The organism is Cohnella endophytica, from assembly GCF_003628305.1.
Taxonomy (GTDB): domain Bacteria; phylum Bacillota; class Bacilli; order Paenibacillales; family Paenibacillaceae; genus Cohnella; species Cohnella endophytica.
In genome coordinates, this window is sequence record NZ_RBZM01000011.1 from 173,015 (window position 1) to 230,685 (window position 57,671).

Below are 57,671 nucleotides of genomic sequence, written 5' to 3' on the forward strand. Positions count from 1 at the left end.
ACCAAAGTTAATGGCCCCGGCCAGAAGGCCGCCATGAGCGCTTTCTCCACGTCGTTTACCCGCTCCGCGAGCTCGAATACTTCCGCCTCGTCGGCGAGATGAACGATAAGAGGGTTGTCCGACGGGCGTCCTTTCGCTTCGAAAATTCGTTTCACCGCTTCCGTGCTACGGGCGTCCCCGCCCAGTCCGTACACCGTCTCCGTCGGAAACGCAACGACGCCGCCAGCGGCAAGGGCCGCGGCGGCTTCCTGTATGCCGGTCCGCGCTTGTTCGGCGGACCAAAATGTCGTATGCATGTCGATTTCGTACTCCATCCTGCCAGGCTGAGCGAACGATCGCTTAGCCGACATATCGTGTTTCCGTCATTATAACATAGCGGCATCATGCGTTAGAACCAGGAGGCGATCAACGAGAACAGCTTCTCCAAGAGCTCCCAGAGGAAAAACTTCGCTTTCGGATGGTCTTCCGCGACATCCGCGACATCCGCGACCTTCGCTTTGCCCGTAGCCGCGAGCTTCGTAACCGCCGCGGACGGAGCCTTATCATCGTCCGCGGTAGCCGCGGTCAAGCATAGCGGCGGAAACAGTACGCACCACCAATTTGCTCCCGAACCTTCTCCAAGCGTAATTCTTAACGCTTCATAATCTCCCGCGGCATAGGTCGCTCCGTCGAAAGCTTTTTCCGGGAACGGAACTTTCGCCAGCTCTACGACGCCTTCGTAAGGCGCATTAAGCTCCCTCAGCTTCCCGTCGACATGGGCTTGGATTTGCGGCAAGTGTTTCCGAATGAACGCGCGAGCTTTCGCCTGGGTATCGGGCATCGCGCCCCAAGATTTAATGAACGCCGCGACATCGTCGCGCACGCTTGCTTTAATGTTCTGGTCCGACGCCTTGTCGGAATTTGCGATAATCCGAATGCGGATTGCATCGTCCGGAATGATTCTGCTTGCGTTCGCGGAAGCGGATACGGACGCGCGGAATAAGACGGACAGACCAAGGAAAATCGCGAATAGGAAGAAGATGATTTGGCTAACACGCCGATAACGATAGGAATAGGAATGATGGCTAATACGCATAGGAATAAGCTCCTTGTCGCACCCGTCGGTGCAGCTCTATGCGTTCCGGAACGTCTTAGCCATCAGTATGTCCGGATTCCAACTCTATAAACCTATCAACCGGCATGAATTTAAGATATTGGATTAAAAGCGTCGGCGGAGCCGAGACGACCAAGCACCCTTTCCGGCGTGAGCTTCATGGGCATCGCTAAGCCCCCTCTGTCCCACTCGGACAGTTCGCTCCTGTAAGTATGCTTCAACGCCTCCGTATCCTTGAGCAGGTTGCCCGTAAGAATGCATGCCGCCGTCTCCTCCCTATCGATCGTCTTGTCCGCCAACAGCTTGCGCAGCCCCGCGACCGTCGCGGCGGAAGCCGGTTCGCAGCCGATTCCGCTCCGGTCGATCAACGTTTTGGCGGCCATGATCTCTTCGTCCGTTACGGAGCAAGTGACTCCGCCATGCCTAGTCAAGAAATCGCGAGCTTTCTTCCAACTAGGAGGATTGCCGATGTTCATCGCCGAGGCAATCGTAGACGGACTTTCGAAGGCGGTGAGTTGTTGCTCTCCTAGCGACATCATCCGATGAAACGGACTTGCCCCTTCGGCTTGAATCAGCGCCACTCTTGGCATTCGCTCGATTAACCCCAGCTGGAACAAATCTTCCAGCCCCTTGCCAAGCGCGGTAACGTTGCTAAGCGCCCCGCCGGGGATAACGATCCAATCGGGCAGTTCCCAATCTAACGATTGGGCGATCTCATAGACGATGCTTTTCTGCCCTTCGATCCGAAACGGATTGATGGAATTGCAAATATAAAGCCCTAATTCGCTCCCATAACGTTCATAAAACCGGATCCCCTCGTCGTACGTCCCATCGAAGCCAACGACCTTGGCGCCGTAAGCCAGCGTTTGCAGCACCTTATTGATAGAAACCCGTTCATTCGGCACAAGGACGACCGATTCGCATTCCGCCCACGCGGCGTACATCGCCAGCGATGATGACGTGTTCCCCGTCGACGTGCAGGTAAACCGGCGGTAACCGCGATAACGGCCATGGGATACCGCGACCGTCATCCCGTTATCCTTAAAGGAACCGCTCGGGTTCTCGCTTTGCGCTTTCAGCCACACCTTCCGTATTCCGAGCGACCGCCGGACAACTTCGGGAGCGTATAGACCGGTATTTCCCTCTCTCTTCGTCACGATCTCGCCGTCGGGCAGCTCCGGATGGATGAGCTCTTTGTAGCGCCACACCCCACTGGCATAAGGCGACATTCTTTCCGATAACCTATGGCGAAACCTCATTTTCAGCTCTTCCGCATCCAGTCCTTTGAAGTCTTGCACGACCTCCAACAGTCCTCCGCACATGCAGGAATAAGCGCGATCGTCCTGTGTTTCTCCGCAATCGTAACAACGGATTAACATCGTCATCCCCCCACTTTTCGTCGGGCACGATTGCTTATCCCGCCCTAGTAAGCTTAGAATAGAGGGAATTAAATCATAAATCTAATACAATATTTTAGAGATATCATAAATATTTCTGATGATTCTTAAGGGGGCGCGAATCGGATATGTTGAACCTTCATGCGCTGAGACTTTTCCATCATGTAGCGGAGCTAGGCAGCGTTACGAAGGCGGCGGAAAGATTAAACCTCAGCCAGCCTGCCGTAACCGGACAAATCAAGAAGCTGGAGCGAGAGCTTGGTCTGCAACTGTTGTCGCCCCAGGGGAGAGGGATTCTGCTGACGGAAGTCGGTTTGAAGCTGTCGCGGGATGCCGGAAGGCTTTTCTCGCTGGAAGCCCGGATCGAGCAGACGATCGACGATTACAGGCAAGGCGGACTAGGATCGCTGAGGATCGCGGCTACCTATCTTCCCGCCAACTTCCTGTTACCCTCGCTCATCGCGGACTACAAAAAGCAGAACGCCGGCATCGACCTACGATTCACGGCGACAAGCTCGGCCAACGCAATCGAGCTCTTGCTCCGCTTCGAAGCCGACATCGCCTTCATCGGAGGCAGCCAGCATACCCACCCACTGCTCGATCGTACGTTATGGCACGAAGACGAGCTGTGGTTCGTCGCGCGGAAGGATCATCCCTTCGCCGGGCGGAGAACGACATTGGCGGAAATCGTGGAAGAGCCCTTCGTCTTCCGCGAGCAAGGCAGTTACGCCCGCGAACAACTTCAGGCATTGTGCGCCGTCAAACGAGTTCCTATGCCGAACGGAGGACTGCAGATGAACGGCTTCGGCGAGCTGCTGCGCGTCGTCTCCGAAGGCTACGGGATCGCTTTTCTCTCCGCTTCGGAAGCTCGCGACGGCTTGGAACGGGGAGCGCTGAAGAGAATTTACGTGGAGGACGTCAAGTTGATGAATCCGATTTTCACCTATTCGAGGAAGGAGCCATTGTCGGCCCAGGCTGTTCGTTTCATGGATTTGCTTGCGGATCGCCGTTCTGGATAGCCGGTTAACCCGATCTGATTCAAGGCGAGGTGGGGCGAGGCAAAAAAATCGCCATGAATACGCAAAGAAGCTGTCCCATAAGCGAGCTCCTCTTTTCCATCGATTGCCACTCAAATTAGATCATAAGAACGCAAAAAGATACTTACGATATTTTTCATCCCATGAGGTACCGAAATCGGACCTAATGGGCTCATTTCGTCGTTGTTACGATGTTTTTCATCGCATGCTACCCCATTTCGGGGATATTGAGCGCTGTTACGATGTTTTTCATCGCATGCTACCCCATTTCGGGGATATTGAGCGCTGTTACGATGTTTTTCATCGTATGAGGTACCGAAATCGGACCTAATGGGCTCGTATCGTCGTTGTTACGATGTTTTTCATCGCATGCTACCCCATTTCGGGATATTGGGCGCTGTTACGATATTTTTCATCGTATGAGGTACCGAAGTCGGACCTAATGGGCTCATATCGTCGTTGTTACGATGTTTCGTATTGTTAGGTCAAAACGAGAAATGGCGACGCAGGGATTATCTCCCTTCACGTCGCCACTTCCACTTTTCAACGCATTTTCGGTTCATGTGGGATGTCCGCCATGCGAACGAACTTATTTCTGGAACGGCATCTTCTTTATTTTATCGCGACAACGTGCCTGTCGATTCCGGCATAGTCCTTCACGTACCGAATTTCCGCCCAATCCGCGGCAGCCCGCAGAAACTCCGCGACCTCTTCCGCCTGATGAATGCCGACCTCCATCGCGACGACTCTGGGAATGCCGATCAAACCCTTGAGCTGTCCCGCCATAATCCGATAAGGATTTAAGCCGTCCTCGCCGCCATCCAACGCAAGCCGGGGTTCGTGATCCCGTACCTCGCGTTGCAGTTCCGGTATATCCGATGAAGGAATGTAGGGAGGATTGGAGACGAGAATGTCGATCTGCGGGTATTCATTGCCGGCCGAGGCCATAAACGGCGACAAGAGATCCCCTTGCACGAACGTTATCCTCTCCTCGACGCCATGCCGGACCGCGTTTCTACCGGCAACGCGAAGCGCATCCTCGGATAAATCGGAAGCGAATACCCGCCACTCCGGGCGTTCTGCCGCGAAAGTAACCGCGAGCGCTCCGCTTCCGGTGCCGACATCCAGCACGACCGGCGGAACCGCCGGATCTGGCCATAGCCGGGTCGCGATATCCAACACCGCCTCCGCCAACAGCTCCGTCTCGGGACGCGGGATAAGCACGGCCTCCGATACTTCGAACGGGCGTCCGAAGAAATGTTGTTCCCCGATCACGTATTGCACGGGAATGCCCGTCCCTCTTCGTTCGAGCAGCTTATCCCAAGTTTCCCGTTTCTCCGCGGGGAAAGGATCGCGCCAATCGCGCAATAACGTCGATTTGCCGATTCCGAGCACATAAAGAAGAAGAAGCTCCGCATCAGCGTCCGCTTCTTCGACTCCGGCTTGCCGTAAATGTTCCGCGCCTTGACGCCGGGCCTCGCCCAACGTAAGAGGCGCGGATTCGCGTTCTGAATTCACGCCAACGCCTCCTAGCTTACTTCATCTGCTCGCGTTCCAGAACTTCCGCTTGTTCGGCTAAAGTCAAAGCTTGAACGATCTCTTCCATATCGCCGTTAAGCACGTAATCCAGACGGTGAAGGGTTAACCCGATGCGATGATCGGTTACCCTGCTTTGCGGGAAGTTGTACGTACGGATACGTTCGCTTCTGTCGCCCGTCCCGATTTTCTCGCGGCGTTCTCCGGAATACTTCGCTTCCTCTTCTTGACGTCTGACGTCCATGATCCGGGTGCGAAGCACTTGAAGGGCTTTGTCTTTGTTATCGTTCTGGGATTTGCCGTCCTGACATGTCGCCACGATACCCGTAGGCACGTGCGTTACGCGGACCGCGGACTTCGTCGTATTGACGGATTGGCCGCCGGCTCCGCTGGAGCAGAACGTATCCACGCGAATATCCTTGTCGTGAATGACGATATCGACCTCTTCCGCTTCCGGCATGACGACGACCGTAGAAGTGGAAGTATGAATCCTTCCGCCGGATTCCGTCTCCGGTACGCGTTGAACGCGATGCGCCCCGCTCTCGTACTTCATCATCCGGTACGCTTCCGAGCCGCTGACCGTGAAGATAACTTCCTTGAAGCCGCCGAGGTCGCTTACGCTGGATTCGAGCACTTCCGTGCGCCAGCCTTGGCTGTCCGCGAACTTCGCGTACATCCGGTACAGCTCGGCCGCGAACAGGTTAGCCTCTTCTCCGCCGGCCGCACCGCGGATTTCCACGATAATGTCCTTGCCGTCGTTCGGATCCTTCGGCAGCAAGAGGAACCTGACTTTCTCTTCCAGCGCCGCGCGACGGTCGTCCAGCTCCTGAATCTCCAGCTTCACCATTTCGCGCATCTCGTCGTCCAATTTATCGTCTTGCATGGCTTTCGCATCCTGAAGCTGCGTCAGCACCTGCTTATATTCTTCGTAAGCGCGATAAGCTTCCTCAAGCCCGGATTGCTCCTTGGCATAAGTCCGCAGCCGCGTCGAGTCGCTCACCACGTCGGGATCGCTGAGCAATTCGTTTAGCTTCTCGTATCGATCCGCCAGTATTTGCAGACGGTCCAGCACTGTCCTCATCCTCCGTTGCCCGCTAGGGCTTTTCTTTCCGTTATTAATTATCCTTTTCAGAACATACTGTAAATTATTATACCACAGGTAAGCCCGTTCGTGCGGGTTCCAATTCGCGGCAACGAGCGGAGCGGGGCAACCGCGAAAACGCGCAAAGAAAACCCGGGGGAAATGGAACCCCCGGGTCTTCACCGTAAAGAAATCGTTACCTGCGTATAAAGAATCCGACAAGCACCTTCGTATCGGGATCGAACGCCATTTGCAACGGTCCAAGCAACGTATCCTGATCCGTGCTGTATTTGACTTCGATAAGAGGACCGTTAACGGCTTGAACCTCGGCCAGCTTCTTCTTCTGCTCGTCGGTTACCGTTATAATCGCGGCATTGCTGGAGGAAATAATCGAAACCTCGGCTTCGTCCTTCTTCGTCGTCAGATGAGACTTCTGGCTGTCCGGCATGTTGCTCCAAGCCAGCTCGCGGTAGGCTTGCGCTTGTTCGGCCGACAATTTCCCTAGCGGAGCCGTCGAATTCGCCGGAGCTACGACCAGATAATGCAGCGGAGATTGCGGCGGAAGGCTCTTCGTCATGATCGGACCGTAATAAGCCGTTGCTTTCGTGCCCGCCTTCAGGTCCGCCCAATCGACGGATTGTCCTTCGCTGGTAAGGACGCTCGTTTCCTTGCCTGCAGTAAGTACCAATGACGTCCTTGTTACGCCGTCCTTCGTCTCGCCGAACTTCACTTGCCAGCCGTCATCGGTTTTGTCCACCGATTGAATGACATCCTCTTTCACGAGGGTCTCGTTGCCGACGACGATTTTGTGCGCGTGGGATTGGCCCGGGAAGCTCATGGCGACGATCGGTCCGAATTCCGCCGTAATTTGCGTGCCGGCTTTCAGATCTTTCGCAGCGAACGCTTGACCGCTATTATCCGTCAGGATCGTGTCCTTATCGGCGTAGAGAATGATCCAGCCATAATCTCCTTTGCCGAGCAATTCGATGCGATACTGACCTTTGTCCGCAGGTTTAACGTCGACGATAACGCCGGTCGTCCGAATATATTCCGCCGCTTGTTCCTCCTTCGAGGTAAGTTCGATTTGCGTGTTCTTGTTGCCCCAGCTCAAGTCGTACCCGAGTTGCGTCGCCAAATCCCTCGCAGGCAAATACGCCTTGCCGTCGATATACACCGGGTGAAGCGCCGTATCCGTCCCGTTCACGGTGACCTTCACTTCTTTATGCAACACTCCGCTCACCTTGGTAACCAGCCCGTTTGCTCCGACGACCGCCGATGTTCCGAGCAGCCCTGCCGCCGTGACGAGAATCAATAATTTTTTATTGCGCATACGATGTTTCCCCTTCCTTAAATCGCCTTAGTAAGATGTGGTAAAAGCTTGTTGTCAATGTCACTGACGAAACGCATTTCGGAAAGGTTTCATTAGAATATTCTCACAGTTAGGTTGCTCAATACTCGCGGCGAACAACAAAAAAGGCAGTCTCGCGAAGAAACTTCCGCGAAACTGCCCATTAAACCGATCTTATACGTTAAACAAGAAGTGCATAACGTCCCCGTCGGCAACGACATACTCTTTGCCCTCGAGACGGGTTAGCCCCTTCTCCTTGGCCGCTTTCATCGAGCCGGAAGTCGTCAGACCCTCATAGGAAACGACCTCGGCGCGAATGAAGCCCCGTTCGAAATCGCTATGGATAACGCCCGCCGCTTGCGGCGCCTTCATCCCTTTGCGAATCGTCCATGCCCGAACCTCTTGTACGCCCGCAGTAAAGTATGTGTACAAGCCCAGAAGCTTGTAAGAAGCGCGAATGAGACGGTCGAGACCGGATTCGGTCAAGCCCAGCTCTTCGAAGAAGAGTTCCTTGTCCTCGCCTTCCAGCTCGGCGATCTCGGATTCCACTTTGGCGCTGATGTGAACGACCTCGGAGCCTTCCGACGCCGCGAATTCGCGAACCTTCTGAACGTATGGATTGCCGTCCGCGTTCGCCGCTTCGCTCTCGCTTACGTTAGCCGCGTATAATACCGGCTTCATCGTCAACAAATGCAGGTCGCGAATGAGCAATTTCTCTTCGGCGGAGAGCTCGACGCTTCTTGCCGGTTTCTCCGCCGTTAGCGCTTCGTGAACGCGAGTCAGAACCTCGAGCTCTTCCGCAACCTTCTTGTCTCCGCCTTTAAGCCCTTTGCGCGTACGATCCATCCGCTTCTCGATCGAATCGATATCGGTAAGGATCAGTTCCAGGTTTATGACTTCGATGTCGTTGATCGGGTCGATCTTGCCCGAGACATGGGTAATGTTCTCGTCTTGGAAGCAACGCACGACGTGAACGATCGCATCGACTTCCCGGATGTTGGCGAGGAACTTGTTCCCCAAGCCTTCCCCGCGGCTCGCGCCTTTAACCAAGCCCGCGATGTCGACGAACTCGTAGGCCGTCGGAACGATGCGATTCGGATTGACGATGTCCGCAAGCTTCTGCAGACGCTCGTCCGGAACTTCGACGACGCCCACGTTCGGGTCGATCGTGCAAAACGGATAGTTAGCGGACTCCGCGCCCGCTTGGGTGATTGCATTAAACAAGGTCGACTTGCCCACGTTGGGAAGTCCGACGATTCCGCACGACAGTGCCATTATTCAAACACTCCTGACTTCTTGCGATCGTTTCGCCGCGACTCGCGGGACCGATCGTCAAGCTGTTCAATTCTCACGCCATTATAACGGAACTGCGGAACCACGTCCACATCCGTTCGTCGGATGCCCGGCGATTACCGACAAGTCTCCTCCTCCGCAAACGATCTCCCGGATAACGGGAAGCGCGAATGCGCACAATGACGACGTAGAAAGGAGGGAAGCCCGATGGAAAATAAAACACATAAAGGCAATTACAAAGGGACGACGCATACGAAAGCGCGCAACCAGGACATGGCTTTCGTAAACGACACGTTGGAGAATACGAAGTCCGTCGCCCCCGTCCCGTCCGTACGTAAGGAAACCGACTGATCATTCGCGCCGATAACCGGCCAAGAAGCCCGGAATCAAGCGGATCCGCATCCATGCGGAGTTCCTGCTTCTTCCGGGCCTCTTGCCGTTGTTTGCTTATGTTTTCACCCAAGCGTCGGTATCGTAACCTCTCGCTTCCCAATAACCGATATGTTCCTTGTCGATCAACTCGATGCCGTTAAGCCACTTCACGGATTTGTACGCGTACATCTGAGGTACGATCAGACGCGCCGGCCCGCCGTAATCCCGATGGATCGGCTTGCCGTCGTGGAGCACCGCGACCATCACGTCGTCCATGTTCGCTTGTTCCAGAGTTAACGTATCCGTATATTCGCCGTCTCCGGAGTAAAATTTAACGTTTTTCGCGTTTGCCTTCACGCCGGCCTGCTTCAATAACGCGGATAAGGGAATACCTTCCCACGTATTCTTGTAGACCGACCAGCCCGTTACGCAATGAAAGTCGCTCACTTGTACGTCGCGGGCCAAGGCGAGGAACTGCTCCCAAGTCCACGTCACCGGCCGATCGACCAGACCGTTGATCGTAAAACGCCACGTGGCGGAGTCGAAAGACGGAAGCGGAGTTACCGTATAGACGCGGAAATAGCCTTTGGCTCCCCCTCCGACTACGTTGACCGAATCCGGAAGCGGCGTCGGGTTCGGCAGCATCCGATTCGAGGAATCCGACACCTCTTTCATCCCTCCGGGGACGTCCGAGATCGCTCCGCCGGTCGCCTGGTTCAGCCAGCGGAAGAACGACGGGGCCACCGCGATCGCGAGCGTCGCGCCGAGCGACCACTTCAGGAACTGCCGGCGATTAATGAGCGGCGTCGGTTCGTAATGCGCGGCGACTGCCGGCGACGTTGCTAGGCGACTCTCCGTCTCCTCCTCCGTCGTACGAACCGTCCTACGTTCCGGCTTCTTCATCCACCTCGTGCGGGTAATGGAGTGGTAAACAATATAAGGAACGCCTACATACGTGAACAAATCGTGAACGAGCAACGCCCCGTTCGCCCAGCTCGGGGGAAAGCTGCGCAGTTGCCACAGCACGATGCCGGACAGCAACCAGCCAATCAGCAGCGCGATAACAAAGCTTAGATTGCCCTTCTGCTTCGGTCTCTGACGAATTTGCTTCAGGTGTCGTTTCATTAGAGGAAAATAAAGGAGCAGCAAAACACCGGATAACACGCCGAGAATAATATGCAGTTGTTTAACCGGCTGGCGGAAGTGACCGTCTAGCCATCCCCGCACCTCGTCCCACGGCAACAACAGTCCGGTGACGGCCAGTAACGATACGATCCATCCGTTCCATCGATGCAACTCCGCTAACTGCTTGCCGAAGCCCGGTTTGCGTTTACTCACCTAGCTCCCCCCAGTCCGCATCTCCTTATCGTAACCAAATTATAGCATAACCGCGATTTGCCCAATACCGAATAAAAGTACGAACACATCATTTTCCACCGGAACATATGAGCATGTTCTGCGTCTAACTCATTACACAACTGCAAGGAGGAATGCTTCATGCGAAGAACGTACCTGCTTCTGGTAACGGCTCTTCTCGCTCTTCTATTGGCCGGCTGCGGAGCCAGCTCCAATAATTCGAACGGGACAACCGATGTCCCGCAATCGACAAAGTCCGCCACTCCATCCCTAGGGATTGAACCTACTGTTACCGCAAGTAACGAAGCTTCTCCTTCTCCGAATGACCAAGCGTCGACTCCGGAGGGAGACAGCGCAGCGCTGAAGGAAGCGGCCGTAGAAGTCGTAGGCTTGCTGCGCGAGAGGGATCTTAATTCGCTGCTTGCCTGGATCGATCCGAATCAGGGGTTAAGGTTCTCGCCTTCCACTCATCTGAATTCGGACGCCGATCTCGTGTACATGCCCGACAAGCTGCCGACTTTCAAAGATACGAGCAAGCTGAAGTGGGGCATTGCGGACGGCAGCGGCGACGCGATCGAGTTGACGTTCCGCGAGTATTACGAGAAATTCGTGTACAATAAAGACTTCGCCGACGCTCCCGACATCAGCGTCAATAAGATCGTAGGGAAGGGCAACGTCGAATTCAATGTTGCCAAAATATATCCTAATGCTTCTTACGTGGAATTCCACTTCCCGGGCTTCGACGAGAAGCTCGACGGGATGGACTGGCAGAGCTTAGTGCTCGTCTTCGTGCCGGAAGATACCGATTGGAAGCTTGTCGCCATTCTGCACGGACAATGGACCGTATAAAGAAAAGAGACTGGGTAAGGGACACAAGTCCCGAACCCAGTCTCTTTTCCTTATTGGGCTAACGCCTGATCTTGGCTCGCCCCTCGCGAGACGGCATACTCTTTTCTGTAAGCCATCGTGAAATAGACCAAGGATAAGAGCGCGAATGCCGCGAAATAAGCAAGCAACTTCCAGACGTTATCCCACATGAACGAATATTGTCCGCTGGAGATGATAGCCTTGAAGCCGGCGATCGTATGCGTCATCGGAAGCCATGCGCTGATGTTCTGCAACCAGCCCGGAATCATCTCGAGCGGGAACGTGCCTCCCGAGCTCGTGAGCTGGAAGATGAGCAGAATGATCGCGATGAATCTTCCCGGATTCTGCATCGACGCGACAAGGAACTGAATGATCGCCATGAACGTAATGCTCGTCACGACGCTGAACAGGAACAACAGCGGCACGCTTTGGACCTTTAGTCCGACGGCCAGCAATAATATCGTGTCCGCGATCACCGCTTGGATCGTACCTACGGCGATCATCGTCAACAGCTTGCCGACGAACCAGCTCCATCCGCTCGAAGGCTTTGCTATCGGTTCCTTCACCGCATAGACGACGGTTAACAGCAAGGCCCCGACGAACAAACCCATCGAGATAAAATACGGCGCGAAACCCGTACCGTAATTCGCCACGTTCCCGGTATCTTCGACGTCCAGCTTCACCGGGCTAGAGAACATAGTCGCCGCCGAATCCCCCCCGTTAAAGCCGGAAGTTTGATTCGCCGCGTCCGACAGCTTGCCTGACAGCTCCCCCGTTCCTTCTTTCAGCTTCACCAACCCCGCCGTCATCCGCTTCGCGCCCTGATCCAATTGGCCGGAACCGTCAACGAAACGATCGAAGCCGCTTGCCAACTCGCTCAATCCGACACCGAGCTTGCTAGCGCCTTCGTGCAAAGCGCTCGCGCCTTCCGCTAATCGGCTTCCGCCCGCCGAAGCGACGCCTAGCTGTTGACCTAACTGTTTCAATCCGTCCGCTAACCCGGACGTCCCTTCGCTTAACGCGTTCGCTCCAGCCACGAGCTGTCCCTGCGCTTGCTTCGCTTCGCCCGTGCCCGCGGCCAGCTGCTTGCTCGCCGCCAGAAGTTGCTTCAGCCCGTCATCCTCCGCAAGCTCCGGATGCGCCTTCGCGTATTGCTCCAGCCCCGTCGCCAGCGCCGCGGCGCCATCATCCAACTTCGCCACGCCCGCCGCCGATTGCGTCAACCCCGCGGCCAGTTGAGCCGCGCCCGAATGCGCGGCCGCGGCGCCTTGCTCCAACCGAGCGCTTCCGTCGCTCAGCTTAACTAAACCCGCCGCCAACGGAGCGCTACCCTTCTGCAGCTCGGCCGCGCCTTTCTCCAATTCGCCCGCGCCGGACACGAGCTTGGCAACTCCGCCCTTCAACGTCACGGACCCGGACATGAGCTGATTCAAATTGCTCTCGATCCGCTCCGCGCCGTCCGTCGCGTCCTTCGTTCCTTGCGCGATCGTGCTCGCCCCGTCGCTCGCTTGGCCAAGCCCGTCCGCAAGCTTGCCGATTTGGTCGAACACCGTCTTCGCGTATGCCTTAGTCACTTCCTGGCTGAGCTCGGACTTCATTTTCTCCACGGCGTTCTTCCCGATCTGCGAAGCGAGATAATTCGAGCTCGGGTTCGGAATAAAGACGATTTCCGCTTGTTGCGGCTGCTCCGTCGTCAGTGTCTCCGTCTTCGCGGAGAAATCGGACGGAATCTCGATCGCCATATAGAAGGTTTGATCCTCAAGCCCTTTACGGGCTTCGGACTCGCTCACGAACCGATAGGCGAACGAGCCGTCTTCCTTCAGCTTCGCTACGAAATCATTCCCGATATGGAGCGCCTCTCCCTCGTGCTCCGAGCCTTGGTCGGAATTTACGACTGCAACGGGCAACTTATCCAGATGGCTGTAAGGATCCCAGAACGCTCCTAGGAACATCCCGCTATACATGACCGGAATCATGAGAATTCCGACCATCGGAATCAGCAGTTTCGGGCGGCGCCCGATCGTGGAGATTTCTTTCCAAAATTGTTTTAATCCGCTCATCTACAACACTCCCTGTACAATGTGACTACTTTGTTCATTTGGTCATTTTGCGGTAAAAAAAAGCGGAAGACGCTCCAAAGCGTTAATCCGCGGATAACCCGTTCATTAGATATAACCGGATCAGTTCGGCGATTCTCTCCTTCTCTAACGGCGGACGCCCGAAGGCCCATTCGGACGCAAGCGCCACGTATAGCTTCACCATGACGAACGCGGTAATCTCCGGATCGCACGGCTTCAGCTCGCCTTTGTCGATAGCCGCCCGAATCTTCACCTGGATGTACGACAAGATGGCATTCTCCAACTGGCGCATTCCCTCCAACGCCTTCGGGGTTCCCATGTCGCGGATCTCGTGAATCATCTTCACCGCAAGCTGGTGTCTCTCCCGGTAATCGAGCAGCCGGTACAAAATCCGGTTGAGATTATCGAAGAAGTGACGATCCGCGTCGTATTCCGTGTCGGCCAGCACCTTCATCTCTTGAATCAAGTTGCCCATGATCTCGTCGAACAGCTCTTCTTTGTTGGCGAAGAACGTATAGATCGTGCCCTTCCCGACATTGGCAAGCTTCGCGACTTGATCCATCGTCGTCGCTTTGTAGCCGAATAAGGAAAAGGACTTGGCAGCCGCTTCGACGATCTGCTTCCTGCGGTCAACGGTCAAACGAATCGCTCCTTTCTACGGAAATGACTAAAATCCATTTTCGGTCAGTCGGTCAATCCGATTATAACGCCATGCTACTATTTTCGCAAGACCCGCTTGCATCATACGTTTGCCCCATTTTCCCGCAACGGAATTTTCGACCCGCCCGTGTACCTGCGACGGTATTGCATCGGAGATTCTCCTATCAGCTTCCTGAAGCAGTTCGAGAAATAGGGAGCGTATCGGAAGCCGACCTGTTCGGCGATCGACGAGATACCCCCTTCCGTCTTAAGCAGTAGCAACTGTGCCTGTTCGATTCGATAACGATTCAGGTAACTCATCGGCGTGCAGCCGTAAACCTCTTTCATGCAACGAGTCACGTAATTGGGGTGAAAATGCAGCGCGTTAGCCAGCGTCTCGTTCGTCACGTCCGTCGGATAAAATCGTTTGATATAGGCTTCGGCTTTTTCGGCGATCAGCCGCGAGGGAGACTGGTTATCCGCGTTGCCGCCTTCCTCCATGTAGCGGAGCAGATCCCAGAACGCGCTTTGCTCCTCCCACAAGGAGAGAGAGCGCGGCTTTACGGCCAAACCGATCAGCTTGCGAATCAGTCTTTCCGCATGGTCGAAGTCTGCAACGGCCCACTGCTTGGCGAGTACGATCGCGTTCGCTCCCGGCAGACGCTCGCCTTCCTGCCAACGGTTTGGGCTCTGAAAATGAACCCAGTAAAATTCCGTCGATTCCTCGCACGGTTTAACGGGATAATGATGCTTGTCCGGAAGAAGAACCAAGGCGTCCCCCCGACGAAGGCTCCAATGGCTGCTTTCTTCTCCGATATGCAGCGTCCCCTTCACTACGAACAGGAGATCGAATACGCCTAAACCCGTGCGGTTCGGGTGTTGCTCTCCGGGTTCAAATCTTGCTTCCCCGCTTTCCGTGTAATAAGGAAACGGCGGCGCGAAGAACGATAAAACCGGGGTATTATCCGACACTCGACTCATCGCCTTTGTGTGTAATTTTATAAATAATAGGTTCAATTAAGTTCTATTGTAATCGGATTCGTTCCCATAAAATAGACCTCGTACGAATAACGAACGATAAAACATGCGAGGAGCGACGAACATGTCCGAACGGATCAACCGAGCCATTATCGACGATGCCTTCTGGTCGCCTTACGGGAAACTAATACGGGATACCGTCATTCCATATCAATGGGAAACTTTGAACGACCGGGTTGCCGACGCGGAGCCGAGTCACGCCATCCGCAATTTCCGCATCGCCGCGGGATTGGAGGAAGGCACGTTCAAAGGGTGGGTGTTCCAAGACAGCGATCTGGCCAAATGGCTGGAAGCCGTCGGGCATTCGCTGGCCACACATCCGGATCAGGAATTGGAGCGAATCGCGGACGAAGCCATCGAGCTTGTAATCAAAGCGCAGAGGCCGGACGGTTACTTGAACACTTATTTCACGGTCGAAGCTCCGGACAAGCGCTGGACGAATTTGACGGACTGTCACGAGCTTTACTGCGCGGGCCACATGATTGAAGCCGCGGTCGCTTATTTCGAGGGGACTGGGAAACGCCGCCTGCTCGATGCGATGTGCCGCTTCGCGGACTATATCGGCGACGTGTTCGGGACCGAACCCGGACAGATAAGAGGGTATGACGGTCACCAGGAAATCGAATTGGCGCTCGTCAAACTTTTTCGGGCAACCGGAAACGAACGTTACTTAAGTATTAGCCGATATTTCATCGACGAACGGGGACAGGAGCCCTCCTTCTTCGATCGAGAATGGGAAAACCGAGGCCGAACCAACCATTACAGCAACGGAATCCCGGCGCCGCGCCCGAATAACGAATACTTCCAGAGTCATCTTCCCGTCAGGCAACAATCGGTTGCTGTCGGACATTCGGTCAGAGCCATGTATATGTATGCCGCGATGGCCGACCTCGCCCGGTTGGACGGCGATCAAGAGTTGCTTCGCGCTTGCGAGCGGCTTTGGGACAATACGACCGGCAAACAAATGTACGTTACCGGTGGCATCGGATCGACCCACCACGGCGAAGCTTTCACGTTCGACTACGATCTGCCGAACGACACCGTGTACGCGGAAACTTGCGCTTCGATCGGACTCGTCTTCTTCGCGCAACGCATGTTGCGATTAAAGTCCCATCGCAAATACGCGGACGTTATGGAACGGGCGTTGTTCAATCTTGTCTTGGCGGGGATGTCGATCGACGGAAGCCATTATTTCTACGTGAATCCTCTTGAAGTATGGCCCGAAGCCAGCGCCCGCAATCCCGGCAAACGCCACGTCTTGCCGAGCCGGCCCAAATGGTATGGCTGCGCTTGTTGCCCTCCGAACATCGCCCGCCTGATCGCGTCCCTAGGCGATTATGTGTACTCGGTGGACGAAGCTTCTAAAACGATTTACGCGCATCTATTTATCGGCGGGGAATGGAGCGGCGAACTGGGCGATTTGCCTATAACGTTAAGCCAGGAATCGTCTCTTCCTTGGCGAGGAGACGTCAAATTAAAAGTGTCGTTGACCAAGAAGGCAAGATTCACGATCGCCCTTCGCATCCCTTCGTGGTGCGACGGCGAACAACGCCTGCTTCTGAACGGCGTCCCCGTGGAACGGGAAACCTTCGCGGTTGTGGATGGGTACGTCTATATCAACAGGGAATGGTCGGATGCGGACACGCTGAATTGGGAGCTGCCGATGAAGGCAAGATGGATCATGGCTCATCCGGAAGTTCGGGAGAACGCGGGCAAAGCGGCCATCCAGTACGGCCCGCTTGTTTATTGCCTGGAGGAGGCCGACAACGGCAAACCGTTAGCGTCCCTTCGCTTCTCGACGGAATCGTCGCTCCGCGCGGAATTCGAATCGAATTTCCTCGGAGGCGCCGTCGTGATTCGCGCGGAAGCCCTCAAAGACGAGGCCGGAGGATGGGAAGACGGAGAACTTTATGCTCCGGCAAGCAAGAAAAAGCATTTCGAGACCGTCGCCGTCCGGGCTGTCCCCTACTTCATGTGGGGGAACCGGGGTCTCGGGGAAATGACTGTTTGGGTGAGAGCCGACTAAATGACAAACGCCGCTTGGCCCGTCCCCTAAGGAGCGGTTCAAGCGGCGTTTGGTCCGTTTCGCGAAGCGATTCGGCTTACAGGTGGTTCTGGATTTTCGCTTTCAGCGATTCTTTGCTTTGCAAACCGACCAATTTGTCGACCGGTTGGCCGTCTTTGAACAGGATCAGAGTCGGAATGCTCATGACTCCGAATTGGCTTGCGAGCTCAGGCTCTTCGTCGACGTTAACTTTCGCAATCGTCGCCGTGCCTTTCAGTTCTTCGGACAATTCTTCCACGATCGGAAGCTGCATTTTGCAAGGTCCGCACCAAGGCGCCCAGAAATCAAGCAAGGATACACCTTGCGCTACATTTTCCGTGAAGTTGTCTTTCGTAATTGCGACTGCCATCACACATCTCTCCTATCCGAAGTGAAATAATGGATTAAACCTCTATGATGATCGGGTAGTCCTATGTCATTACCCGCTCCATCCGTTCCTCTAACCTTTTGCCGTGGCCGTTATGCTAGACAACATCCTACCGATCGTGATCGACTCGAAATACGTTTCCAGTTGCTGATCGGCGCCGCAGAACACGGCGTTCATGACGTTCCCCATGTTCGAGCCGACCATGCAATCCGATTCCGGATCTCCGCTGCACCAGCTAGGCGCGAGCGATCCCGAAGCCAATGCCCGGTAGATGTCCGCCAACGTAACGTTATCGGGTTCGCGAGATAACCGATATCCACCGCCGGAGCCTTCCCTCGTATCGACGAAACCATTCTTACGCAAACAGCTCATGACCTTGCGGACGCGAACCGGGTTCGTACACACGTTGGTCGCGATTTCCTCGCTCGATGCCATCCCATCGGGGCGATGCGCCAGAAGCACAAGGCTATGGACGGCGATTACGAATTCACTGTTCATGCGTTAAGCCTCCCCGGTGATTACTGTAATAATATCAGTTACAGTTGAGGCTGTCAAGAGGCCGCCGACCTTCGTAGTATTTCAGGAAAAGCTCCGCCGCATACTTTAGAAATCAATATGGTCCGGATCCGCTCCGAAGCGTTGATTCTGATTCAATCCATCGATCCGGACCATGTCTTCGGGCTCCAGTTCGAAATCGAACAAATCGGCGTTCTCGAGGATACGTGCTTCCCGCACGGATTTCGGAATCGTTACGATGCCAAGCTGCAAGTGCCATCTGAGAACGATTTGGGCGGCTGTTTTACCGTATTTCGCAGCCAGCTCCTGGATAAGGGGCAGATCCAATCGCCCTTGCATGAGCGGACGCCATGATTCCAATTGAATACCTTCCTTGCGGCAAAAGGCGAACAGTTTCTTCTGCGTATGTAAAGGATGGAGCTCGACCTGATTAACCATCGGCTTGATTCGGCAAGTCCCCATCAAGTCCTCGAGGTGATGAATATTGAAGTTGCTTACCCCGATCGCGCGAACGCGCCCTTGATCGTACATCTCCTCCAAAGCGCGGTAAGTTTCCTTGTATTTGCCGACGACCGGCCAATGCACCAAATACAAGTCCGCATATTCCATCTCCAAGCGGTCGAGACTTTCACTGAATGCCCGTAAAGTGCTGTCGTAACCTTGCTCGTTATTCCACACCTTCGTCGTAACGAATACTTGCTCGCGAGGAATGCCCGACGCGCGAATAGCCCGTCCGACTCCTTGCTCGTTCTGATACATCGATGCGGTATCGATACTACGATAACCTGCCTTCAGGGCAACCGATACCGCGTTCTCGGTTTCTTGTCCGTCTTGCGCGCGCCAGACGCCCAAGCCGAGTCGGGGCATTTCCACGCCGTTCAGCAACTCGACCGTCGAATCTAATTTTAATTTCATGATAGCCTCCTCCTCCGTTGGTCCGGGTTATGTTGTTTTCATTTTATCACGACGGATTTCCATCCGCACATTGAATGCCGAATTCTAATCTGCCATACTGAGAGCACAGTTAAATCATTCGAATGAGGTGATCCCGATGAAAATCGATGTTTATTCCGATATGGTATGTCCTTGGTGCCGAATCGGCAAAAAGAATATGAGCGACGCGATCGAAGCCTGGCATGAACAAAGCGGCCAAACGGTCGAGGTCAGCTATCACGCTTACCAACTGGATCCGGCATTGCCGCCGGAGGGCTTGCCTTTCGATAGCGTCATGGAGAAAAAAATGGGCGGAGCCGAGCGCCTGCGCCCAATGTTGCAACGAGTTACCGACGCCGGAACCGCGGTCGGAGTGAAGTTCGATTTCGACAACGTGAAGCGCATGCCGAACACCGTGCTAGCCCATCGAATCACGGCTTTGCTGCCGGCGGACGATGAAGTTCATTGGATCGACGCGGTTATGAAAGCCTATTTCGAAGACGGCCGCGATATCGCCCAGCTTGATGTTCTGATGGAGATCGCCGCCGAGCTCGGACTCGATGCAGAGGAAGCTAGAAGCCTGCTCGAGGCGGGAGAAGGACTCGAAGACGTGAAGCAGGACCAAGAATCCGCCCAAGCCATCGGCATTACGGGCGTGCCCTTCTTCATTATCAACAACAAGTTTGCGCTGTCCGGAGCTTATCCCTCCGCGCAATTCCTCGAAGCCTTCAAGAAAATCTCGCAGGAAGCTTAATCCGCGGGCGAGAGCATGGACGACGTCATGGAACGCAGCGTCTGCAGGAACATCTCGATCGTTCTCGTCCGCAGGTCCCCGTGACGCAATAGAATATGGAAGCCGCGCTTGAAGGGCAATCCTTCGACCGGCAACAGGATTAAGGAGCCGAGCCCGAGTTCCTTGCGTAGCGCCCAGCGCGACTGCAAGGTGACTCCGAGCCCGGCTTCTACCGTTTCTTTGATCGATTGAGTGCTCCCCATCTCAAGCAAGCGCTCCGGATGGATCGACAGCTCTGCGAACAACTTGTCCGCGGCCGCCCGTGTACCCGACCCTTTCTCCCTCACAAGCCACGTTTGTTCCTCCAAGGAACGAATCGAAACGACGGAATGTCCGGATAACGGATGACCCGCTCCGGCTGCGACGAACATCTCGTCTTCGGCCAGCCTTTCTATGCTTAACCCCGTTCCGATCTCTTCGCCCTCCACAATCCCGACGTCCAGCACCCGATTGCGCACCTGCTCCGCGATATCGGCCGTATTCCCGATCGTGACCGCCGGACGGATCGCCGGGAATTGTTCGCTTAGACGCGCAAGTGTCGAGGGTAGGACGTATTCACCGAACGTATAACTCGCTCCGATCGCTAGCGGACCTCCGGTGTAGTGCATAAGCTCATCCACCATTTCTTCCATCCGCCGATACAAGCCGCCGATTTCCTTCGCATGATGAAGCACGATTTCTCCCGCGCGTGTTAACGTCACGGACTTATTGTTGCGCTCTAACAGCCTTACCTTAAGCCGTTCCTCCAACGTTCGGATATGCTGGCTTACGGCAGGCTGGGTCATATGCAACCTTTCCGCCGCCCTAGAGAAGTTCCGGGTATCTGCGACCTCCGTAAATACATTCAACGATTGATCCATGTCGGTCTCGCCTCCATCTCATGAATAAGTATTCACTTACCATAAACATAATTATAATTGATTTTCCTTATGCATGTAAGCGAAGTATGCTAAGAGTATTAATCCGCAAGGGAGGAATCAGCCATCATGATCTCCAGAATCTCGCAACCTTCCGCCTCTTTTCCCGTCGCATCCTCTCGGGGATACGGCATTCTGCTCACGTTGATCATCGCCCTATCCGGATGGGGCTTATCCTTTTTGCCGGTACTCGCACGCCTAGGACCACTTGCATGCACCTTGTTGCTGGCCGCCGCCTACCGGCATCGATTCGGATACCCGACCGCGCTAGCCCAGGGCATCCGTTACTCGTCCGGAACTTTACTTCGGCTAGCCATCGTTTTGTTCGGACTTAAATTAAACGTCGGCGAGCTCCTCCAGCAAGGGCTCCCTTTGCTCGCGCGCAGCGGCGGAACCGTCGTTTTCTCCCTCGCGGCCGTCTGGCTGCTCGGACGCTGGCTTCGCGCCGACCGCAAGCTGACGTTCCTGCTCGCCGTCGGCACGGCGATCTGCGGCGCGGCCGCGATCGCGGCAGTGTCCCCGTTACTTAAATCGAAGGAAGAAGACACCGCGATGAGCGCCGGTCTGATCGCATTAATCGGCACGGCATTCGCGATGGCCTATACGCTTCTACAGCCTTGGCTGCCGTTAGATGCCGCCTCTTACGGGATATGGTCGGGACTGACGCTGCACGAGATCGCGCACGTCGCCATGGCCGCGGCTCCGGCAGGCACCGACGCGATGTCCGATGGACTATTGGCGAAGCTCTGCCGGGTCGCGTTGCTCGTTCCGACGTGCCTAGGAATCGTCGGCGTATCGGCATGGCGCTCGCGCCGCAAGGGCAAACGCGCGGTCATTCTCCCATCCGATAATCCGTCGCAACAACGTCCCGCCTTGCCGATTCCTTGGTTTCTGTTCGGCTTCATCGCCATGAGCTTGTTCGGTAGCTATGCCCTTCCAACGCTGTCGGCAAACCCTGCACCGCTGTTGGAAGTCGTTTCGCTCGTCACAACATTATTGTTGGCTATGGCGATGGCCGGACTTGGCCTGAACGTGAATCTGCGCGACTTCCGCAGCCGCGCCGCCCGCCCTTTCGCGGCCATGCTTATCGCGTCCTTGTTGCTCTCCGGCTTGATGTACCTCTTCGTCAGGTTGTGAGCCGTCTCACGCCTCAGGATTATTCGCACTCTGCGGCTCGCTAAGTAACTATGACTACCGTTAAAGTACAAGCAAACGACCTTGCTACGTTTGTAACGTAACGCCCCATTCCTCGTCCCTTTCAAAAACCTGCGATAACGCAGGTTTTTTCGGGATTTTCACAAGATTCAATCGAATACCTGCTAATATGCATCCATTCCTAGAAGTCAGCTCCATACCATCAATTTTCATCCCGTACACCTGCACATTTGCAGGTTTTCTCTTTTACAGTCGGCGACGCGACGAAAAACCTGCACGGTTGCAGGAATCCGTCTAATCCAGCTATCCACTCTGAGAAGACTTCCCTTTTCTCCCGCTCATTGTTGCATTTTGCAGCATTGGTGAGGCAAACTCCCCCTTCCACCCGCTCATTGTTGCATTTTGCAGCATTGGTGAGGCAAACTCCCCCTTCCGCCCGCTCATTGTTGCATTTTGCAGCATTGGTGGGGCCAACTTCCCTTTTCTCCCGGTCATTGTTGCATTTTGCAGCATTGGTGAGGCCGATCATTTGTCGCGTTCTGCAACAACCACAGCGCGGCTAGGGGGGTCGGCGAGAAAGTGTGCTCTCTCGAGGAGAACCTAACACAAAAAGAGCCGCCCTACGGTCAATGACCAGATAGGACGGCTCCTTAACGGAAGCTCTCGCTTATTGTTTCCGCTCCGCCACCGCGCGGGCAATCCAGACGCCCGCTGCGCCTGCTTGCGCCAAACCTCGCGTTACGCCTGCTCCGTCGCCGCCGCAATAAAGTCCCGCGATTTCGGTCTCCAGCTTGTCGCTTAGCTTCGGACGCGCCGAGTAGAACTTGGCTTCCACGCCATAGAACAGCGTGTGCTCGGAGGCGATTCCCGGAGTGACCTTGTCCAGCGCTTCGACCATTTCGACTAAGCTTTTCATCGTGTTGTACGGAAGCACGAGCCCCAGATCTCCCGGCACCGCTTCATGCAAAGTCGGCTCGATGAAGCCTTCCTTGATGCGCCCCGCCGTGGAACGCCGGCCTCTGAGGATGTCCCCGAACTTCTGGACGATGACGCCGCCGCTCGATAGATCATTGGCCCGTTTGCAAATTTCGCGGGCATACTCGTTGGGCTTATCGAACGGCTCGGTGAATTTGTGCGAGACGAGCAACGCGAAGTTCGTGTTCTTGGAACCGAGCGCGGGATCCTTGAACGCGTGCCCGTTAGCTGCCATAACTCCGCTGTGGTTTTCCACGACGACATGGCCCGACGGGTTGCTGCAAAACGTCCGTACTCGCGTACCGACCGAAGTGTTGTAGATGAATTTCCCTTCGTATAGATGCTCGTTGATCTCCCGCATGACGACGTCCGAAGTCTCGACCCTTACGCCCACGTCGACTTGGTTGTTGACCATCGCGAGCCGGCGTTTTTTCAGCACCTCGGTCAACCAGCCGGAACCATCCCGTCCCGGAGCGACGACGACGGTATCCGCTTCGATTTCCTCTCCGTTCTTGAGCGCGATGCCGCGAACGCGATGCGATCCGTTCTCCTTCACCGTGAGCAGGTCGGCAACTTCCGTCTTGAACCGCATATCGATACGGCTATCCAGATACTCCCGGATCGACTTCAGAATTTCCAGGTTCTGCTCGGTGCCGAGATGTCTGACTTGCGCGCGGAGCAGCTTCAAGCCCGCCGCGTAACCCCGGTGCTCGATGTCGCGGACGAAATCGGTCGTCGGATCGGTCACGTTCAGTGTCGCGCCGTGCTCGATGTTGATTTCGTCCACGTAACGAATCAAGTTCAACACTTGCGAGTGAGGCAAATAATCGGTCAGCCAGCCTCCGAATTCCGTCGTAATGTTGAATTTACCGTCGCTGTACGCGCCCGCTCCGCCGAAGCCGGCCGTAATCGAACATGCGGGCAAGCAGCCGGCGAATTCCTTTTTCCCCGCGGGGGGCGGGCAAAGCTCGATTTTATTCTCAAGAATGGGACAGTGTCTTTGCTTGATGTCATGCCCTTTATCGACTAGAAGCACCTTCAGGTTAGGGGAAGTTCTCGTTAATTCATAACAGGTAAAAATACCGGCAGGACCCGCTCCAACGACAATGACGTCATAATTGCTCATTCTTGTCTCTCCTCCTGGTTAAGCCCTCGATGCCATTGCCCGGACAGCACAAAAAATCCCGACTATCGAAGGGTGTGGTTATCCACATCCTTCGTAGTCAGGAATTCACGGTTCCTGGTAGAGACCCCCGGCCCTTATTGCCAAGGATATACGAATGGACGATTCTAGGTAAATCCGACTGAGTTCGTCGTTTTATTCTATTATGTAGGATAACCCTTCCACACGTATATGTCAATGTCCTCATCACATAATCATTCGTCTATTGTCGAAATAATTACGATATTGTAAAGAATAATCAATTATTATTATCCAAAAACCGAACATTAGTTAAAACTATTGTTTTACATACAACCTGACGATATTACCCGCGGCCCGCTCCAACAACGCTCCGGCGTTCGCCATTGCTTCATCTAGTTCCATCGGCGCGTCGATCGCGCTGAATAACGCAGAGATGCCCCGCTCCAACAATAACTCCGCTCCATCGCCTAACGAACCCGACAAGCAAACCGCCGTCTTGCCGCATTGTTCCGCAAGTTCGCCGATGCCCGCCGGCACTTTGCCATTTGCGCTCTGCGAATCGGTCCTTCCCTCGCCGGTCAGTACGAGGTCCGCGCGGGAAATCGCTTCGCGGAGTCCGCTCGTTTCGCTAAGCACCTCGAAGCCCGGCCTTAACGTTAATCGCCTCGTAATCGCCCACAAGCCGACCAATAGACCGCCGGCAGCGCCGCAACCGGGAATATCCCTGCAAGGCTGCCCCGCGAGCTGCTCGGCAATATCCGCAGCTCTGGATAACCCTCGATCCAATCTCGTCACCATCTCCTGCGTAGCGCCTTTCTGGGGGCCGTACACTGCAGCCGCTCCGTCCGGACCGCACAACGGATTCGAGACGTCGCACATAATTTCAATGTCGATCTCGCCAAGGCGCGCATCGACCTCGTCCAATCCGATTGTCGCTACCTGCTCCAATCCTTGTCCTCCGCGTTCGATTTCCTGCCCGGATGCGTCCATCACGCGCGCGCCAAGCGCCTGAATAAGTCCCATCCCCCCATCGACCGTCGCGCTTCCCCCGAGCCCGAGAATGATTTTTCGGCACCCCGAGTTCAGCGCATGACGAATAAGCTCTCCGGTTCCGAAACTGGTAGCCAATAGCGGATTACGGCGATTCGCCGGGATTAGCGGAAGACCGGAAGCCGCGGCCATCTCGATAACCGCCGTCGTTCCCTCGGCCACGATTCCGTAGAAGGCGTCGACCGGCTCGCCAAGCGGTCCCGTCACTTTCGCTTCGCGGCGCACTCCGCCGACGGCGCGCAGGAATGCCTCGACCGTCCCCTCTCCTCCGTCCGCGACGGGAACGAGCGTAACGTTCGCTCCGGGGACAGCCTTGCTTACCCCTCTCGCCATCGCTTCGGCCGCCTCCGAAGCAGACAGGCTTCCTTTGAAAGAATCCGGCGCAATCAACACTTTTAACTCGCGTTTCTTTTCCATTCCTTCGCCTCCCCTTCTTCTTTCCCCAGTATACCAAGCCTAAACGGACTTCGCCGTCATTACTCGATGTACAGCGTATAAATGGGAAGTAGCAGGCGAGTATAAACGGTTCTGAAACTTTATTGCTTTCTCATTCCGCTCTTTACGGCCAACATAATGAGCAACGCTAACGGCAGTAATAATCCAAAGGTTAAGTTAAAAAAAGGCAAGGTTCTCAAATCGGTATTCATTAGAAAACTGATATTGGGGACGGAGCTTAAAGAAAATACGATTAGCATCATAGCCAGCGGAATACTAAGGTTGCGATAATCTTTAAGCTCCAAGGTTTGGGCGATCCCCGCCGCTGCGCAGTAAAAATAAAAACAAATCCTAATAAAGCTGGTTATAAACCACGCGATCGCAATGGTAATTTCCACGCGCTCAAAGATCTCGGCGATATTTATTTTTTTGGCTAGCGTATAACTAGGAAAAACTTTACTTGCGGTTATATACGGTCCGAGTACCAATATAGTAAGCAGAATCAGAAGGAATAAAATAGCCCAGCCGATAATAACTCCTTTGAATAAAGCTTTTCCAACTTTAGATTGATCCCTTACGGAAGGTAAAACCATTAGAAATAAGACGTTCTCCAAAAACGGAAAGCTAATGAACGGAATAGCGCCGCCTATTACGGGCTTATATCCATTATCGAGAATGGGGAACAAATTCTCGGCCTTGATTTGCGGAATAATCGAAACGAACATAATGAAGAGCATCACAAGAGCGATCGGAATAAGAAGCTCCGATACTCGCACGATCGGTTCCAACCCCAACTTCATGGCATATACGACCACGATCATAAAAATGATATGAATCATTTCAATCGGAGTTTCCGGCATAATTTGTGTAGTCAAAAAATCTCCCACGTTCCTCAAGGTTAACGCACCCAGAAAGAACGGGTAAATCATCAGAAACAGCAACGAGAAGAGCTTCCCCGCCCATTTTCCCAACACCACTTCAAATAGCTGTACCAACGTCTTAGTAGGCTGTCTTTTATGTATCGCTAAGTATAACCAGAGCAGCGGCATCGATACCGCAAGCGCAAGGATTGCGGATAACCAGGCATCTTGATTCGCCTCCTTAGCGAGTAGAGAGGGAATAATCAAAATCGTCGTACCAATGACGTTCATAATAACCAATATAGTGAACTGCCGATTTGAAATCACGACTCGATTATCCATATTTCACCCTCGCTTTATATCCGTTCATCTACCCTAGTAGTTGATTGAAAACGATGTTACTTATTGGGGTATACACGTAATTTATCCAGAGTAGAGGATTCGGTAATACGGCGTGCATCGTCTGAGCAATACTTAGAAAAGTACCTCCTAATAAGAAGATGGAGAATACCCACGCCTCTTTCTTTAATTTCCGCCGCCAAAGCGGCGGAACCTCCACTAGGGCCAGTATGGCTGCAAAAAGGATAAGACATACGACTATCAGCATGTTGTATCATTCCTTTTCTTCTTTTTTCGTAAGCGGATTGACTACTGCGCCTATTTCTCGGATTTTCATATCGACTTGAATAGATACCTGTAATTCGGCAAAATGCTTGTCCCAATCCGAGCTCATTTGTTTCCATGCTTTACGGTCCGAACGATGAATGACCGCTCCGAAGCCGAAAATATCCGATTTATATTTCGACTGTAATTCATCGATCGTGTCCCTTATTAAGTCTTTCAGATAAGAGGAGGCATTCCGCTGGAGATCGACAATCGTATTCGGACTTGTCAAATCCACATCGCAGGCCATCTCATCTACGCTTAGCTCGGAACGAATGTGAATGTTAATATGGGGGATCCCATCCTTCACGCTGCCTTTTAGTTTTGTTTTTGAACGTACGATGCCATAGGTAATGCTGCCGGTTCCCTTCGGACATGCCGTTACGAAACCGGAAGTCGATACGTTATTGGTAATGTAATTAAACGCTCTGCTTTCATCCTCGTTTAACCAACCGACTAATCGATCCCCTTTGAACACGGTCAATCCCAATAGATTGATTTTGGCGGGTCGGACGCTTTCTTTTAAATTATCCATTTTTTCTCCATGCTCAAAGTCGCCCGTGACCTCCAAACCCGTAAGTACGGCACTCTTCCCTTCGCTTTCCAATGTGCTATAAAGATCATCTAATTTTTCGATCTTTATCGGAGCCAGCAGTTTCTGCGAGGTCTTGAGGGAATCGAAAATATAAGTCGACGACACCATTTCTAAGGGAGTCAAAATCTTTAGAGCGCTTTCCGCATGCGAACCTTTGGCAACGACAATATCAAAATCCGTACGAAATTGGACCTGTCTTGTAAAATAGTCCAGAACGCTTGTTATTCCTTCTCGCGCTAGACGTTCGCTAATGATCAGAACGCTTATATGTCCTACGTATAATTGTCTGGGAATGATTGTAGTCATCCTTCTCAAGGCATCCGATATCGACTTTCCCTTTTGCGTGTACAACACGATCGGAGAGTTGCCGCCTCCTCCGCTCTTCTTCGATATTTGAGATGGATCGGTAACTTGTACGGTTACCGAGTATTGATCTCCGGATTTATCGACGGCTATCCCAGAGACTAACAAGTAATCGTTTAATTCCTTACGACTCCAGCAGCCGGTCAATATCATAAAGCTGACAAGCAGTAAAATCAGGTATCGCCTTCTATTCATACTGTTCCCTTTCCTACTTCCGATGGCGAAGGCGCCGCCGAATTAAGTTCTGGCGAGCAATTAATCGCGGACGAAATATCATGGACTGAATCGGAGCTCTGATTAATCCATCTTTCTGACCTTCCGAATCAAATGGCGCAAACGGGGTTAGATAGGGTACTCCAAAGGAACGCAAACTGACGAGATGAAGAGCCAATGCAATAAGCCCCAGGATGATTCCGAATATTCCGAACGATGCGCCCAAAAACATCAATGGGAACCTAAGCAAACGTACCGAGACCGCCATATCATTGGAAGGAATGACGAAGCTGGCAATTGCGGTAATTGAAACTACGATGACAATCGCCGGGGAAACAAAGCCTGCCTGCACCGCTGCGGTGCCTAGAACGATCGAGCCGACGATCGACATGGCCTGACCGATGTTTCGAGGCATTCGAATACTCGCTTCACGCAAGATTTCGAAGGTGATTTCCATTAATAAAGCTTCGATGAACGCGGGAAAGGGGAGCCCTTCGCGTTCGGCCGCCAGACTGAAAAGCAACGGACGCGGGATCATCTCGGGATGAAACGTCGTAACGGCTACATATAAGGAGGGTGCCAATAGCCCGATCATAATTCCCAGTAATCTCAGCATACGAATGAACGTACTGATATCAACCCGGTGGTAATAATCCTCTGCCGCATGCAGAAAAGAAACAAACAAGGCAGGTACGACAAGCGCGAAGGGGGTGCCGTCCACGATAATGGCTACTTTCCCTTCTAGCAGTTCGGCTGCTATGACATCAGGCCTCTCCGTGTTATATATCGTTGGAAAGGGAGTTATGGCTTCATCCTGAATCAAATCTTCAATATAACTACTATCAAGAATGCTATCTATATCAATGCGATTGAGACGAGTTCTTACTTCCTCTACGATCTTCTCGTTGGCAATTCCATCCATATAAAATATTCCTACGCTTGTTTGCGTCATTTTCCCTATCGTAAAGGTTTCCAACCATAGCTTAGGGGATTTGATCTTCCTGCGAATCAATGCGGTATTGCATCGTAAAGTCTCGTTAAAACCCTCCTTAGGACCCCGGATAACGGTTTCCGAGGTAGGCTCCGTGATTGCCCGTTCCCTCCATTCGTTCATACTAAGCGCAAAGGCGGAAATGTACCCGTCGATTATGAGAATGCTATTACCGGACAACATTAGATTAAGCAATGCATCAAAGTCCTTAATATCCTCTTGCAGCGCAACCGTAGTCAGAACATAATCTTTAAGGTATTGTAAAATGTCCTCCCCCTGCTGGAGTTTGCGGGAAATCGCATGATTACCGAACATGAGAGATTCCATAATAAAATCATCCACGGCATTAGAATTAATCAACCCGTCTACATAAGCGATGCACGCTTTCCTGTCTTCAATAACCCCTAGTTTAATTTCTCTTACCAGAACATCCGTGCTATTCCCGGTAACCTGTTTAATTTTACGTATATTCTCCTGAAGATCGGAAGAGATCAATCCATAGTTGTCGTTAACGGATTCTGCTGGATTTCGAGTCATGAATACGCCACCCCGAACCGTCTGTTTTCCTTAAATTTCCCTGATTAGCGTTTTCTATGCAACGTAAAAGAGCTATCAGGCATAAATAGCGTTAGTATAATCTCATTGCGGAACCGGGATTTGGTACCCCGATTCATGTTATGTTATAATTACTAAGTTAAGGCTTCCTCTTACTTTCGAGCTCGAAGAAAGGGTGATTCTCACCCATGAAACCCCGCACATCTATATTTGCGATATGGACGATAACAAGCTTCCGACCTTAGGGTCGGAAGCTTTATTTTTTTCTTGCACGGGGCAAACTTTATTTGAAGGGGCAATCTTTGTGGCGGATAGGCATCAATCGGGACTGATGGCGATATGGATCAGTTTAATCAGCAACATCGTACTGACAATAATAAAGGTGACGGCCGGACTTCTTCTCTCCAGCCCCGTTCTTCTTGCGGACGGTGTCCACAACGCGGGCGACATCATCGCGACGATCGCCGCGTTGACTTCCTCCATGGTATCCAAGAAACCGGCGGACGACGACCACCCTTACGGACACGGCAAAGCCGAGGTCGTCGCTTCCGCTTTCGTAGCGATCGTTCTAGTGCTCGCCGCCTTATGGATCGGCTTCCAATCGATCGGTTCGTTGTTCAAGCCTCCCGGAGAGGAAAGCTGGCTCGCCCTTGGGGCTGCGGCCGTTTCCCTGATCTGGAAACAGATCCTGTACGTATATACGATTCGGGTCGGGAAAGCAACCAACAGCAAGAGCGTCATGGCGACAGCTTACGACCACCTCGCGGACGTTTATGCCTCTCTGGCAGCCGTCCTGGGTATCGGCCTCGGCTTAGTCGGCGACCGCTACGATTGGCACTGGGCCGCCTACGGAGATCCGATCGCGGGCATCATCGTTTCGTTGCTTGTGCTTAAGCTTGCCGTCGAGATCGGCCGGGATTCCATCGATATTCTGATGGAGCGCAACGTCGACGTGGAGAAACTGGCCCAATTCGAACAATTGCTCCGCAACGTCGAGCACGTAAAGCGTATCGACCGCGTTAGGGCCCGCGAGTTCGGCCACTACATCACGGTCGACGTCCGAGTCGGCGTGCCCGGCGCATACTCCATTCAGCAAGGCCATGATATAAGCCGCCAGATCAAGCAATGTATTATGGATGCCGACGCCGACGTCATCGAAGTTATGGTGCACTTGAATCCTTGGTATGCGGAAGCGGAGTAATCACGGCGGTTTTCGAACAATAAAAAAGGCAAGAGTCGGATGAATCGACTCTTGCCTTTTTTCCTAATTATTAACCAACGCTGTTATAGGTCATGATCCAGATCGAACCTGCGACGATCGTCAGAACGATAATCAAGCCTAGAATGAGCACCATCAAATTCCAGCGAGGTTTGCCCTCTTCTTTCAGATGCATGAAGTAAAACAACTGCACGACGAATTGGAGCACGGCGGAGGCGAGCAGCACGACCTTGGCCGACGTCCCCTCCAGTACGTCGTTAAGGACGATGATCAACGGGATCGCCGTCAAGACGAGCGATAGCGCGAAGCCGATGACATAAGACTTCAACGACCCGTGCGCTTCATGGGAATCATGCGCTTCGTGCGCTCCGTGAGCCGGATGTTGCGCCATCTTACATCACCCCCATCATATAGACGATCGTGAATACGAAAATCCACACGACGTCGAGAAAATGCCAATACAAACTAATGATGTTCACTTTGCGCCGAGTTACGGAGGTAATCCCGTGGCGTCCAAGCTGCAGCATGATCGAGATCATCCACACCAAACCGACCGACACGTGAAGTCCGTGCGTTCCGACCAGCGTATAGAAGGCCGACCAGGAGCCGCTAGTGGATATTGCCGCGCCTTCATGGACGAGCTTCACGAATTCCGTGATTTCGAGCGTGATGAAGGATGCCCCGAGTAGCGCCGTAACGATAAGCCAACCGATGAGTCCTTTGCGGTCTCCCCGGTTCATCGAGAGCACCGCCAATCCGCTCGTAAAGCTGCTCGTTAGCAAGATGAACGTCTCGGCGATGACTCCCGGCATTTCGAACAACTCGGCCCCGGTCGGACCGCCTGCCGTATTATTATGCAAGACCACGTAAGTTGCGAATAAGGTACCGAATAAGATACAGTCGGTGATCAGGAAGATCCAGAATCCCATCATCCGTAACGCTTCGAGGTCGTGATGACCCTCGTGCTCGTCATGACCCGCCGGATTGGCGACGCTATGATTGCCCGATTGTGCCATTAGACAGCCCTCCCTGCCGCAGCTTCCGTGCGCTTGATTTCATCGACCGGAATGTAATAATCCGTATTGTAATTAAACGAGTGGTAGAGCATGCAGGCCGCGACGCCGACAAGTCCCGGAATCGCCATCCACAGCCAATCGAACACGAATCCGAATCCGGCCACGAAGAAGCAAGCCGACATGATGAAAGGTATGCCTGAATTTTTGGGCATATGGATCGGTTCAAGCTGCGGCTTCGGAGTAGGCGCAAGCCCTTGGGCGATGCGTTGCTTCTCTTCCCACCAGGCGTCCTTCTCGCTTACGCGAGGCACGGTCGCGAAATTGTACATCGGAGCCGGCGAAGGTATGGACCATTCGAGCGTCCGTCCGCCCCATGGATCTCCCGTCGTATCCTTCTCCATGAACTTGATGCTGTGCAGTATCTGCCACACTTGGAACAGGAACCCGATTCCCATCAGGAATCCGCCGATCGTCGACGTCAGGTTCAATTCATACCAGCCTTTATCCCAGCCGTAGCTGCTGACGCGACGCGTCATGCCCATTAAGCCGAGGAAGTACTGCGGCATAAAGCAAACGTAGAAACCGATATTCCATAACCAGAATGCCCATTTTCCGATCTTCTCGTTCAGCTTGAAGCCGAACACTTTCGGCCACCAATAGTAGAGACCCGCGAAGTAACCGAAGGCCACGCCGCCGATCAGCACTTGGTGGAAGTGGGCGATCAAGAAGTAGCTGTTGTGGAACTGGAAGTCCGCCGGAGCGACCGAGAGCAGCACGCCCGTCATCCCGCCCACGACGAAGCACGGAATGAACCCGAGCATCCACATCATCGGCGTCGGGAAACTAAGCTTCCCTCGGAACATGGTGAACAGCCAGTTAAATACTTTGACCCCGGTCGGTATCGCGATCAACATAGTCGTTATCGCGAAGAAGGCGTTCACGTCCGCGCCGGAACCCATCGTGAAGAAGTGATGCGCCCATGTGAAGAACGAGAACAAACTGATGCTCATAAGGGCGAATACCATCGATTTGTAACCGAACAATCTTTTCTTGGAGAAGGTTGCCGCGATTTCGGAGAAAATCCCGAAGGCCGGCAGAACGACGATATAAACTTCGGGATGTCCCCACATCCAGATCAAGTTAATGTACATCATCGGGTTGCCCCCGCTGTCCAAGGTGAAGAAGTGGGCCCCCAGATAGCGGTCGATGAACAGCAAAGCCAACGTAACGGTCAGAATCGGGAAGGCTAGAATAATAGTCAGGCAACTGGACAATACCGACCAGGTGAACATCGGCATTTTCATCAGTTTCATGCCCGGCGCGCGCATTTTCAAGATCGTAACGATAAAGTTGATCCCGGTCATCAAGCTCCCGATCCCGGAAATCTGAATCCCCCAGATGTAGAAGTCCTGGCCGACGCCCGGGCTATGCGACAGCTCCGATAGCGGCGGATAAGACAACCAGCCCGCGTCCGGCGAACCTCCGATTACGAACGATACGTTGAACAGCATCGCCCCGAAGAAGAACAACCAGAAGCTCAGCGAGTTCAGGAACGGGTACGCAACGTCCCTGGCCCCGATCTGCAGAGGGATAACCAAGTTAAACAGTCCGAACATCAGAGGCATGGCCATGAACAGGATCATGATAACGCCATGCGTAGTGAATATTGCATTATAGTGCTCGGGCGATAGGAATTCCATGTTCGGAACGGCAAGCTGCGTGCGCATGAGGAGCGCATCCATGCCCCCCCGGAATAACATGAGCAACGAAGCGATGACGTACATAATGCCGATCTTCTTATGGTCGACGCTCGTGATCCAATCTTGCCAGAGCCATTTCCACTTCTTGAAATAAGTCAGCGCGGTCACGACCGCGATCATCGTTAACACTATAGCGACGTCCGCTCCGTAGATCAGCGGATCCCCGGTAACGAAGAAGTCCGACGCGAAATCCTTAATATTGTCCAACATGCCGGCACCTTCCTTTCCCTTTATTCATGGTTCGCGTGTCCTTCGTGATTCATGGCTTCCATTTCTTCGGCAGTCATCCCGTCCATGGAGCCTGAGGTACCGGAAGCGGCATGTTCCGTATTCGAACCGTGTTGATGTTCCGACGAGCCCGAGCCGTGTTGATGTTCGCCGTATTTATGAACGATTTGTTCGAAGAGCCCTTCCGGAATCGACGAGAACGTCTCGACTTCCGATACGCCCGGAAGTGCCAGCTGCTCATAACCTTCCTTCGTCAACGCGGGAGAAGAGCCTTTGACTTGCTTCACCCAGTCGTCGAATTCTTCTTGGGAAGTCGCCTTCGCCGTGAAGTTCATTTTGCCGAAGTCTTTGCCGCTAAAGTTTGCACCCATTCCCATATAGGAACCCGGTTCGTCGGCGATCAGATTCAGTTTCATCTCCATGCCGGACATCGTGTAGATTTGACCGCCAAGCTGCGGAATCCAGAACGAATTCATCGGAGCGTCCGAAGTGAGCCTGAACTCGATCGGGACGTTATCGGGGAATTGAAGGTAGTTAACCGACGCGATCCCTTGCTCCGGATATTGGAACAACCATTTCCAATCGAGCGACGTCACCTGAATGACGATCGGCTTCGCCTCGTGCTCGAGCGGCTTGGACGGTTCAAGTTTGTAGGAGTACTTGACCGTCACGACGGCCAGAATGGCGATGATCACGATCGGAATGCCCCACCAGATCGCCTCCAGCTTCGTGCTGTGCTCCCAAGTAGGATCGTATTTCGCCGATTTGGCCGATTGGCCCGGCTTATGGCGGTATCGCCATACAATATAGAAGGTAAGGACCAGAACAGGCACGAGTACGACCAAACATAACAACGAAGAAATTACGATCAGATCCAGCTGCTGCTTGCCGATCTCGCCTTTCGGATTCAATACGACTAGCTTATCGCTGCAACCCGTCATCAGAACCGCCATCGCGGTCAGCGACAGGACGGTCGCTAGGCGCCGAAGCCCTTTCACCATTTCCATCTCCCCCATCTTCTTGCTTCTTGCCATTACCCGGCAACGTCTGCCGGTAAGCATTATTCCCGAGGGTGCCATGCTCAGCATCCCCTCTCCTGTGACCAACATATCAGAAAGAAAAGCGCAGTTCCTTACTGTTAACAAAGGAGACAAATAAACGTTGAAATTTCGCAATATTTTGTTCACCAGTTGTTCACAATGTGAAAAACTTCACATACATTGGCGAAAGTTCCCTCTATTATGCCGTTTTCGGATTAAAGACACGCAACAAAACAGGGCTGCCCGGAAAGGTCTGATTCGACCCTTCGGACAACCCCGATGCGGTAATTATTTTGCGATTATTCCGTCGTCGCGACGGGCTGAGCGGAATCTTGATTACGTTGCATAAGCGGAGCAAGGACTCCGAACAACAGAATCTGGCTGCCGCCGACTAGAAATCCGATGCCGACCATTAATCCGAGATTGCGATCGTTAAATTGCGAAATATTCAATATGCAACAGATAATACCGGCGGCGATGACGACCATGGCTACCCACTTCAACATCCGCGACATTTCTTTGTTTTTCATGAGGTTCACCCCTTCTCCCGTGAAAGCGCTATATGTGAACATTTTAGCACAACAAAGTGACGAATTAAAGTCGAAATTCACAACTTCGACAAAAATAGGCCTTCATAGGATACCACGGGAGAAGCTTTTCAATTCGAAGCGCCGGCCGCGGCGCTTCCCGTACCGGATTGGACCGATTCGGCAGGCGCATCCGATCCGGCAATGGCCTCGCCCGACGCGGCGTTCGGTTTGCCTTCCTTCTCGCTTTCCTCCGTAAGCATCTGCTGTCCCTTGGCCTGCAGATTGTCCAGCGCTTCGGAGATCGTCGACTTCCCGTCCGTAACGTTCTGCATCTCTTGTTGCGTCAGACCGTCGAACTTCATGAAGAACTCTTGCGGAAGCTTATCCCAATCTTTGTACATATTGTTCTGAGCCGGTTTCAGGCTATAGAAGGCTTCCATATGATGACCGCCTTCTCCGCCGTCGAGATATTTCGTCCTAATCGGGAAGCTGCCGTTCTGAAGCTTGGACGTCACTCTTGCGAAGTCGTCCCCGTTCACGTAACTGATGAATTTCCAAGCCGCCTCGGCATTCGGCGAATTGGCGTCGATCGCGAAGATTTGATTCATTGACATCCCGGTGCTCTCGTCGGGCTTCTGGGGGTTGACCGGCATCGTTACGAGATCCCAGTTCTGAATGCCTTTGCCCTTCAGCCTAGCCTTAGCTTCCGAGAGCTGGTTCATGAGATAATTACCTTCGATGACCATCGCCACTTTGCCCCCGATAAACGGATCGCTAAGTAGGTAATCCTCGTATGTACTTCCTCCGCTCATGCCATTCTGATTTTCCATGTATAACGACCCGGATTTAATCGCTTTATCCGCGACCTCGAACGCAGCTTTCCAAGAATCGGAATTGATCATCAATTGCTTGGCCGTCGGATTTATATACGATAGTCCTTGCGAGTTGCCGATATTCAGGCCGAAATAATACAGTTGCGTTTGATAACCGGTTTTCAAGCCGTACACCCGGTCTTCTTTGGAGCCCGTCGTCGGGAATCGGGCGGCGAGCTGCAGAAGTTCTTCCCAACTCATCTTGTCCTTCGGAAGGGTTACTCCGTATTTCTCGAACATATCCTTGTTGTAGTAGATCGCTTGGCTATAGAAATTAGGCGACATTCCATATAATACGCCGTCGCTAAGGCCTTTAACGTAGTCGATGACGCCGGGCACGATCCCCTCGAGGTCATACTTGTCCTTCTTGATGAACGATTCGAGATTATACAGTTTTCCTTCGCTAGCCTTAGTCGTATATTCGTCAGTGCTAAGCATTAAGACATCCGGCTTCTGTTCATCGATAAAATCTTGCATGGCCTTCTTCATATCTTTGCCTTCCTCGTACGCGATGTTCTGCGTAGAGACGACTTCGATCTCGACGTTCGGATATACTGCGGAGAATAGCATTCCGTATTGCTGATAAAAACTTCTTTCGTCGTAGTACATGACCTTGAGCGTAGATTTAACGTCCTTCTTGCTCTCGTTCCCTCCGGAGCTGCAACCCGCCATTACCCCGGCGCACATCGAGAACACGACTACGATCGCAGCCAATCTTGGTAAACGCATAACTTCACACCCTCCACTATGATCGGTATTCCCATAAATCGCTCCTACTGCCCCCTATTCTCCTAATCTATAATTAGTTTTACATATTGTACCATGGTAGAAGGTGTAAATTTTTAAATTTTTCTTAAAAATACCTTATTATTAAGAGGACTGACTAGTAGAAATCCCCAACTTTAGTCGGGGTTCGGCATCAACTATCGTCGGTTAATTCCCGATGGGGTCATCCGTTATGATGGAAGCATCGAGAAGAAAAGGGAGAGTTCTATGAACAAGCAACAATTCATCGATAGCCTCGGACATTATTTCGCTTCGTTGCCCGAACAAGACCAACTCGCGATTTTGCGCGACTATGAAGCTCATTTTCAACAGGGGGAACTCGAAGGCAAATCCGAAGATCAGATCGCTTACGAGCTAGGGCACCCGTTGTCCGTAGCTAAGGATGCTTTATTCGTCGGCTCGGCTTACGATTTCCGTCCCGCTCCGGCCAAGCCGGATTATCCGAGACTTATCGGCGTATCGATCGCGCTATTTTTCCTGAACGTCATGTTCGCGATTCCGGTCTTCGCTTCCGTTTGGGCCGCTTTTGTCTCCGTATGCGCCGTAGCGCTGTCCGGGTTGCTGTCTCCGATTCTATTAGGCTTCGAAACGGCATGGTATGGCGACTTCACTTACCACAAGCTGATGTTCGCGGCTGGCATGTTAGGACTCGGCATGCTGCTGGCGGGAGGAGCATACGCCCTGGGCAAGCTGCTGGGGGCCGTTACGATCAGGTACGCGCGTTGGAACTATAAGACATGGAGAGGAAGACTGTAACGATGAGAAAATTCTGGTACTTCACCGCGTTCTGCCTCGTTATTATCGGGGTAGCGGGTGCCTTGACTTATGATTGGAAATCGAAAGAAAATCTGCCCGAGTTCGAGAAACAATGGAGTTTCTCCGCGAGCGAGCTCCGCAATCTGGAGATCGTTAGCGACTACAACGTAGCCGTGACTTTCACGAAGAGCGAGGACGGACGAAATTCGATCCGCTTGAACGGACAAGGAACAGAGAAAATGATCGAGAATACGAAGGCCACGGAAATCGCCGACGGAAAGCTTAAACTCGATTTGACTCGCATGCCTAAGAAATATATAAATTTCTTCGACTTCGATTTCGGCAGCGCCAAAGAACAGCTTGTCATCTCCGTGACGGACGCTTCCTTGCTAGACTCGCTGCGGATCAAACTGGATTCCGGCAACATCACGGTTACCGACGCCGCTCTGGAAACAATCTCAGAAGCGAAGCTCACGACCGACTCCGGAAACATCACCCTAACCCGGTTCAAAAGCGAGAAATTGATCGTCGGCGTCGATTCCGGCAACATTACCGGCAACGAGGTCGCCGCGGACATTAAAGCATCCACCGATTCGGGAAACATCAAGCTCGATAAAGTAACAGGTCCGACTCGCCTTTCCGTGGATTCGGGCAACATCAGACTCACGAAACAAGACAATGCGAGCTCCGACCTTTCCACCGATTCCGGCAACGTGTATGTCCAGGTACCCGCAAGCTTCGCCGGTTCCTACGATCTGAGAACCGATTCCGGTTCCGTGCATGCCCCGGAATCCAAAAGAACGACGATGGATTACATTAAAATCCGGACCGACAGCGGGAATATTCGCGTCGAGGAAGGCCCGCAATAACGAGGAAGACTAAACGCATCCGTCGCAAAAGACTCCGTGCCGTCGAAGTTCGAGCAATACGGAGTCTTTGGCGTAAGCGTATATCCTACGGCGCGAGACGATGAACACAAGGAGGAAGATCGATGTTCTCTATTCTTGCCGGCGTCATCTACGCCAACGTGTTGCTCTTCATGACCGCGGCCTGGATCGCGGGCAGTAAAGCTTCGAAATTGCTCTACGGCGGTTCGCCCGAACGCATGCAACGCAAAGCCCGCAAGCTAATGGTATGGATAGCCTACGCCACATTGCCCGCTTTCTCCCTTATCGTTGCGACGTCGCTAATGCCCCGCTCGATGAATCCGGTCTTCCGGGAGGATCGCGCGTTGCTGTATGTGTCGTTAACGGCAATTCCACTGCTTGCGATCTGGCTTCTTACGATGCCTAGATTATTCAAGCTATGGCAAGCCGCTCGCCGCCTTAACCGTGTCCCCTTGCCTGCGAAACTTCGGCAACAAGCTGCCCAACCGCTTGTCGTTCTCCCCTTCCGATCCGCGGCTCTTGCCGCTGCTGCCATTCTCTATCTCATGCTCGAAACCCCCGTTACGCTCCATTGGCCGAAAGCTTTCGGTCTTCTGGCCGTATGGGTCGCGGCAACCGTCTCCTTCTGGCTGTTCCATGACCGCCGCGGACAAAGAGCCTTGTCTTAACAAAAGAGCGGTCGGAGCCCCCACGTTCAACAACTATAATAGGCGCATTATTAGAAGCCTTGCTCGGCCGCGTAATTGCCCCAGTGCGGGCGTCTTCCGTCGACATCGGAGATTCCGTATTCATCGGACAACCCCCATGAGGTGAGCGACTTCCCGGATTTCGCCAACAGATCGGGATCGGCGGCCAACGCAGCCACCCCGCGACCGAGGAAGAAGGGCGTCTCCGACTGGAGGAAGTGCACATCCTTTGCCGCCGCTTCGCGCCAGTTGTTCTCCGTTACCCCGAAGTGATCGAGCATCTGTTCCGAACGCAGAAAACCCGGCGTAACGGACAGAGCCGTCACTCCGTGAGGTCGGAGCTCCGCTGCCAGCGCTTCCGCCAGATGGATAACCGATATTTTCGCCAAGCTATATGGCAAGTTCCCGCGATACCGGTAATCATAACCGTCCGTAACCTCTACGATTAATCCTTGTCCCCTCGCCACGAGAAGGGGAGCCCCGTAGTAGCTTGTAATGAGATGGGTTTGTACCGCCCGTCGTTGCATGAGTAACGCCTTATCAAGCGAGCCTTCCCAGAAAGGCGTTCCCCATTCCGTTATGTTCTCGCCGCCCCATACGTCGTTCACCAGAATATCCAGTCTGCCGTCTTGCTCCTCTCGTACCCGATCGAATAGCTTTTTCACTTGCGTCTCATCGGAATGATCCACCTGTACTGGAATGCCTAAACCTCCTTCACGCGACACCAGCTCGGCCGTTTCCTCGATCGTCTCGCTTCTGCCGATATCGGAAGGCGCTCCCCGCACGCTTCGCCCCGTTCCGTACACGGTAGCTCCTGCCGCCCCCAACATCATCGCGATCGCTCGCCCCGCGCCTCTCGTCGCTCCTGCCACGACCGCTACTTTTCCATCTAGAGGTTTCAATTTCCGCCAGCTCCTTTTTGGCCTTGCTTCTTAACGGCTATGAAATAGTCTTTACTTATTCAGTATAGCCCCTATATAAGACATCTCCTGTCATATAGGGGTGGTATACTGAAGGCAAAGATAGGAATTTGGAACGTGGAGGGAGTGTGCGGAGAGTTACACGGTTTCGTCGAGTAACTCCCTGCTGAGAGCTCCTTTTGAGCGAGAGTTACACGGTTTTGTCGAGTAACTGCCTGCTGGAAGCCCCTTTCGAGCGAGAGTTACACGGTTTCGTCGAGTAACTCCCTGCTGGGAGCCCCTTTCGAGCGAGAGTTACACGGTTTCGTCGAGTATCTCCCTGCTGGAAGCTCCTTTCGAGCGAGAGTTACACGGTTTCGTCGAGTATCTCCCTGCTGGGAGCTCCTTTTGAGCGGGAGTTACACGGTATTGTCGAGTAACTCCCTGCTGGGAGCTCCTTTTGAGCGAGAGTTACACGGTTTCGTCGAGTATCTCCCTGCTGGTAGCTCCTTTTGAGCGAGAGTTACACGGTTTCGTCGAGTAACTCCCTGCTGAAGGCCCCTTTCAAGCGAGAGTTACACGGTTTTGTCGAGTAACTGCCTGCTGGAAGCCCCTTTCGAGCGAGAGTTACACGGTTTCGTCGAGTAACTCCCTGCTGAAGGCCCCTTTCAAGCGAGAGTTACACGGTTTTGTCGAGTAACTGCCTGCTGGAGGCCCCTTTCGAGCGAGAGTTACACGGTTTCGTCGAGTATCTCCCTGCTGGTAGCTCCTTTTGAGCGAGAGTTACACGGTTTCGTCGAGTAACTCCCTGCTGAAGGCCCCTTTCAAGCGAGAGTTACACGGTTTTGTCGAGTAACTGCCTGCTGGAAGCCCCTTTCGAGCGAGAGTTACACGGTTTTGTCGAGTAACTGCCTGCTGGAAGCCCCTTTCGAGCGAGAGTTACACGGTTTCGTCGAGTAACTCCCTGCTGGAAGCTCCTTTTGAGCGAGTGTTACACGGTTTCTTCGAGTAATTCCCTGCTGGAAGCTCCTTTTGAGCGAGAGTTACCCGGGTTCGTCGAGTATTTCCCTTCTGGGATTAGAGTTTGAGTTACGAGTTAGCGGAAGGAGATGAGCCGTCGATGAGAGCGGATCGTTTGTTATTGATTTTGTCGTTACTGCAGGAGCATGGCAGGTTGTCCTCGCGGGAGCTGGCGGAGCGGCTCGAGATATCGGAGCGCACCGTGCACCGCGATATGGAAGCGTTAAGCGCGGCAGGCATTCCGGTCTATTCGGAAAGGGGCGCGAACGGCGGTTGGTTGCTATCGGAAGGGTACCGAAGCCATATGACGGGAATGACGACCGGGGAAATTCGTTCCTTGCTCCTGCTGCAGACTTCCAGCGTCGTGAAGGACCTCGGCTTAAACGATCAAGTGCAGGCCGCGCTCCGGAAGCTGCTTGCGGCCCTTCCTTCCGCCGCGAGACAAGATGCCGAATACGTTCGGGAACGCATCCACATCGATGGGGCCGGTTGGCACACTGCCGCGCCATCGCGGGACACCCTGCTTCGTACTGTGCAGGAGGCCGTGTGGGAACAACGTCTCCTGCGCATTTCCTATCGCGGCTGGGACGCCGAAGAGGATACGGATCGCGTTGTTCGTCCTCTCGGTCTGGTCGCTAAGCTCGGCGTCTGGTACATGGTGGCGAAACCCGATTCGGAATCGCCGTCAGATTCGGATGCCGATTTCCGTACCTACCGGCTCTCCCGGCTGCAAGAGGCAACCAGATTGGAGCAGGTTTTCACGCGTCCGGAGGTATTCGATCTTGCCGCTTACTGGAATCGGTCGACGGAGCGCTTCAAAGCGAACCTGCCCCGTTATCAAGCGCGTATACGCATCGCGACGGCAAGATGGGACGAATTCTCAAGGGAGAGATTCATTATCCTTCTATCCTCGGATCCCGTTCAATCCGCCGAGTGGACGGAAGCGGAAGTCGAGTTCAATACGGAGGAATATGCCCGCAAAATTCTACTAGGTTACGGCAGGCATGCCGAAGCGCTAGCTCCCGATTCGTTGAGGGACAGCATTATCGAGGAATCCTGTGCTGTATCCCTGCTATATAAGAAAGGAAAATCCGTCTCACGCGTCGAAACCGATTAAACCGAATCTATTTCTCTTTAGGAGGAGTCCCCTTGTCCTTATCATCCGATTCCATTCTCGGCATCTCCCAATTGTCGGTCCGCGTGAGCGACGTCGAGAGAGCCGTCCGTTTCTACAATGGCGTTCTCGGACTTCCGCTGCTTTTCTCGCAATCCAACATGGCGTTGGTCGACTGTCAGGGTATCCGATTACTGCTAGGAATACCTGAAAAGCCCGAGTTCGATCACCCGGGCTCTACGATCTATTTTAAGGTAGCCGATATCGAAGAAGCGTACCGGACCTTGGAGACGGCAAAAGTCGAGCTCGCAGGCAAGCCGCACAAAGTCGCGGAGTTCAACGGCTACGCAGTATGGATGGCTTTCTTCTACGACCCGGACCGCAATCTGCATGCGTTGACGAGCGAAGTTCCGGTTAACTGACCCTCGCTCTTAAGTCCACATCGCGCCGATTACTCGCGGGATCTCGCTCAGCGCCGCCCGAACCTCCACGGCCCCCAGGTCGTATGCCGCTTTGGGCATTCCGTAAACGACGGACGATTGCTCATCCTGAGCGATCGTCCGAGCCCCGTTATTCCGCATGGCCAACAATCCTCTTGCCCCGTCTTGGCCCATCCCGGTTAACAAGACGCCGATCGCTCGATCCCCGGCCGCCTTAGCCGCCGATTCGAACAGAACGTCGACGGACGGGCAATGCCCGCTGACCTTCTCGCCGCTTCGGCATTCGACTTTGAACCTTTTTCCGGCTTTGACGAGCTTAACGTGCCTGTCTCCCGGAGCGATCAACACCGTTCCTTGATCGACAAGGTCTCCGTCCTTCGCCTCGCTGACGCGCAAAGCGCAAGCATGGTTAAGACGATCCGCGAACATGCGGGAGAAAACCGGCGGAATATGCTGAACGACGACGATACCGGGAGTGTCCGCCGGCATGCCGCCTAACACGGAATGGATCGCTTCCGTCCCGCCCGTCGAAGCTCCGATAACGATCACGCGGTCCGAATCCTCGGCGGGGACATGAATGAATTCTCCCCTGCGCTGCCTCCTGTCCGCCGTTCCGGTTACGACTTTCGCATGCGCGGCTGCTTTAATGACGTCTATTAAATCATGCAGGAAGGCTTCGACCTTCCCCGGAGTCATGAAATTCGGCTTAGCCACGAACTCGACGGCTCCGGCCTTCAAAGCTTCGAGCGCGGATTCGCTTAGCGAACTGACCGCGATAATCGGCAATGGATATTGCGGCAGCAAGCGCCTGATGAATTCGATTCCGTTCATAAGCGGCATCTCGATGTCGCAAGTGAGCACATCCGGTCTATATTGCAGGATTTTATCGCGAGCTTCGTAAGGATCTTTGGCTACGCCCACGACCTCAATGGCAGGGTCGGTCGAAATTCCCCGCATCAGAACTTCCCGGAACACAAGAGAATCGTCCACGACCAACACCCTGATCCGTCTTCTTCCATCCCAGCCAACCATGGTCGTACCTCCCGTACCGAAAACCCTTCCGCTCTTACTCGTCCTTGCGGTAGACGGAAGGCATCACATATTTATATCCCGTGCCCTCGCGCTCCAACGACTCGGAATGGCCGATGAAGAGATATCCCCCAGGCTCCGTGTTCTCATAGAATTTGCGTACCAAATCCCGTTTGGTTCTTTCATCGAAATAGATCATGACATTCCTGCAGAAGATGACGTGAAACTTTCTCCGGAAAGGGAACGTCGGTTGCATGAGATTGAATTTTCGGAAAATGACGGCGCTCTTGATCTTGTCGCTCACGACGGAACAGCCCTCCGACGTCTTTCGGAAATAAGCCGAACGCCATGCGGAAGGAATCGACTCTAGGCTAGTATCGGAATATGTCCCTTGAACCGCCGTCGCCAGCGCCTGAGACGAAATGTCGGTCGCCAGTACCCGGGTATCCCACGCAGGCGCGCCGGAACCGAAAAGCTCGTCCAGCATGAACGCCAACGTGTAAGGCTCTTCTCCCGAAGAGCAGCCCGCGCTCCAAATTCTTAGATCCCTATCCCGGACGGTAAGCGCTAAGCGGGGAAGGACGCGATCTTTAAGAAATTGAAAATGACTGGATTCCCTCATGAAAAAAGTATGGTTCGTCGTGATCTTGTCCGCCAGCAGCGCGGTCGCCGCCCCGCTCGCATCCGATACCACATGGCGATAATATTCCGTGAAATTGCCGAAGCGCTGTTCCGCGAGCACCTGCTGAAGACGACCGGCAAGAAGCGCCTTCTTCTCGTCTCTCAGATGAATTCCGTATCGATCTTTAATGAAATGAGAGAATTGCCTGAATTCCTCGTCGGTAATCGCGATCATGCTCAATATTTACCGAATTCCCGGTCGCTCAGCAAAATCGTCCCCGTTCCCGTACCCGCAGGCCCTTGACCAAGATACCCGTCGGGACTGCCGACTTTGGCTTTTCCCGATTTTACGGACATGTCGCTTAGCATGCGAAGGATGTCCGGATCAAGCTTCTCCATGTCCCTGTAGGACGAGAAACTCTTGCCCGTCCTTCTCAGAACGAACTTGCCCACCTGTTCCTTTAGCATCTCCGCCTGTCCGGTCAGCTGTTCCGAAGCGGAGGCGCTCTCTTCCGACGTGGCCGAATTGGTCTGAACCACTTGGGAAACCTGGATGATCCCTTGATTAATCTGGGCAACCCCGGACGCCTGCTCGTTGGATGCGATCGATATGTTGCCCACGAGACCGGCTACCTTCGCTACTCCTTCGACGATATGGTCAAGCGCGTCTGCCGTCTCGTTGGCGATTCTCGTACCGTCTTCCACTTTCTTGATCGAGCCCTCGATCAATTCGGTCGTTTCCTTCGCGGCGTTCGCCGAACGTGCCGCCAGATTGCGCACTTCTTCCGCCACGACCGCAAAGCCTTTGCCGTGCTGGCCTGCGCGGGCCGCCTCGACGGCGGCGTTCAAGGCGAGGATATTCGTTTGGAACGCGATTTCGTCTATTACTTTGATAATCTTGGATATGTTTCCGGAGGACGTGTTGATATCCTCCATCGCTCTTAGCATTTCGCGCATCCGGGAATTACCCTGAACGGCATTGTTCTTCGCTTGCTCGGCTAACGTATTGGCGAGCGATGCGTTCCCGGCGTTCAATTCGGTTTGCGCGGATATCTCCTGAAGCGACGCCGTCAATTGCTCTACCGAGCTCGCTTGCTCCGTCGCCCCTTGGGACAACACAATGCTGGACTCGGACACTTGCCTTGCCCCTGCCGAAACCTGTTCCGACGCCGTCTGAATGCTGGATAGCACTTCGTTCATGTTATCCGTCATTTTGCCGAATGCCGCGGAAAGAACGCCGATCTCGTCTTTGGAGGTCGCTTCCACCGTCAAGTCCAAGTCTCCGTCCGCAATTCGATTAGCCGATTCTACCAAGCGTTTAATAGGCCGATTGATGCTGCGGGAAATGAATATCCCCAGTCCGACCGCCGCTAGCATGGCCAAGACTACGACGATTACCATCGTGATGACCGTAGTATCCGCAAGCTGGGCGTAGGATTTCGAGCGTTCCGCTCCCACTCTGTTCTTATCGTCGAAAATTTCGTTGATCAGCCTTGTCGCTTCTTCGGAATGCTTCGTTCCCGTTTGAAGCAGTCGCAAGCCTTCCTCCGGCCTTCCGGCTTGAGCCGCGCTGGCGACTTCTTCGCGAATCTTATTGTATGCCGCTAGCTCGGTTTGCAAAGCCTCGAACTTCGCGCGCGTTTCCGTCGTTTGGATGCTCTTACGGAATTCCTCAAGGGATGTCCGAATTATCTCGTCGTTCAAGCGTATTTGCCGGAGCGAGTCCTCTCTTTTGGCTGCGTCCTCGTAGAGAATCAAATTCCTGACCTGAGCGCGAGATTGATGAAACGCCATACCCACCTTGCCCAAATCACCTACGGAAACTCCGAACTGGTCGTATAATTCCGAATATTTCTGGTCGATGTTTTTAAGATTGATAATTCCGACAACCCCGACGGTGCCCGCAAGCAACGCCACCAACGTAAATGATAGGATGAGTTTCTTGCCGATTTTCATATTATAGAACCATCTCATCGCCGCAATCCCCGTTTCGCTCAAGTGTGTGCCAATCGTTCTATGTCGTTCTCGTTAAGCAGCCTGTCGCAGTCCAGAAGCAAAATAACGATCGCCCCCGACTTGCCGATGCCTTGAATATAACGGTTTACTCCGCCGCCGGCATCGGGGGGCGACACGATTTCCTTGGCCGGTATGGACAAGACCTCGGACACGCTATCCACGATTAACCCGACCGAAATGTCCTGAATGTCCACCACGACGATGCACGTTCTGTCGTTGTATTCTCGGAAAGGCTTCTTGAAACGAAGCCGCACGTCCATGACGGGAACAATTTTCCCTCGCAAGTTAATGATTCCGCGAATGTGCTCGGGAAGCTCCGGAATTTCCGTGATTCCTTGTATTCCGATGATCTCGGTCACGTGTCTGATCTCGATGCCGTACAGCTCGTTCCCCAACGAGAAGGTCAGGAATTTATCCTTCTGCGCGTCTTCTTCGTCGAACTCCTCGTACCGCTCTTGTCCGTTCATCCCTATTCTCCTCTCACCTTGCATATGCGAATGAAGGAGCATTGCGGCTTCGGTTCATGCCCGGCAAATCTCCGACGTCGACGATCAAGCTTATGCTACCGTCTCCCAGCAGGGCGCAACCCGAAATGCCTTCCTTGCGAGCCATTTGCTTGATATAGCCCGGAAGCGACTTGACGACCACCTGCTGCTGCCCCAACAACTCGTCCACGAACAAGCATAGCTTTCTCCCATCCTGCTCCAACATGACGAAAATCCCCTTGTCGAACAGGGTTTCCCCCTTCTTGCAGTTGAACTTCTCGTGGAGACGCAATATCGGATAACACGCCCCCCGGAGCATGATCATCTCGTTGCCGTCCGGATCGGTGATCACGTCCGCGGGTTTCGGCCTGAACGATTCCAAGATCGAGGCGGTGGGCAAAGTAAATCTCGAATCTCCGACTCTTACGTTCATTCCGTCGATAATCGCTAGAGTCAGAGGTATTTTCATTGTAATGCTGGAGCCTGCGGACTTTTTGCTTTCAACCGAAATCGTCCCTCCGGCACCTTCGACGTTGCGCGATACGACGTCCATGCCGACTCCTCTGCCGCTGAATTCGGTCACTTGGTCTTTGGTCGAAAATCCCGGTTGAAAAATAAAGCCGTACGCTTCGTTGTCGCTAATCTCGCTTAACGGATTGGAGATCAGGCCTTGGGCGAATGCCCTCTCGAGAATACGCTCGCGGTTTAACCCTTTACCGTCGTCCCTGACGATGATCTCGACGTCTCCGCCCGAATTTTTCGCCTCTAGCGTGATCACGCCAACCCCGGGCTTGCCTTGGGCGATTCTATCCGCCTCCGGTTCGATTCCGTGGTCGATCGCGTTTCTGACCAAATGCATCAGCGGATCCGATATTTGATCGATAATGCTCTTGTCGAGCTCCGTCTCTTCCCCGACGATCCGGATCTCCGCTTCCTTGTTCAGCTTCCGGCACATATCCCTGGCTACTCGGCGCATTTTATGAAACGTAGTCGCGAGAGGCACCATCCGGATGGACATGACGACATCCTGTAATTCGTTCGTTATTTTGCGCAAATGGCCGTTGGCTTTGCTGTAAGAACCCGTTCCAAGACCGCCGGCCGAGTCGCCGCTTGTTAACATCGCCTCCGCGATGACAAGCTCTCCGACAAGATCCATTAATTTATCCAGCTTGCCTACGTTTACGCTGACCATGCCGCCGCGCGCTTGATCCGGCTTGCCGGAGACGTCCGTTCCCTTTGTCTCGCCGTAATCCGAATCGTTTCCGGTACCGGGTGCCTCGAAAGGCAAGGAAACGCTAATCTTCCTGTCCTCGGCTTCATCCGCAGCGTCCTCGGCCATCAGTTCGAATTCCTCTAAAAAGGCCGTTTGCATGAAAAACCGATGTACGTGCTCGTACTCCTTGTCCGTATGGAAGCGTATACGAAATCCATTTTCCCGGATGTCCTCTACGGTAGCGGAATCATCCAGCAAATCCTGCGGATCATGATTAAAGCTTTCGCTGATTTCCTTCAGACGATGAATGATATTGTATGCCCTAACGTTCTCCATCTGGCAATGATCCTGGAATCTAACGACTGCCCGGTAGGCGATTGTCGGCCTAGAATCCTCCGACTGTTTCAACGCCGATAAATAAAGGTTAATATCTGTAATCATTAATTCCGGGTTTCCGTTCGGAACTTCCCCGCGAGCGATTATACCGACTTGCGCCTTAATGAAATCAACGACTCTGAAAACCAAGCCCGACAAAACGCGAAAATCGGTTTCAATATCCTCGTCAGCTCGTATGAAATGGAATAAATCTTCAATGGCATGCCCGATCTCGGCGATCTTGACATACTGCATCATCGCGGCCGATCCTTTGATCGTATGCACGTTCCTGAATATCTCGTCTATCGATTGCGGCGAGAACGCACTCTCGGCTTCGCTGTCCAGGACGACCGTCTCTATTCGTTCCAGGAGTTGAAAAGTTTCGTATATGTACATCTCTAGCAGGGGATCCGTCAAATCCCGTCTATTCATTCCTATCCCTACCTGTCGACGATCATTTAATGTGTTGATTTCACGTACGGTCGCAATCGTCAATCTCCAGCAAACAGGATACTTTCAACCGTATCGCCGTCGTATTTCGGGTTGTATTTCCAGTAATGATTTCGGAAAGGCGGCTTTGGGAAACGTTATTGATGCTGCAAAACTCTTTTCTCGTCAATTCCTTCTCGGCCAGCCGCCGGATGACCTTCCATCCGAAGTCCGTTGCTGTTTTTCTACCGGCCATTCTTACACCCCGTCGTAATTTGATTCTGTCCGTTTTTAGAGGATTAAGGTGCTATTACGCAGAATTACTACATTAATCTTAGGGATATATTTCCCTATATTTACAAGGATTCTTCCTGTCGTCACGAGCATTCGAAGGTTTCGCCCTTGCAAACGAAAACCCCTTGTTAATCCTAATTAAGCAGCCTTATTTTATTTGGGGGGGTGAACTTAGAACCTTTGGCCGATAAGGTTCTCTTTAGCGTATATGTATTCCATTTTAAATTGGAGGTAAATATATAAAATACGGAAACAATGACCTCGCAAGTAAGATTATATTCGTATATACGATTATTTACAACCTTAAATAATCGTATATACGAATGAATAGGCGTTACTAAAGAGAGCGCAGATTCGCATAGGAAGAGCAAAATCCGGAGGTAGCCATTCATGAAACCAATAAAAGATAGGCTTAGGCAGCTAAGGCAGGAGAATGGTTTAACCATGGCGGAGTTCGCGAAGAAAATCTCCGTTTCTCCCGGAAACGTAGGGGATTGGGAGAGCGAGTACCGTCCATCCATCCCCGGGGCCAAAGCTTTGATCTCGATTTCCCAAACGTTCGATGTTTCGTTGGATTGGCTCCTGCTCGGGCAGCTTCCGCCGACCGCTTCGCCCTGCGTCTGCAGAGAGCAACACGCGGAACGGCTATCCGAAAACCTTCCTCCGTCGATCTGGGAAAAAAATTCCCTCCAAATGGCAAACGATCAAGAACCGGACTTACTTCATTCTCTGGTCTCCTCCGCCTCTTTATTATGCAAGAAGGACAAGCTTATTCTCGTAGAACTGGCGGCAAGGCTTCTTCAACTGGACCGCCAGGTCGCGGCAAATTCGCATCCGCCCTCTTGAACCAAACAACGGCGCATCGTCGGCAGTGAATGCCGGCGGTGCGCCGTTGTTTGGTTTACACGATGTTTATCTCGCGTTTATTTCATCATAATTCGCGATTTCCATGAAATAGGCGATGAATTGATCCGAGTCCATCGGTCGCCCGATGAAGAATCCTTGGATTCGGTCGCACTTCAATTGCTGGAGCCTCAGAAGCTGACTCTCCGTCTCGACGCCTTCCGCCGTTACGGACAAGCCCAAGCTATGGGACATCTCGATGACGGCCTTCGCGATGGCGTCATCGTCGGAATCCTCGATCATGTTCAAGATGAAGGACGGATCGATCTTAACGATATGCACGGGCAGCTTCTTAAGCCAGAGCAGGGACGACTGGCCGATCCCGAAATCGTCGATGGCGATCTTGACGCCGATATCCAGCAGCTTTCCCAGTATCCGGATGCTATGCTCCATGTTCTGAACCGCCGTATTCTCGGTAATCTCCAAACAGAGGTTAAACGGCTCGATTCCGGTGGCAGCCAGCACGTTGCGAACGATTTCCGGGAAATCCTCCTGCTGGAATTGCACCGGAGAGATGTTGACCGAGATGACGAGCGACGGCATACCCGCGCGAATCCAACGCTTGCACTCTATGCATGCCTGCTCCAGCACCCATTGTCCGATCGGGATGATCAATCCCGTTTCTTCCGCCAGAGGGATGAACTCGCACGGCTGAACCGTTTTGCCGTCAGGGGTATTCCACCGCAGCAAAGTCTCCGCTCCGTACACTTTTCCCGTGGCGAGAGAGACTTGCGGCTGGAAATTTAACGCAAGCTCTTTCCGTTCCAGAGCGTATCTTAACCCATTCTCCATATTGAACCTTTCTACCCTCTTCGAGCTTAGGGCTGGCGCATAGATTTCGAGTCGATTGCCGCCGTTCTCTTTCGATTGGTACATGGCCAAATCGGCATATTTAATCAAGGACTCCGCATCCTCGCCCTCGGCCGGATACAAGCACGCTCCGATACTTGCGGACAAATAAAATTGTTGATCCTCCAAGACGAACGGCTTCGTCAGCAATTGAAGCATTCTAGAGGCTATGCAATCGATTTCGTCGATACCGTCGATCTTTGTAAGCAGTACGATGAACTCGTCGCCGCCCAGCCGAGCAATGATGTCCTGTTCCCCCACGCAATCCCTTAACATCTGAGCCGCGTGCTGCAAGAGGAGGTCTCCCATCTGATGGCCTAACGTGTCGTTGACGATCTTGAAGCGGTCGAGGTCGATCATCATGACCGCAAGCTGCCCACCGTCGCGTTCCCGGTCTCCCATCGCTTGCTGCAACTGATCCTTAAAACGCAGCCGGTTCGGCAATCCCGTAAGCGCGTCTTGGTATGCGAGCTGCGTGATCCTGTCTTCGTTTGCTTTCTTCTCCGAAATGTCGGTCAGCGATCCGATGATCCGGGTCGCATGCCCCAAGTCGTCCCAGATGAAATCCCCCGCAAGGAAAACCCACATGAATTGACTGTTCGCGCCGCGAATCCGGAACTCCAATTGAAGCGGTTGGTCGTTCTGGAAAGGTCTCATAAAGGCTAATCTAACCGCTTGTTGGTCTTCGGGATGGACGATCTCCATAAACGATTCCGGCGTCTCCCTATACCGCGCCTCCGCGCCTTCCAATATTTTATGAGCGCGAATGTTCCAGATGATCCTGTTCCTTTCCAAATCCCAGTCCCAAATTCCGTCGTTCGTCGTTCTCGACACGATCTCCAGCTTCTCGGCGATCGAACGGACTTGCTGAAAGAGCATTTCGCGTTCGAGAGCAACCGCCAGAATCGTAAAGCTGTGACGGGACAGATCGTTCGCGACGTAGTCGTTCATCGGATCGAGCGGGCCTACGAGCGCGACATATCCCCAATTCTGCAGATCGGATTTGACCGGATGCAGGATGACGATATCTTCCCCTCCGGGACGCGTACCCACCGGCAAATACTCGGCAGGGGGGAAATGCATCAGCGGAACTTTCATGCCCTCGGGGGGGACGGCATCTCCGTTCTTGCTGAAGGTTTGCCGGACGACTAACTGACGCTCCCCGTACTCGTCTTCCTCCCACAGAGCCAAGCAGCCCCAATGGGACGTATTCCAGTACAGATTGGAAAAATGAATTTTCTCATCCTTCGTTGCCTTGATTAGGCCATGCGTCATCTTATAATTATTAACCGTGATGTTATGAAGGGTCGTTCGCAGTTGCGACAGGCTTATCAAATAACGTTCAAAATCGGCGGCTGAGGCAAACTGGGCTCTCTCCTCGCAGCCGCAAGAAGAACGGCCGACGAATTCCGAGGGCACGAAGGCTTCGGTAATGTTCGGCTTGCGTCCCTCCAACAAATCGAATATTCTGCGGACGGCTTCTTTCGCCATTTTCTCGAACGGCTGCCGACTCGTCGTCAGTGACGGATAATTGACGGCGGCTTGATGAATATCGTCAAAGCCGACGACCGCGTAATCATGCGGTACGGAATACCCTTTGCTCTTCAAGGCATCGATGGCGCCCAGACCGTTCAGGTCCGTACCGGCCGCGATGGCGGTGAAGGAGGCTCCGACTTCGAATAACTGCTCGACGGCCTGAATGCCGCTATCTAACAGATTATTCTTCGTATGCACGATCAAGCTCTCGTCGAACGCCAATCCGCGCTCCTCCAGCGCCTCCAGGTACCCCTGATACCGTTCGTACAGATCGTACTGGCTCAAGTTGCCGATAAAGGCAATCCTCGAATGGCCGTGATCGATCAAATGGTTGACCGCGGTGCGCATGCTCGAGCGATTTGCCACCAACACCGAGCTTCCTTGCGGAAAAGGCGATTGAAATCCGATGCAGACGAACGGCTTGTCGCTCTTTCCTAGCAGTTCCAGAAAAGCGGCGCTTGCGGAAGGCAAGATCAGTATCCATGCTTCGACGAGATCAAACGCCACAGGCTCCTCCAATGCGGTTATGCCCAAATAGTCATCCGCCACTTGAATGGCGAATAACTGCGAATGTCTCTCGCGAACCGCACTGTGAATGTGGGGCAAGAGCCCCCCGTAGTACTCCCCGTCCAGATGGGGCGCGATCACTCCGATTCTGTGAACCTGAGCCATGTTACTCCCTGCCTTCTCTATGTAGGTCGAATCCATTGTGTATAATGACAAGTTTCAACGTTTTCCCTCAAATTCCTCTATACTTCTTGCAATATTCCCCAAATATATTATCGAGAGGGGATCGACACCCTTTCCCCCAAGCTCCCATAAACTGCTTCCATATCCAACCGAACGTTTAATCGGCGCAAGAAAGGCAGGACTGGTGCATTCAATGAGCTGCGTGGTGTTCCCGCATGTATCGTGGTCTCAATTCCCTTATCGGAAAATAATGCTCGATTTGAGAGCCCGCCAGCCTATTTTCTATGTAACCGATACTCTTCCCGAATGGGAATTATTACCTAATATAGTGAAGCCGGTGACAGCCGAGGCGGTCGCGCTCGAATGCCGCCGTCCCGCGCTTGCGATCGTGACTCATCCGTATTGGATCGAGAAAGCCGCTTCCTTGCATCCGGAACGTCTGCTCGCACTGATCCCCGATAACACGTTCGAAGAATACTCGGAGCTATGGAAAAGCCGTTTGGCGCATTGCGTCTTGATCGCGGATCTATTCGGCTCCGAGTCGGAATCCCTCTATCTGGAGCAAGCTTTCAAGAAGGAAGCCGTATTGCTGCTTCGCGACGCCGATCACTTGCCAAGCGAAGGACAAAGGGAGAGCATGCAGGGAAGCTCGGCGGAATTCGAAGTACTGTTACGCCAGGCCGTATCGAAGCTTCTAACGGACAACGTTTCGCCTGTTTGGGCGACGGCGTTGCAGCAGCATACGCTCGTCCAGCATTACTCGGAGATCAGGAAAGCCGTAGGACCCCATGAGACCGCGTCATTTCTGCTCGCCGTATACGAGTATCTATTAAAGCTCCCGGATGCGGCTTCTCATTTGCTGGAATCGTTCCTCCATGCGCAGCAGAGCGGGCGGGAGGACTGCATTCGCACCCATTATCGTTTTCTCTCCGCCATTCATGCGCAGAACGACGAACTGCGAGAGGCTATCGATGCCTATGGCGTAACTGCCCTATCGGCCGACGACAGGCTTCGTTACGAGCGAATTTGCGAATATGCGGAGAATGGCAGGGCGGATTTAGCGGCCGCTTGGCTGCTGCGGGAAAACGACGACTTGGTCGGCGCGCTCGCGCGGCTGCATGGCGCGTACGATTCCGAAGCAACGGATCTTAAATATCGATGGTTGGTAGAGAGCAGCCGATGGGAAGAAGCGTTAGCACTTTCGGGGGCGGCCGGAATTTCCGGTAAGGCGGAAAAACGCGGACACCCGGGCATTCGGGACGAACGTTTGTTGAACGGTTACGCTCGCAAGCTGAGAGGAGATCGCCACGAAGCGATTCGTTTCTTCCTCGAGGCGGCGGAGCTCGACCAGGACGCCATTGGACTTATCGCGCGGATCAAATCGGAAGACGCGGCGATTGCGCGGCTGAGGCGAAATATGCTGGAGACGGGAGAAAGCGAGGGGCTGACGGTTGTTAACGGAGATGATGGGTAGTCGTTCCGCGACCGATTTAAAAGCGGGCAGCGAATCGAGCGAGGCGGCAGTTGCGCGAGCGACGATTCGACGGGTACGCAGGCGTTCAGGAAATAAGTTGACCGCTATGCTGCAAGTGCGCAACGAGCGCGGTAAATACTTAACTCAAGTGTTGGAGCAGTTAAGCGGCTTCGTCGACGAGCTCGTTATCGTTGACGATGCCAGCGAAGACGACACGGTTGCCCTCTGCCGTAAGTTTCCCAAGGTCGCCAGGCTCGTCGAGTTGCCTCGGCCGTTGTTCGGAGAGGAATGGAAACTCCGCTCGCTGCTGTGGCAAGTCGCCTCCACCACGGAGCCGGACTGGCTGCTGTCCGTCGACGCGGACGAATTGTACGAAGACCGGGCGATCTCCGCAATGAGGCCGCTTATCGATCAAGACCAATACGACTGGGTATCCTTCCGGTTCCACGATTTCTGGAACGGACTGACCCACTATCGGGACGACGAGCATTGGAACATTCACCGCCGCCAGACGATGACGCTCGTCCGCTATTTGCCGGGTTTCCCCTGTCTATATCCCCAATGGGACCATCATGTGCCCAGACTGCCGCTCGCTTACGCGGCGCTTCCCGGACGACTAACAGATTTCCGGGTTAAGCATCTCGGTTGGGCGGGGGACTGGGAATCCAAGCTAGCGAAATATCATCGCTACAAAGCGCTCGATCCGGAAGGAAAATGGGGCAGCCTCGCCCAATACGAATCGATCCTCGACTTGAACCCGAAGCTTACGGAATGGACGGAGGCAACGTAAATGGGTACGGTCAGCTTGTTAACGCACAGCTTCTTGGATGGCTATAACCGCGACTACGGCCGAATATTCGGCGGCGGGTTGGAAAGGTATATTGCCGATCTGTGCGAAGTGATCCGGGAACTGGGCGAACAACCGGAAGTCCATCAGCTCTCCTACTTCGAACCGTTCGAGACCCAGTGGAACGGAATCTCCGTATTCGGATACCCTTACGATTTCAACGACGTGCCCGAAGCGTTCGCCAAGATGGCGGAACGGGCTTCCGGACGCCTCATCTATGCCAGCTGCATATGGCACCCGATCCGCTACCGCGAAGGAAGCTTGGGGATATGCCATGGCATCAACTGGGACTCTAGCTTGTATCCCCTCAAAGTAAAAGCCGGCGTCGCCGGCGCTATTCAGAATGCCCTCGATCAGCTCTCCGGCATCGTGTCGGTCGACTCCCATTTCCAGACTTATTGCCGATCGGCATGCCGATTCGAACGCCCGAATCAAATCACCGTCATTCCCAACAGCGTCGACACCGCAGCGTTCGTTCCCAAACCGATAACGGATAGAGGGCCTCGGCCTTTAAGAGTTCTGTATCCCCGCAGGCTCAGCATAGAGCGCGGCATCGTACCGATGATGCGGGTGACGGACTTGCTGTTGGATCGTTATTCGGAAAATATCGAAATCGAATTCGCCGGAGAACTTGTGCGGGGAAGCTCTATCGGCGATTCATTCGAAGTATGGTTAGACGCTCACCCGGGACGCAAGTCGATCTCCCACCGGACCTACGACTTCGAGACGATCCGCGAAGCTTACGGCAACGCCGATATCGCCGTCATTCCGACGGTGTTCTCGGAAGGCACGTCATATGCCTGTTTGGAAGCGATGAGCTGCGGCCTTCCGATTGTCGCCACGAACGTAGGCGGGTTAAACGACCTGATTATCGACGGCCATAACGGCCTGCTCGTCCCTCCGGCAACGAACGCGATCTACCAGGCGATAGAAAGTCTTATCGGCGACGAAGCGTTAAGGGAGCGCCTGGGCAACAATGCCCGCCGAACGGCGCTCGCTTTCGACAAGCAGTTATGGAAAGCGCGCTGGAAGCGGGTGCTCGCGGATTATTTGGGTTAACTCGTACGCTCGCGACTAGTCTTCCACTATCATCGCCTTCAAGCGATGCTGAGAGGGAGCATAACCCGAGTTCATCGTCAGAGACCGACGGTAGGCTTCGATCGCCTCTTCCCGTTGACCAAGACGCTCATAAATTCGTCCGATCATATGCAGGGTGCGATACGTCCCCGAACCCGAGCAAGAGGAATACCGCTCCGAGCGGTCGCCCGCCTCTCTCGCCCGAGAGAGCAGGACGAGCGCCCCCTGCTCCTCCCCCTCGTCCACGGCCAGCATCGCTCGCAGCTCCAACAAGTCCGGGTAGTCGGGATAATCCCTCAACGCATCGTCGGCCAACAATACGGCGTCGCGTCTCCTCCCCGTCTCCCGGAATGCGAACGCGATTTTCAGCCTCAGATCGGACAAGTATCCCGCGTCCTTCGGAACGAACGGAAGCGATCGGGCATAGCACTCCAAAGCTTGCTCGTAAGCTCCTTCCTGATAGTGCTCCGTTCCGAGCGCATAGAGCCAATAAGGATCGTTCGGAAACCTGCGCAACACCGTATCCAGAATAGCCCGGTTACGCTCGCCTTTCCGCTTTTCGGCGATAACCCGGTCCAAGTAACCGTAATGATCGATTCGCGCCGCGACGCCCAAGTCCGCGATACCCGACCCGGATAATCTCGAGATCGACGACGCGACTTCCTCGTGAAGCGGCCCGGAGAATCGGATACGCGGATCATTGCGGAATAGACGGCAGACGGAGTCCGTAACGTATTCCTCTCCCGTGCCGACGAAGCTGACCATTCGAATGTTATAACCGAATACGCCGTCCCTTCTCGCCCTGCTCAGCAGCGTAAGGAAATCTTCCTCCTTAGGCGCCTCCTCCCCGCGTAC

Annotated in this window: 52 protein-coding genes and 1 riboswitch (2 of these 53 running past the window's edge); of the genes, 16 read left to right on the plus strand and 36 right to left on the minus strand. The window is 53.5% G+C overall.

The features are described 5' to 3' along the window. The 3 genes from D7Z26_RS23780 to thrC form a co-directional block, all read right to left on the minus strand. Nucleotides 1-296, minus strand: the beginning of a protein-coding gene (locus D7Z26_RS23780) for an L-threonylcarbamoyladenylate synthase (RefSeq protein ID WP_120979588.1). It extends 790 nt beyond the left edge of the window; the window shows 296 of its 1,086 coding nt (coding positions 1-296); the start codon lies at nt 294-296; its stop codon lies beyond the left edge, outside the window. A gap of 92 nt (nt 297-388) precedes the next feature. Beyond that, a complete protein-coding gene (locus D7Z26_RS23785) occupies nt 389-1,075 on the minus strand; it encodes a stage II sporulation protein R (protein WP_120979518.1) in 687 nt (228 codons plus the stop codon). 110 nt (nt 1,076-1,185) lie between these two features. Next, nucleotides 1,186-2,472, minus strand: a complete 1,287-nt coding sequence (gene thrC / locus D7Z26_RS23790) for a threonine synthase (protein WP_120979519.1) — start codon at nt 2,470-2,472, stop codon at nt 1,186-1,188. 146 nt (nt 2,473-2,618) lie between these two features. On the opposite strand from thrC, the gene D7Z26_RS23795 reads away from it, so the two are divergent. Next, a complete protein-coding gene (locus D7Z26_RS23795; RefSeq protein WP_233567164.1) occupies nt 2,619-3,509 on the plus strand; it encodes a LysR family transcriptional regulator in 891 nt (296 codons plus the stop codon). Between the two features lie 630 nt (nt 3,510-4,139). On the opposite strand, the gene prmC is transcribed toward D7Z26_RS23795, so the two are convergent. The 4 genes from prmC to ychF form a co-directional block, all read right to left on the minus strand. After that, nucleotides 4,140-5,045, minus strand: coding sequence for a peptide chain release factor N(5)-glutamine methyltransferase (gene prmC / locus D7Z26_RS23800; protein WP_120979520.1), 906 nt, complete (start codon nt 5,043-5,045; stop codon nt 4,140-4,142). Between the two features lie 16 nt (nt 5,046-5,061). Further along, nucleotides 5,062-6,135 carry a peptide chain release factor 1 gene (gene prfA, locus D7Z26_RS23805; RefSeq protein WP_120979521.1) on the minus strand — a complete coding sequence of 358 codons (1,074 nt, stop codon included), beginning with the start codon at nt 6,133-6,135 and terminating at the stop codon, nt 5,062-5,064. Between the two features lie 205 nt (nt 6,136-6,340). After that, a complete protein-coding gene (locus tag D7Z26_RS23810) occupies nt 6,341-7,474 on the minus strand; it encodes a stalk domain-containing protein (protein WP_120979522.1) in 1,134 nt (377 codons plus the stop codon). 192 nt (nt 7,475-7,666) lie between these two features. Beyond that, nucleotides 7,667-8,767 carry a redox-regulated ATPase YchF gene (gene ychF / locus D7Z26_RS23815; protein ID WP_120979523.1) on the minus strand — a complete coding sequence of 367 codons (1,101 nt, stop codon included), beginning with the start codon at nt 8,765-8,767 and terminating at the stop codon, nt 7,667-7,669. 225 nt (nt 8,768-8,992) lie between these two features. On the opposite strand from ychF, the gene D7Z26_RS27580 reads away from it, so the two are divergent. Further along, nucleotides 8,993-9,136 carry a hypothetical protein gene (locus tag D7Z26_RS27580; protein WP_199731770.1) on the plus strand — a complete coding sequence of 48 codons (144 nt, stop codon included), beginning with the start codon at nt 8,993-8,995 and terminating at the stop codon, nt 9,134-9,136. A gap of 96 nt (nt 9,137-9,232) precedes the next feature. Here the strand turns inward: D7Z26_RS27580 and D7Z26_RS23820 are convergent, their stop codons facing one another. Then, the gene (locus D7Z26_RS23820) at nt 9,233-10,495 is read right to left on the minus strand and encodes a molybdopterin-dependent oxidoreductase (protein WP_120979524.1); all 1,263 of its coding nucleotides are present in this window, start codon (nt 10,493-10,495) and stop codon (nt 9,233-9,235) included. Nucleotides 10,496-10,654: 159 nt separating this feature from the next. Between D7Z26_RS23820 and D7Z26_RS23825 the strand changes: the two genes are divergently transcribed. After that, entirely contained in the window at nt 10,655-11,362 is a 708-nt protein-coding gene (locus D7Z26_RS23825) for a hypothetical protein (RefSeq protein WP_120979525.1), read from the plus strand. A 50-nt stretch (nt 11,363-11,412) separates the two neighbouring features. On the opposite strand, the gene D7Z26_RS23830 is transcribed toward D7Z26_RS23825, so the two are convergent. The 3 genes from D7Z26_RS23830 to D7Z26_RS23840 form a co-directional block, all read right to left on the minus strand. Continuing rightward, nucleotides 11,413-13,440 (minus strand): YhgE/Pip domain-containing protein, encoded by a 2,028-nt coding sequence (locus D7Z26_RS23830; RefSeq protein ID WP_120979526.1) that lies wholly within the window; start codon nt 13,438-13,440, stop codon nt 11,413-11,415. An 82-nt stretch (nt 13,441-13,522) separates the two neighbouring features. After that, nucleotides 13,523-14,098: a TetR/AcrR family transcriptional regulator gene (locus D7Z26_RS23835; RefSeq protein ID WP_120979527.1), complete on the minus strand. Its 576-nt coding sequence runs from the start codon at nt 14,096-14,098 to the stop codon at nt 13,523-13,525. A 101-nt stretch (nt 14,099-14,199) separates the two neighbouring features. Further along, entirely contained in the window at nt 14,200-15,069 is an 870-nt protein-coding gene (locus D7Z26_RS23840) for a helix-turn-helix transcriptional regulator (protein WP_233567165.1), read from the minus strand. Nucleotides 15,070-15,199: 130 nt separating this feature from the next. Between D7Z26_RS23840 and D7Z26_RS23845 the strand changes: the two genes are divergently transcribed. After that, the gene (locus D7Z26_RS23845; protein ID WP_120979529.1) at nt 15,200-17,161 is read left to right on the plus strand and encodes a glycoside hydrolase family 127 protein; all 1,962 of its coding nucleotides are present in this window, start codon (nt 15,200-15,202) and stop codon (nt 17,159-17,161) included. 76 nt (nt 17,162-17,237) lie between these two features. Here D7Z26_RS23845 and trxA read toward each other — a convergent pair whose 3' ends face one another. From trxA to D7Z26_RS23860, 3 genes are all read right to left on the minus strand, one after another. Continuing rightward, entirely contained in the window at nt 17,238-17,549 is a 312-nt protein-coding gene (gene trxA / locus D7Z26_RS23850; RefSeq protein ID WP_120979530.1) for a thioredoxin, read from the minus strand. 90 nt (nt 17,550-17,639) lie between these two features. Further along, on the minus strand, nt 17,640-18,065 hold the full coding sequence (locus tag D7Z26_RS23855) for an RrF2 family transcriptional regulator (protein ID WP_120979531.1): 426 nt from the start codon (nt 18,063-18,065) through the stop codon (nt 17,640-17,642). 105 nt (nt 18,066-18,170) lie between these two features. Then, a complete protein-coding gene (locus D7Z26_RS23860) occupies nt 18,171-18,998 on the minus strand; it encodes an aldo/keto reductase (RefSeq protein ID WP_120979532.1) in 828 nt (275 codons plus the stop codon). 136 nt (nt 18,999-19,134) lie between these two features. Here D7Z26_RS23860 and D7Z26_RS23865 point away from each other — a divergent pair, with 136 nt between their 5' ends. Further along, nucleotides 19,135-19,770 (plus strand): DsbA family oxidoreductase, encoded by a 636-nt coding sequence (locus tag D7Z26_RS23865; RefSeq protein WP_120979533.1) that lies wholly within the window; start codon nt 19,135-19,137, stop codon nt 19,768-19,770. Here D7Z26_RS23865 and D7Z26_RS23870 read toward each other — a convergent pair. Then, nucleotides 19,767-20,669 carry a LysR family transcriptional regulator gene (locus D7Z26_RS23870; protein ID WP_120979534.1) on the minus strand — a complete coding sequence of 301 codons (903 nt, stop codon included), beginning with the start codon at nt 20,667-20,669 and terminating at the stop codon, nt 19,767-19,769. The two genes, D7Z26_RS23865 and D7Z26_RS23870, sit on opposite strands and share 4 nt — an antisense overlap. Before the next feature lie 126 nt (nt 20,670-20,795). Here D7Z26_RS23870 and D7Z26_RS23875 point away from each other — a divergent pair, with 126 nt between their 5' ends. Then, nucleotides 20,796-21,863, plus strand: a complete 1,068-nt coding sequence (locus tag D7Z26_RS23875) for a YeiH family protein (protein ID WP_120979535.1) — start codon at nt 20,796-20,798, stop codon at nt 21,861-21,863. 220 nt (nt 21,864-22,083) lie between these two features. Here the strand turns inward: D7Z26_RS23875 and D7Z26_RS27205 are convergent, their stop codons facing one another. The 6 genes from D7Z26_RS27205 to D7Z26_RS23905 all read right to left on the minus strand — a co-directional run bounded on the left by D7Z26_RS27205 (nt 22,084) and on the right by D7Z26_RS23905 (nt 29,707). Then, nucleotides 22,084-22,410 carry a hypothetical protein gene (locus tag D7Z26_RS27205; protein WP_147423891.1) on the minus strand — a complete coding sequence of 109 codons (327 nt, stop codon included), beginning with the start codon at nt 22,408-22,410 and terminating at the stop codon, nt 22,084-22,086. A 138-nt stretch (nt 22,411-22,548) separates the two neighbouring features. Beyond that, on the minus strand, nt 22,549-23,982 hold the full coding sequence (locus D7Z26_RS23880) for an NAD(P)/FAD-dependent oxidoreductase (protein ID WP_120979536.1): 1,434 nt from the start codon (nt 23,980-23,982) through the stop codon (nt 22,549-22,551). Nucleotides 23,983-24,056: 74 nt separating this feature from the next. Further along, nucleotides 24,057-24,156: riboswitch (purine riboswitch) on the minus strand. 159 nt (nt 24,157-24,315) lie between these two features. Further along, complete coding sequence (locus D7Z26_RS23885) at nt 24,316-25,467, minus strand: glycerate kinase (protein ID WP_120979537.1); 1,152 nt, start codon at nt 25,465-25,467, stop codon at nt 24,316-24,318. A gap of 119 nt (nt 25,468-25,586) precedes the next feature. After that, the gene (locus D7Z26_RS23890) at nt 25,587-26,687 is read right to left on the minus strand and encodes a GerAB/ArcD/ProY family transporter (protein ID WP_120979538.1); all 1,101 of its coding nucleotides are present in this window, start codon (nt 26,685-26,687) and stop codon (nt 25,587-25,589) included. Between the two features lie 271 nt (nt 26,688-26,958). Next, nucleotides 26,959-28,161, minus strand: a complete 1,203-nt coding sequence (locus tag D7Z26_RS23900; RefSeq protein ID WP_120979540.1) for a Ger(x)C family spore germination protein — start codon at nt 28,159-28,161, stop codon at nt 26,959-26,961. A gap of 13 nt (nt 28,162-28,174) precedes the next feature. Next, the gene (locus D7Z26_RS23905) at nt 28,175-29,707 is read right to left on the minus strand and encodes a spore germination protein (protein ID WP_120979541.1); all 1,533 of its coding nucleotides are present in this window, start codon (nt 29,705-29,707) and stop codon (nt 28,175-28,177) included. 322 nt (nt 29,708-30,029) lie between these two features. Here D7Z26_RS23905 and D7Z26_RS23910 point away from each other — a divergent pair, with 322 nt between their 5' ends. Beyond that, nucleotides 30,030-30,926, plus strand: a complete 897-nt coding sequence (locus tag D7Z26_RS23910; RefSeq protein WP_233567168.1) for a cation diffusion facilitator family transporter — start codon at nt 30,030-30,032, stop codon at nt 30,924-30,926. A 70-nt stretch (nt 30,927-30,996) separates the two neighbouring features. Here D7Z26_RS23910 and cyoD read toward each other — a convergent pair whose 3' ends face one another. From cyoD to D7Z26_RS23940, 6 genes are all read right to left on the minus strand, one after another. After that, nucleotides 30,997-31,335 carry a cytochrome o ubiquinol oxidase subunit IV gene (cyoD, locus tag D7Z26_RS23915; RefSeq protein WP_120979542.1) on the minus strand — a complete coding sequence of 113 codons (339 nt, stop codon included), beginning with the start codon at nt 31,333-31,335 and terminating at the stop codon, nt 30,997-30,999. Between the two features lies 1 nt (nt 31,336). Beyond that, nucleotides 31,337-31,960, minus strand: a complete 624-nt coding sequence (cyoC, locus tag D7Z26_RS23920; RefSeq protein ID WP_120979543.1) for a cytochrome o ubiquinol oxidase subunit III — start codon at nt 31,958-31,960, stop codon at nt 31,337-31,339. Continuing rightward, on the minus strand, nt 31,960-33,930 hold the full coding sequence (locus tag D7Z26_RS23925; RefSeq protein ID WP_120979544.1) for a cbb3-type cytochrome c oxidase subunit I: 1,971 nt from the start codon (nt 33,928-33,930) through the stop codon (nt 31,960-31,962). The genes cyoC and D7Z26_RS23925 overlap by 1 nt, the downstream gene beginning before the upstream one ends. Nucleotides 33,931-33,950: 20 nt before the next feature. Beyond that, a complete protein-coding gene (gene cyoA, locus D7Z26_RS23930) occupies nt 33,951-34,949 on the minus strand; it encodes a ubiquinol oxidase subunit II (RefSeq protein WP_233567177.1) in 999 nt (332 codons plus the stop codon). Between the two features lie 338 nt (nt 34,950-35,287). Next, nucleotides 35,288-35,518, minus strand: a complete 231-nt coding sequence (locus tag D7Z26_RS23935; RefSeq protein WP_120979545.1) for a hypothetical protein — start codon at nt 35,516-35,518, stop codon at nt 35,288-35,290. Nucleotides 35,519-35,646: 128 nt separating this feature from the next. Then, nucleotides 35,647-37,119: an ABC transporter substrate-binding protein gene (locus tag D7Z26_RS23940; RefSeq protein WP_120979546.1), complete on the minus strand. Its 1,473-nt coding sequence runs from the start codon at nt 37,117-37,119 to the stop codon at nt 35,647-35,649. Nucleotides 37,120-37,383: 264 nt separating this feature from the next. Between D7Z26_RS23940 and D7Z26_RS23945 the strand changes: the two genes are divergently transcribed. The 3 genes from D7Z26_RS23945 (at nt 37,384) to D7Z26_RS23955 (ending at nt 39,487) form a co-directional block, all read left to right on the plus strand. Further along, nucleotides 37,384-37,932: an HAAS signaling domain-containing protein gene (locus D7Z26_RS23945; protein WP_120979547.1), complete on the plus strand. Its 549-nt coding sequence runs from the start codon at nt 37,384-37,386 to the stop codon at nt 37,930-37,932. A 2-nt stretch (nt 37,933-37,934) separates the two neighbouring features. Next, nucleotides 37,935-38,801 (plus strand): DUF4097 family beta strand repeat-containing protein, encoded by an 867-nt coding sequence (locus D7Z26_RS23950; protein ID WP_158602422.1) that lies wholly within the window; start codon nt 37,935-37,937, stop codon nt 38,799-38,801. A gap of 122 nt (nt 38,802-38,923) precedes the next feature. Next, nucleotides 38,924-39,487, plus strand: coding sequence for a hypothetical protein (locus tag D7Z26_RS23955; protein ID WP_120979549.1), 564 nt, complete (start codon nt 38,924-38,926; stop codon nt 39,485-39,487). Between the two features lie 50 nt (nt 39,488-39,537). Here D7Z26_RS23955 and D7Z26_RS23960 read toward each other — a convergent pair whose 3' ends face one another. Further along, nucleotides 39,538-40,407 carry an SDR family oxidoreductase gene (locus tag D7Z26_RS23960; RefSeq protein ID WP_120979550.1) on the minus strand — a complete coding sequence of 290 codons (870 nt, stop codon included), beginning with the start codon at nt 40,405-40,407 and terminating at the stop codon, nt 39,538-39,540. A 1,117-nt stretch (nt 40,408-41,524) separates the two neighbouring features. Here D7Z26_RS23960 and D7Z26_RS23965 point away from each other — a divergent pair. Both D7Z26_RS23965 and D7Z26_RS23970 read left to right on the plus strand, forming a co-directional pair. Then, on the plus strand, nt 41,525-42,541 hold the full coding sequence (locus D7Z26_RS23965) for a helix-turn-helix transcriptional regulator (RefSeq protein ID WP_120979551.1): 1,017 nt from the start codon (nt 41,525-41,527) through the stop codon (nt 42,539-42,541). A gap of 32 nt (nt 42,542-42,573) precedes the next feature. Next, nucleotides 42,574-42,960: a VOC family protein gene (locus D7Z26_RS23970; protein ID WP_233567170.1), complete on the plus strand. Its 387-nt coding sequence runs from the start codon at nt 42,574-42,576 to the stop codon at nt 42,958-42,960. A 9-nt stretch (nt 42,961-42,969) separates the two neighbouring features. On the opposite strand, the gene D7Z26_RS23975 is transcribed toward D7Z26_RS23970, so the two are convergent. The 6 genes from D7Z26_RS23975 to D7Z26_RS24000 are packed head-to-tail and all read right to left on the minus strand — an operon-like array spanning nt 42,970 to nt 49,402. After that, complete coding sequence (locus D7Z26_RS23975; protein WP_120979552.1) at nt 42,970-44,010, minus strand: protein-glutamate methylesterase/protein-glutamine glutaminase; 1,041 nt, start codon at nt 44,008-44,010, stop codon at nt 42,970-42,972. Between the two features lie 34 nt (nt 44,011-44,044). Then, the gene (locus D7Z26_RS23980) at nt 44,045-44,863 is read right to left on the minus strand and encodes a CheR family methyltransferase (protein WP_120979594.1); all 819 of its coding nucleotides are present in this window, start codon (nt 44,861-44,863) and stop codon (nt 44,045-44,047) included. Nucleotides 44,864-44,865: 2 nt separating this feature from the next. Continuing rightward, the gene (locus D7Z26_RS23985) at nt 44,866-46,602 is read right to left on the minus strand and encodes a methyl-accepting chemotaxis protein (RefSeq protein WP_120979593.1); all 1,737 of its coding nucleotides are present in this window, start codon (nt 46,600-46,602) and stop codon (nt 44,866-44,868) included. Nucleotides 46,603-46,622: 20 nt separating this feature from the next. Next, on the minus strand, nt 46,623-47,111 hold the full coding sequence (locus D7Z26_RS23990; RefSeq protein ID WP_120979553.1) for a chemotaxis protein CheW: 489 nt from the start codon (nt 47,109-47,111) through the stop codon (nt 46,623-46,625). 13 nt (nt 47,112-47,124) lie between these two features. Further along, on the minus strand, nt 47,125-49,149 hold the full coding sequence (locus tag D7Z26_RS23995; protein WP_120979554.1) for a chemotaxis protein CheA: 2,025 nt from the start codon (nt 49,147-49,149) through the stop codon (nt 47,125-47,127). Between the two features lie 40 nt (nt 49,150-49,189). Beyond that, nucleotides 49,190-49,402 (minus strand): XRE family transcriptional regulator, encoded by a 213-nt coding sequence (locus D7Z26_RS24000; protein ID WP_120979555.1) that lies wholly within the window; start codon nt 49,400-49,402, stop codon nt 49,190-49,192. Between the two features lie 428 nt (nt 49,403-49,830). On the opposite strand from D7Z26_RS24000, the gene D7Z26_RS24005 reads away from it, so the two are divergent. Next, the gene (locus tag D7Z26_RS24005) at nt 49,831-50,286 is read left to right on the plus strand and encodes a helix-turn-helix domain-containing protein (RefSeq protein ID WP_120979556.1); all 456 of its coding nucleotides are present in this window, start codon (nt 49,831-49,833) and stop codon (nt 50,284-50,286) included. Between the two features lie 66 nt (nt 50,287-50,352). Here the strand turns inward: D7Z26_RS24005 and D7Z26_RS24010 are convergent, their stop codons facing one another. Continuing rightward, nucleotides 50,353-53,400, minus strand: coding sequence for an EAL domain-containing protein (locus D7Z26_RS24010; RefSeq protein ID WP_158602423.1), 3,048 nt, complete (start codon nt 53,398-53,400; stop codon nt 50,353-50,355). Nucleotides 53,401-53,746: 346 nt separating this feature from the next. On the opposite strand from D7Z26_RS24010, the gene D7Z26_RS24015 reads away from it, so the two are divergent. The 3 genes from D7Z26_RS24015 to D7Z26_RS24025 are packed head-to-tail and all read left to right on the plus strand — an operon-like array spanning nt 53,747 to nt 56,798. Further along, complete coding sequence (locus D7Z26_RS24015) at nt 53,747-54,892, plus strand: hypothetical protein (protein ID WP_147423893.1); 1,146 nt, start codon at nt 53,747-53,749, stop codon at nt 54,890-54,892. Next, a complete protein-coding gene (locus tag D7Z26_RS24020) occupies nt 54,870-55,682 on the plus strand; it encodes a glycosyltransferase (RefSeq protein WP_233567171.1) in 813 nt (270 codons plus the stop codon). Before D7Z26_RS24015 ends, D7Z26_RS24020 begins: the two co-directional genes overlap by 23 nt. Further along, a complete protein-coding gene (locus tag D7Z26_RS24025; RefSeq protein ID WP_120979560.1) occupies nt 55,683-56,798 on the plus strand; it encodes a glycosyltransferase family 4 protein in 1,116 nt (371 codons plus the stop codon). Nucleotides 56,799-56,813: 15 nt separating this feature from the next. Here D7Z26_RS24025 and D7Z26_RS24030 read toward each other — a convergent pair whose 3' ends face one another. Further along, nucleotides 56,814-57,671, minus strand: partial view of a glycosyltransferase gene (locus D7Z26_RS24030; protein WP_158602424.1) — the 3' portion only. Its footprint extends 288 nt past the window's final position; the window shows 858 of its 1,146 coding nt (coding positions 289-1,146); the start codon falls outside the window, past its right edge; the stop codon is at nt 56,814-56,816.

What these genes read in the sequence shown, in the direction of transcription:
- D7Z26_RS24025 (WP_120979560.1), top strand. Translation starts at nt 55,683, where the DNA reads ATGGGTACGGTCAGCTTGTTAACGCACAGCTTCTTGGATGGCTATAAC.
- D7Z26_RS23905 (WP_120979541.1), bottom strand. Translation starts at nt 29,707, where the DNA reads ATGACTCGAAATCCAGCAGAATCCGTTAACGACAACTATGGATTGATC.
- D7Z26_RS23795 (WP_233567164.1), top strand. Translation starts at nt 2,619, where the DNA reads ATGTTGAACCTTCATGCGCTGAGACTTTTCCATCATGTAGCGGAGCTA.
- D7Z26_RS23785 (WP_120979518.1), bottom strand. Translation starts at nt 1,075, where the DNA reads ATGCGTATTAGCCATCATTCCTATTCCTATCGTTATCGGCGTGTTAGC.
- D7Z26_RS23950 (WP_158602422.1), top strand. Translation starts at nt 37,935, where the DNA reads ATGAGAAAATTCTGGTACTTCACCGCGTTCTGCCTCGTTATTATCGGG.
- ychF (WP_120979523.1), bottom strand. Translation starts at nt 8,767, where the DNA reads ATGGCACTGTCGTGCGGAATCGTCGGACTTCCCAACGTGGGCAAGTCG.
- D7Z26_RS23860 (WP_120979532.1), bottom strand. Translation starts at nt 18,998, where the DNA reads ATGAAATTAAAATTAGATTCGACGGTCGAGTTGCTGAACGGCGTGGAA.
- D7Z26_RS23990 (WP_120979553.1), bottom strand. Translation starts at nt 47,111, where the DNA reads ATGAACGGACAAGAGCGGTACGAGGAGTTCGACGAAGAAGACGCGCAG.
- D7Z26_RS23980 (WP_120979594.1), bottom strand. Translation starts at nt 44,863, where the DNA reads ATGATCGCGATTACCGACGAGGAATTCAGGCAATTCTCTCATTTCATT.
- D7Z26_RS23900 (WP_120979540.1), bottom strand. Translation starts at nt 28,161, where the DNA reads ATGAATAGAAGGCGATACCTGATTTTACTGCTTGTCAGCTTTATGATA.
- D7Z26_RS23880 (WP_120979536.1), bottom strand. Translation starts at nt 23,982, where the DNA reads ATGAGCAATTATGACGTCATTGTCGTTGGAGCGGGTCCTGCCGGTATT.
- thrC (WP_120979519.1), bottom strand. Translation starts at nt 2,472, where the DNA reads ATGTTAATCCGTTGTTACGATTGCGGAGAAACACAGGACGATCGCGCT.
- D7Z26_RS27205 (WP_147423891.1), bottom strand. Translation starts at nt 22,410, where the DNA reads ATGATCGGCCTCACCAATGCTGCAAAATGCAACAATGACCGGGAGAAA.
- D7Z26_RS23845 (WP_120979529.1), top strand. Translation starts at nt 15,200, where the DNA reads ATGTCCGAACGGATCAACCGAGCCATTATCGACGATGCCTTCTGGTCG.
- D7Z26_RS24005 (WP_120979556.1), top strand. Translation starts at nt 49,831, where the DNA reads ATGAAACCAATAAAAGATAGGCTTAGGCAGCTAAGGCAGGAGAATGGT.
- D7Z26_RS23855 (WP_120979531.1), bottom strand. Translation starts at nt 18,065, where the DNA reads ATGAACAGTGAATTCGTAATCGCCGTCCATAGCCTTGTGCTTCTGGCG.
- D7Z26_RS23885 (WP_120979537.1), bottom strand. Translation starts at nt 25,467, where the DNA reads ATGGAAAAGAAACGCGAGTTAAAAGTGTTGATTGCGCCGGATTCTTTC.
- D7Z26_RS24010 (WP_158602423.1), bottom strand. Translation starts at nt 53,400, where the DNA reads ATGGCTCAGGTTCACAGAATCGGAGTGATCGCGCCCCATCTGGACGGG.
- D7Z26_RS23875 (WP_120979535.1), top strand. Translation starts at nt 20,796, where the DNA reads ATGATCTCCAGAATCTCGCAACCTTCCGCCTCTTTTCCCGTCGCATCC.
- D7Z26_RS23810 (WP_120979522.1), bottom strand. Translation starts at nt 7,474, where the DNA reads ATGCGCAATAAAAAATTATTGATTCTCGTCACGGCGGCAGGGCTGCTC.
- cyoA (WP_233567177.1), bottom strand. Translation starts at nt 34,949, where the DNA reads ATGGTGAAAGGGCTTCGGCGCCTAGCGACCGTCCTGTCGCTGACCGCG.
- D7Z26_RS23945 (WP_120979547.1), top strand. Translation starts at nt 37,384, where the DNA reads ATGAACAAGCAACAATTCATCGATAGCCTCGGACATTATTTCGCTTCG.
- D7Z26_RS23925 (WP_120979544.1), bottom strand. Translation starts at nt 33,930, where the DNA reads ATGTTGGACAATATTAAGGATTTCGCGTCGGACTTCTTCGTTACCGGG.
- D7Z26_RS23965 (WP_120979551.1), top strand. Translation starts at nt 41,525, where the DNA reads ATGAGAGCGGATCGTTTGTTATTGATTTTGTCGTTACTGCAGGAGCAT.
- D7Z26_RS23940 (WP_120979546.1), bottom strand. Translation starts at nt 37,119, where the DNA reads ATGCGTTTACCAAGATTGGCTGCGATCGTAGTCGTGTTCTCGATGTGC.
- D7Z26_RS23955 (WP_120979549.1), top strand. Translation starts at nt 38,924, where the DNA reads ATGTTCTCTATTCTTGCCGGCGTCATCTACGCCAACGTGTTGCTCTTC.
- trxA (WP_120979530.1), bottom strand. Translation starts at nt 17,549, where the DNA reads ATGGCAGTCGCAATTACGAAAGACAACTTCACGGAAAATGTAGCGCAA.
- D7Z26_RS23975 (WP_120979552.1), bottom strand. Translation starts at nt 44,010, where the DNA reads ATGGTTGGCTGGGATGGAAGAAGACGGATCAGGGTGTTGGTCGTGGAC.
- cyoC (WP_120979543.1), bottom strand. Translation starts at nt 31,960, where the DNA reads ATGGCACAATCGGGCAATCATAGCGTCGCCAATCCGGCGGGTCATGAC.
- D7Z26_RS23985 (WP_120979593.1), bottom strand. Translation starts at nt 46,602, where the DNA reads ATGAGATGGTTCTATAATATGAAAATCGGCAAGAAACTCATCCTATCA.
- cyoD (WP_120979542.1), bottom strand. Translation starts at nt 31,335, where the DNA reads ATGGCGCAACATCCGGCTCACGGAGCGCACGAAGCGCATGATTCCCAT.
- D7Z26_RS23995 (WP_120979554.1), bottom strand. Translation starts at nt 49,149, where the DNA reads ATGAATAGACGGGATTTGACGGATCCCCTGCTAGAGATGTACATATAC.
- D7Z26_RS23870 (WP_120979534.1), bottom strand. Translation starts at nt 20,669, where the DNA reads ATGGATCAATCGTTGAATGTATTTACGGAGGTCGCAGATACCCGGAAC.
- D7Z26_RS23830 (WP_120979526.1), bottom strand. Translation starts at nt 13,440, where the DNA reads ATGAGCGGATTAAAACAATTTTGGAAAGAAATCTCCACGATCGGGCGC.
- D7Z26_RS23935 (WP_120979545.1), bottom strand. Translation starts at nt 35,518, where the DNA reads ATGAAAAACAAAGAAATGTCGCGGATGTTGAAGTGGGTAGCCATGGTC.
- D7Z26_RS23865 (WP_120979533.1), top strand. Translation starts at nt 19,135, where the DNA reads ATGAAAATCGATGTTTATTCCGATATGGTATGTCCTTGGTGCCGAATC.
- D7Z26_RS23890 (WP_120979538.1), bottom strand. Translation starts at nt 26,687, where the DNA reads ATGGATAATCGAGTCGTGATTTCAAATCGGCAGTTCACTATATTGGTT.
- D7Z26_RS23825 (WP_120979525.1), top strand. Translation starts at nt 10,655, where the DNA reads ATGCGAAGAACGTACCTGCTTCTGGTAACGGCTCTTCTCGCTCTTCTA.
- D7Z26_RS24000 (WP_120979555.1), bottom strand. Translation starts at nt 49,402, where the DNA reads ATGGCCGGTAGAAAAACAGCAACGGACTTCGGATGGAAGGTCATCCGG.
- D7Z26_RS27580 (WP_199731770.1), top strand. Translation starts at nt 8,993, where the DNA reads ATGGAAAATAAAACACATAAAGGCAATTACAAAGGGACGACGCATACG.